This window comes from Pseudomonas brenneri, from assembly GCF_007858285.1.
GTDB classification, from domain to species: domain Bacteria; phylum Pseudomonadota; class Gammaproteobacteria; order Pseudomonadales; family Pseudomonadaceae; genus Aquipseudomonas; species Aquipseudomonas brenneri.
On record NZ_VFIL01000008.1, the window covers coordinates 1 to 56,868 of the forward strand.

Genomic DNA, 56,868 nt, shown 5'->3' on the forward strand with positions numbered 1-56,868 from the left:
AGTACATCCACTACTACAACCATGACCGCATCAAGCTAAAGCTCAATGGCATGAGCCCTGTGAAATACAGGACTCATGCTGCTGAGGCTGCTAGCTGAAACTGTCCAACTTTTCGGGGGCAGTCCACAAGCCTCCCACATTGGGATTGCATCGATATACTAGGCCTCGGTTTGCTTAGGGATCTCGACCATGCAATGGATGTTCATGCTGATTGGCCTGGTGCTTGGCTGGGCACTGGATGAATCGTTCAGTGACGCAGGCTTCGGTGCGCTACTGGGTTTGGGGATTGGCCAAGCCATTCGTCTGTCGAACCTGGGCAGCGCCTTGAAGGCTCTGGAGCAACGCCTCGCGGTGCTGGAAAAGCCGCCTCAAGTCGAACCGCCCATTGCTGAACCCGTGGCTGCGCCCGAGCTGGTCTGGGAACTGCCCGCCGAACTGCAACCGACCTATCCCCCCGAACCCAGTCAGCCACTACCGGACGACCTGTGGAAACCTGCCGCTGCTGCGCGCGTCGCTGAACCCGAAATTCCCCGCGGCCCCAACCTGATCGAACGTGCCATTTTGGGGGCGCGCAACTGGCTGCTGGGCGGCAATACCGTGCTGCGCGTGGGCGTGGTGCTGCTGTTTCTTGGCCTGGCCTTTTTGCTGCGTTATGCCACTGAAGGCGTCGATGTGCCCATCGAACTGCGTTACGCCGGGGTTGCTGCCTGCGCCCTGGGCTTGCTGGGCCTGGGCTGGTGGCTGCGCCTGCGCAACGGCAATTACGCGCTGACCCTGCAAGGCACCGGCATCGCCGTGTTGTACCTGACGGTATTCGCCGCCATGCGTCTGCACCCTTTGCTCGACCCCGGCGCGGCACTCGGCCTGCTGGTGGCGGTGACGCTGTTTTCGGCGATCCTCGCGATTACCCAGGACGCCATCGGCCTGGCCTGCGCCGCCGCCCTGGGCGGTTTCGCCGCGCCGATCCTGGCGTCCACCGGCGAGGGCAGCCATGTGGCGCTGTTCAGTTACTTCACTTTGCTCAACGTTGGCATCCTCGCCATTGCCTGGTTCAAGGCCTGGCGCTTGCTCAATGTGATTGGCTTTGCCGGCACCTTCGGCATTGGCTTTGCCTGGGGGATTCGCTCCTACACGCCGGAGTTGCTATGGAGTACCGAGCCGTTCCTGATTGTGTTTTTCCTGATGTACCTGGCCATCGGCCTGCTGTTTGCGCGGCGCAAACTCCTGGAAATGAGCGATGCCCCGGCCGATGACAGCCGTGGCGCACTGCTGCGCTGGTCGGCGGCCAAGGGCGATTATGTCGATGGTGGCCTGTTGTTCGGCCCGCCGATTGTGGCGTTCGGCTTGCAGTTCACCCTGGTGCAACACCTGGCGTTCGCGCCGGCATTCAGCGCGTTGGCGTTGGGCATCATCTATATGCTCCTGGCGCGTGTGCTCAGTGGCGGGCGTACGGTGTTGCTCGCAGAAACCTGCCTGGCCCTGGGCGTGATCTTTGCCAGCCTGGCGATCCCGCTGGGCCTGGATGCGCGCTGGACGGCTGCGGCCTGGGCGGTGGAAGGCGCTGGGATCTTCTGGCTGGGCCTGCGCCAGCAGCGCTTGCTGGCGCGCGGGTTTGGCCTGTTGCTGCAACTGGGGTCGGCACTGGCGTTTCTCAGTGAGTTGGAGGCGGGCGAACACACACTGCTTGAGGGGGCACCGTTGGGCGCGTTGCTGCTTGGCGTGGCATTGCTGTTCAGCTTCTGGCAACTGCGCAAGGCGGGCGATGGGCAGGTGTCTGGCTGGGAGCGCTACGGCTTGCCGGTGTTGGCCGGCTTGGGGCTGGGCGGCTTGTACTTGCTGGCGCCGTTGCTGTTGTCGATTAACGGTACGGCAATCAGTTGGGCGCTGGCGGGCGCGGTGACGCTGTTTGTCGGCCTGCACATCGCTTCGCGCACCTTCCTGTTCGCGGGGCTTGCTGTGCAAGTGCTGGGCGGCGCATTGCTGTTGTGGTGGGCGCCATGGATCGATGAAGAGTGGCCGGCGTTCCGGCACCTCGCATTCTGGGCGCCGATGCTCGTGGGCCTGGCGGCATTTGTGGGCGCCTGGCGTTTGCAGGGTACGGGTCAATCGTCGGTGTTTGACGGGCTCAAGTTGCCGCGCATCTCGGACGGGCTGCTGGCCTGGGGCGTGATCTGGTGGGCGTCGGCGTTGAGCAACGAAGTGCTGCGCTTCACGCCACCGGAGCTGCAAGCCACGTTCCTGTTGGCGGCCGCGGCGGCCAGTGTGGCGCTCTGGACCCTGTTGGCCGTGCGCCTGCGCTGGGCATCGCTGGGCGCCCTGAGCCTGTTGCTGATGCCGGCGGCGGCGATGGTGCTGCTGGTCTCGGCGCATCGTTATTATCACCCGGCGGCCGAATTTGGCTGGCTGGCCTGGATCAGCGTGTTCGCCGTGCATTTCATCGCGCTGCGCCGGTTGAGCAACGTGGCGCCGGTCAAAGCCCTGAGCATCGCCCATGTGCTGGGCTGCTGGATGCTGATCGGCATGCTCGCCCTGGAGTTGCGCTATGGCTTGCTGGTGCTGTCGGTGCAATACAACGCCTGGCGTTGGCTGGGCTGGGCGATTTTCCCAAGCCTGTACCTGATCGCCATCGCTGCGCCGCGTCAGTGGCCGTGGCCGATATCTGCCTATTCGCGTGAATACCGCCTGCTGGCGGCGCTGCCGTTGGCCGCGCTGATGCTGGTGTGGTTCTGGTTGGCCAATATCTTCAGCGACGGTACCGCCAAGCCGTTGCCCTATGTGCCGTTGCTCAACCCCTTGGACCTTGGCCTGCTGTTCGCGCTGTTGGGCGTGTACTTGTGGGCGCGCAGCGCGGCGCCGCAACTGGGCGGGCGCACCCCATGGATTGCGCAGGGCGTGGCCGGGGTTTCGCTGTTTGCCTTCTTCACCGCGTTGGTGATGCGTGCGGCGCACCATTGGGGTGGCGTGCCGTTTCATCTGGATGCGTTGCTGGAGTCAATGCTGGTCCAGGCCGGTCTGTCGATTGTCTGGACCCTGATTGCCCTGGGCCTGATGATCGGCGGTCACCTGCGCAATCGTCGGGAGGTGTGGCTGATTGGCGCGGCGCTGATTGGCGTGGTGGTCGCCAAGCTGTTCCTCGTCGAGCTGAGCAACCGTGGCGGCCTGGAGCGGATCGTGTCGTTTATCGGCGTGGGCGGACTGTTGCTGGTGGTGGGGTATTTCGCCCCGCTGCCGCCCAAGCGTGAACCCCAAGGAGCAACCTCTTGATCGGCAAACTGAGCATCACACTGCTGGGCCTGTGTACCGCGTTCACGGCAGGTGCCCGGGAAGCCCCCGCTGATTTCAGCAGCCAGGCACCACTGGCGATCAGCGGCGAAGGCCCCTGGTACACACTGGAGCTGCCGTTGGCGGTGCAATTGAGCGCCCGCCAGGCCGATCACAGTGATGTGCGGGTGTTCAACGCGGCCGGTGAACCCCAGGCGTATGCGTTGGTGCGCCAGTCGGCTGAAAACGCAGACAGCCTGGCCCGCCTGAAGGGGTTCCCGTTGTACGCCGTCGACAACACTGGCGAGACCGTACCGGGCGTGCGCGTGCAGTCCAGCGCCACCGGAACCTTGGTCCAGGTGCAACCGATGGGTGAGTTGCCGACCAGCGTGCAGGTGCGTCGTGGTTGGTTGCTGGATGCCAGTGCAATCAAGGCGCCGCTGCAAAAGCTGATCCTCGACTGGAGCAGTGAGCATGACGGTTTCCAGCGTTTCAGCATCGAAGCCAGCGACGATTTGCAGCACTGGCGATCCTGGGGCGAAGGGCAGGTGGCGCGCCTGGCATTTGCCGACGAACGGGTTGAGCAGCGTGAAGTGGTTTTACCCGGACAGTCCACCCGCTACTTGCGGTTGTTATGGAAAGGCCAGGCCGCGCCGGAGCTGACGTCGATCCAGGTGCAGAGCACTCACAGCCAGCCATTGCCGCTGGTGTGGTCGCAGCCACTGGCCGGTAGCGTCATCCAGCCTGGGCAATACAGCTGGCAGTTGCCCACCGCGCTGAACATCGAGCGGGTCCGCATCGAGTTGCGCCAACCCAACAGCCTGGCTCCAGTTGGCCTGCTGGGGCGCCAGGACAGCCAGCAGGTGTGGCAACCGTTGAGTCGTGGCTTGCTCTACCGCTTGACGCAGGGCGGGCAAGAAGTCACCCAGGATCAATTGCAGTTGCCCGGTTACCCGGTCCAGCAACTCAAGCTGGATGTCGATGAGCGCGGCGGTGGCTTGGGGGCCCAGGCACCGGCGTTGAGCTTTGCCGTGCGGGCCACGCAATTGGTGTTTCTGGCACGGGGCGAACCGCCGTTTACCCTGGCGGTGGGCAATCCGTCGGCCAAGGCGGCGAACCTGTCGTTGACGACGCTGATTCCTGACTACAGCCCCCAGCGTCTGGCTGGTTTGGGCCAGGCCAGGCTCGATGGCGAGTGGCGGCTCAATCCACCTGTCGCACCCAAGGCCGCAGGCATCAACTGGCAGGCAGTCGGCCTGTGGGCCGTGCTGTTGCTGGGCGTGGCGGCACTCGGGGCGATGGCCTACAGTCTGTTGCGCAAGCCTGTGCCCAAGCCCTGAGCCGGGGGTTGCATGAACTCTGTCAGGGTTATCTCGTCTGATAGGAGGAAATGCGCCCCGACTCGCGCTAAACTGCGCGGGTTTTTAGCCCCCCATTCTCCGGAGCCGTCCATGTCCCGCGTTACCCTGAGTCGCTATTTGATTGAGCAGACCCGCAGCAACAACACCCCTGCCGATCTGCGCTTTTTGATCGAAGTGGTGGCGCGTGCTTGCAAGGAAATCAGCCACGCCGTGTCCAAGGGCGCGCTGGGCGGCGTCCTGGGCAGCATGGGCACTGAAAACGTGCAAGGCGAAGTGCAGAAGAAACTCGACGTGATTTCCAACGAAATCCTGCTCGAAGCCAACGAATGGGGCGGTCACCTGGCCGGCATGGCGTCCGAAGAAATGGACAATGCCTACCAGATCCCGGGCAAATACCCCAAGGGTGCCTACCTGCTGGTATTCGACCCGCTGGACGGTTCGTCGAACATCGACATCAACGCGCCAGTCGGCACCATCTTCTCGGTACTGCGTTGCCCGAACGAATACCTGAGCCAGAACGAAGCCCTGAACGAAAAGGCCTTCCTGCAGCCAGGCACCGAGCAGGTTGCTGCCGGTTATGCGATCTACGGCCCACAGACCATGCTGGTGCTGACCCTGGGTGATGGCGTCAAGGGCTTCACCCTGGACCGTGAAATGGGCAGCTTCGTGCTGACCCACGAAGACATCTCGATTCCTGCCTCTACCCAGGAATTCGCGATCAACATGTCCAACCAGCGCCACTGGGAAGAGCCGGTCAAGCGCTACGTCAACGAGTTGATGGAAGGCGAAGAAGGCCCGTTGAAGAAGAACTTCAACATGCGCTGGGTGGCCGCGATGGTCGCTGACGTACACCGCATCCTGACCCGTGGTGGCTTGTTCATGTACCCACGCGACAGCCGCGAGCCGTCCAAGCCGGGCAAACTGCGCTTGATGTACGAAGCCAACCCGATGTCGTTCCTGGTCGAACAAGCCGGCGGTGCTTCCACCGACGGCCACCAGCGCATCCTCGACATCCAGCCTGAAGGCCTGCACCAGCGTGTAGCGGTGTTCCTGGGCTCCAAGGAAGAAGTGGCGCGTGTGACCGGTTACCACAAGAAGGCGTAACGCCTTCTGTAGGAGCGAGCTTGCTCGCGAAAGTATTCCAGGCAGCATTGCTGCCTTGGCTGTACTTTTTTCGCGAGCAAGCTCGCTCCTACAGTGAACCTTGCGCGTCAGATCAAGCCCCGAAACGTTTCAGCGTTGCGGGGCTTTTTATTGGATAAGGTTTTTGAGTAGCAGTGCCTGCAGGTTTCTACGTGTGTCGGCAATGATGTGGATGTAGAGGGTCTTGTCTCGGACTTCGTAGATGATCCGGTTCATTGCGCAGATAACTTGTCGGTACTGGGTCAGGTTCAGCTTTTCGATTTCTTCCGGCATCGAGCCTGCATACGGTTGGGTTTCCAGGCGGCGTAAAGCCTGTTTGAGCAACTCGTAAGTCTGTTGCCAGGTTGATGTAGAGAACTGTCGCGTGAGGTAGGACTTGAGTTCTTTCAGATCGTTTTTTGCAGATTGAAGAATAACAACTCGATAAGTCATTGAGCTTCGTCCTGATCCAGTTCAGCGAACACGTCCTCCATATCCTGAAACTGGCCCAGCTCAATTTGTCGGTTGCCTAGTGCCAAAAGCTTCAACAGCGCCATCGTTTCCGCTTGCTCTTCAAAGCTCTTCACATCCATTACGACTAATTTTGCCTCACCATTTTGGGTGATGACCAGCGGTTCGCGGCTTTCTGTGAGGTTCTTGACGATCTCTGCGGTATGGCTTTTCAGGTAACTGATCGGTTTTATCTGGGATGAGAATTTCATTACAAGACCCCTACTTGAAATTAGGACTGATTTTAGTCTTAATTTAGTTGTTTCTGGTCTGTTCAATCAGTCTGATCGACGAAAGGCGGCGATCTACTCGTTTAAAAATTTTCGAAAAAGGCCATTTTGTAGAAAAAAGAAATACCACCCCCTTCCGGGAACCAGACCCCCCTTTTCCCTTCTAAGCTTCTGGCAGATCCCCACTGCTGTGTGTCCCTCCAGGAGCTCTACCATGTCGTTACGCCGTATCGCCCTCTTGTGTTTTTGCGTCCTGCTGGCCGCTTGCAGCAAGGTCACCCAGGAAAACTACCAGAAGCTTTCGGCTGGCATGGCCAAGGCCGAGGTGGAGTCATTGCTGGGCAAGCCCACTGATTGTTCCGGCGCGCTGGGCATGTCCAGCTGCACCTGGGGCGACAAAACCAGCTTTATCAGCGTGCAGTACGCCGGTGACAAAGTTCTGATGTTTTCCGGGCAAGGCCTGAAGTAAACCGGGGCGAAAGCCTGCGGGAGAAGAAGAATGATGCGTTTTGTTTTGTACCTTTGCGCCAGCCTGTTTTTGGCAGGCTGCGCCAGCCATTCTGGCGATGATCTGCAACCCAAGACAGTCGGCAGTGTCAACCTCAAGCGTTACCAGGGCACCTGGTACGAGTTGGCCCGCCTGCCCATGTACTTCCAGCGTAACTGCGCGCAGTCCGAGGCGCGTTACTCCCTGCTGCCCGATGGCGACATGTCAGTGTTCAACCGCTGCCTGACCACCGAGTGGAAGTGGGAAGAAGCCAAGGGCACGGCCACACCGCAAGTACCGGGCAAGACTGACAAGCTGTGGGTCGAATTCAACAACTGGTTCACCGCATTGCTGCCGGGTGTGGCCAAGGGTGATTACTGGGTGTTGTACGTCAGCGATGACTACAAGACTGCCATCGTCGGCAGCCCGAGCCGACGCTACATGTGGCTGCTGTCGCGAACGCCGACTGTCAGCGCCGACACCCGCGAAGACCTGCTGAGCAGGGCACGCCAGCAGGGCTACGACACCACGCGTTTGATCTGGCGTACGTCGGATAAGCAGATGGCGAAGACCTCGCAGTAACCTGGCCACGGGTCGATTAAAAAAGGCGGGCTTGCCATACAAGCCCGCCTTTTTTTGCACTCAGGTTTTTGCCCTGGCAGGGTGCAGGCACTCAATCGATTGATCGACGGTGGTCTTGGCCATTTCCAGTAGATGCCACACCGCCAACACCTTCGCCCGCTCGGGGCTCTCCAGCGACTCTGTGCAATCGAGTGCCGTCGCGCAGGCACTGTCCAGCAGGCTGGCGGTATAGAGCAACGCATCTTCGAAGCTCAAGTCTGCGTGGGTGCTGTGAACTTCCCGGGTCGGCAGGTAATGGTCGATGGCGCGGTTGAACGCGGCGCGGTCTTTGGCGGGATCACGAGGTGGGTCGGGGACAAGTTTATGCATGGCGAAGCTCCTTGTGAGAATCGGAGCCGGTCCGTCGCGACTAAACGAAGGGTGGCGGCTGTACGCAGGTTAGTCGACCGGCCACAAGGAAATCCGGCGCACCCGAGGGTGCCCTGCGCACAGCCACCATAAAACTTCATGGGACCATGCACCTTGTGATGTACCGGGCGACTAAACCCGATCACTGATGAGCAGTGACGGAGCGCAGGCTAGCCATCGATTCCAACAGACACAAGGCGGCAGGGATTGTCTCGGAAACGTCCTGCAATTTAAAGGGACACGCCTTGCTGGCCCTTTACAAACCATGACCAAATTGTAGGAGCGAGCTTGTCTCCGGGCGGCGTTCCGACGAAAAACTTACAGGCGCCGCATTCATTCAGTAAGCACGCGTTATCGTTGACGTTTTTCGCGAGCAAGCTCGCTCCTACAGAGGGCTCCGGCGTCGATGATGGATTTTGATGGCTGTGCTGATGAGGATTCGCTTCTGGCCAGCGCGCGAGGCTGAGTTAAATACCCGCCTTTTCCTCTGAACGGCCCCACCCCATGGACAACTCCGATATTGCGATCACCCTGGTCCTGATCTCCGCCTTTATGCACGCCACCTGGAATGCGGTGGTTCGGGCCGGTAGCAGCCGTTTCATGACCCTGGCCCTGGTCGATGGCACCGCATTGCTGATCTGCCTCGCGGCGCTGCCGCTGGTCGATGTGCCGAGCCTGCAGGTCTGGGGTTATGTCCTGCTTTCGGTGGTGCTCAATACGGTCTATCGACTGTTTCTGATCAAGGCCTATGAAACGGGCGACTTCGGCCAGGTCTACCCGGTGATGCGCGGCGTGCCGCCGGTATTGGTCGCGCTGTTTTCCTACTTTCTGCTGCACGAACACCTGTCGTTCCAGGCGATGGCGGGGGTGCTGTTGATCTGCCTGGGGATTATCAGCCTGACGTTTGTGCGCAGGATGACGGCGCACAGGCTCAGGCCGATCCTGATGGCGGTGGGCGCGGGGGTGTTTATTGCGTCCTACACAGTAGTGGATGCCAAGGGTGTAAGGGCCAGTCAGACGGTACTGCAATACATCATCTACCTGACGGTGTTCCAGAGCATTCCGATTCCGCTGCTGGCGTTTTTGAAAGCGCGTACGAGTTTCGTCCAGGCAATTCGCAGCCATTGGCGGGTAGGCATGCTGGGCGGTATTTTTTACCTCGCGTCCTACGGCCTGGTGTTGTTCGCGCTGTCGCTGGATGCGGTCGCCAAGGTGTCAGCGCTGCGGGAAACCAGTGTTATTATCGGCGCCATTATTGCCGCGCTGTTCTTCCATGAACGGTTCGGCTGGCGGCGGATGCTTTCGGCGCTTGTCATTGTTTGCGGGATCATCCTGATCAAAGTGAGCACCTGATGGCCCAGCGCCCACCCCCGACACCCATGCTTCAAGCGTTTGTCAGTGCCGCACAGACCGGCAGTTTCGCTCGTGCAGCTGCTGGCCTTAACCTCACCGCCAGCGCCATCAGTCACCAAATTTCCGGACTGGAGGAGTGGTGGGGCGTGCAGTTGTTTGAGCGCCACTCGCGGGGCGTCAAGCTGACCGACGCCGGGCAGGCCTTGTTGCCGGTGACGGCTGGTTTTTTCAACGAGTTGGATGCCGTGCTGCATTCGCTCAACCTGAGCACACCCCAGCCGCTCTATTTTTCGTGCACCTCGTCCCTCTGTTCGACATGGTTGACTCCCAGGCTGCATGGCTCTCATGCAGAGGCTTCGTTCAATCTGGATCTGGTGTTGACCAGTACCGATAACCTGGGTGCCCATCAATACGACGTCGCGGTGGTGATGGGGTACGGCGACTATCCGGAGCATCATGTCGAACTGCTGATGCGTGATGGCGTGTTCCCGGTCTGCTCGCCGGAGTTTGTGCGGGCCAATGGCGATATTGCGCTGGAGGATATCGCGCGGCACTCGTTGATTCATCGGGTCGACGATCAAGTGTGTCCAGGCTGGGACGGCTGGTTTGCATTCCAGGGGATGGCGCCTGTGCCGTCTCACCATGGCCCGCGGTTTGCGGATTCCAGTCAGGCCATCAGTCTGGCGGTCAAAGGCGGCGGGATTGCTCTGGGCAGGACGGCGCTGGTGTATGACGCGCTGAAAGAGGGGAGCCTGCTGGCTTTGAACTGTCCGGTGATGATGTCACCGGCGGCGTACTACATCATTTGTCGAAACGGGCGACAGTCTGAGCCGGATATCGCCCGGCTATTTGCTTGGCTCAAGGCGACTGCCGATGAGTTTGTGGGAGAAGTCCGCGAGCAGTGTCCGCAAATCTGTAGCTGAAGAGGTCCATGTAGGAGCTGGCTTGCCAGCGATAGCGGTGGGTCAGCCAATGAATTTATTGACTGGCAATCCGTCATCGCTGGCAAGCCAGCTCCTACAGTGGGATGTACTGTTAGGACAGTAGGTCTCTAAGAACCTGCGTGAAGGCCCGGCTGCTCTCTTCCTCGCCAGCATGCCGCCCATCGCGCACCACCCACTGGCCATTGACCAGCACATCACGCACTTGGCGATCACCCCCGGCGAACAGCCAGCGGTTGAGAATCCCGTCTTCACTGGCCGTCGCCAGGTACGGATCATTGCCGTCCAGCACCAGCCAGTCCGCACGCTTGCCCACTTCCAGTCGGCCAATCGGCTGGCCCAAGGCCTGGGCGCCACCGTCCAGAGCTGCGTCGAACAACGTACGCCCGACCATCGGTTGATCGCTGCGATACAGCCGGTTACGCCGCTGGTCGCGCAGGCGCTGGCCGTATTCCAGCCAGCGCAGTTCTTCGACCACGCTCAACGACACATGGCTGTCAGAGCCAATCCCCATGCGCCCACCCTGGGCCAGGAAGTCCACCGCCGGGAAAATCCCGTCGCCCAGGTTGGCTTCAGTGGTCAGGCACAGCCCGGCAATCGCTCGGCTCTGGGCCATCAGCGTCACTTCTTCGGGGTTGGCGTGGGTGGCGTGCACCAGGCACCAACGCTGGTCGACGTCGACATTGTCATACAGCCATTGCAGCGGGCGCTTGCCGCTCCAGGCCAGGCAGTCGTCGACTTCCTTTTGCTGTTCGGCGATGTGGATATGTACCGGGCAGGCCTTGTCGCTGGCGGCCAGAACTGCGCTGATCTGTTGCGGCGTTACCGCGCGCAATGAGTGGAAACACAGGCCCAGTTGCTGCGCCGGTTGTGCGGCCACTATCGGTTGCAAACGCGCTTGCAGGTCCAGGTAGTTTTCGGTGCTGTTGATAAACCGGCGCTGGCCGTCGTTCGGTGCCTGGCCGCCAAAGCCTGCGTGGCTGTACAGCACCGGCAACAACGTCAGGCCGATGCCGCTGCTGGCTGCCGCCAGGCTGATCTGGCGTGACAGTTCGGTGGGGTCGGCGTACGGCTGGCCGCTGACATCGTGGTGCACATAGTGGAACTCGGCGACTGAGGTGTAGCCGGCCTTGAGCATCTCGATATACAGCTGGCGGGCGATGACCTGCAATTGCTCGGGGCTGATCTGGCCGACCATGCGGTACATCAGGTCGCGCCAGGTCCAGAAGCTGTCATTGGGGTTGCCGGCGACTTCCGCCAGCCCCGCCATGGCCCGCTGGAATGCGTGAGAGTGCAGGTTCGGCATGCCCGGCAGCAACGGGCCCCTGAGCCGCTCGGCACCGTCTGCGCTGGCATTGGCCGTCACGTTGGTCAGCAGGCCATCGGCACTGACTTCAAGACGTACATCGTTGGCCCATCCATTAGGCAGCAGCGCGCGTTCGGCAAAGAAAGCGGACATGATCAAGGCACCCCGGTCGTGTGTTTATTTGTATATACATATACAGACGTTTGCCTGCTCGGTAAACTCCGGCAATCTATGCATCTTTTCCCCCTGCAAGGATTCCCCGTGCCGACTCCGCCCGCCAAGTCTCCACTGGCTGCCCACATGGACGAAAGTCCGGCGCCCTTGTATGCCCGCGTCAAACAGATGATCAGCCAGCAGATTCTCAACGGCAACTGGCCGCCGCACTATCGCGTGCCGTCGGAAAGCGAACTGGTCAGCCAGTTGGGCTTCAGCCGCATGACCATCAACCGCGCCCTGCGGGAGCTGACCGCCGAAGGCCTGCTGGTGCGCATGCAGGGCGTCGGCACCTTCGTCGCCGAGCCCAAGAGTCAGTCGGCGCTGTTCGAGGTGCATAACATCGCGGACGAGATTGCCTCCCGTGGCCATCGTCACACCTGCAAGGTGATCACCCTGGGCGAAGAAGCCGCCGGGTCCGAGCGGGCCGTGGCCCTGGAAATGCGCGAAGGCGGGCGGGTGTTCCACTCGCTGATCGTGCACTACGAAAATGATATCCCAGTGCAAATCGAAGACCGCTTCGTCAACGCCCTGGTCGCACCGCAGTACCTGCAACAGGATTTCACCCAGCAAACCCCTTACGCCTATCTCAACCAAGTGGCGCCATTGACCGAGGGCGAGCATGTGGTGGAAGCCATCCTGGCTGACCCGCAGGAGTGCCAGCTGTTGCAGATCGAGGCCGGCGAGCCGTGCCTGCTGATTCGCAGGCGCACCTGGTCCGGTCGCCAGCCGGTGACGGCGGCGCGGTTGATCCACCCTGGCTCGCGTCATAGCCTCGAAGGGCGTTTCAGCAAATGACTACGGTAAAGGTCTGGCGCGCCGCTGATTACGTGCGCATGCCGTGGAAAAACGGCGGCGGCAGTACCGAAGAAATCACCCGGGACGCAGGCCACGGCCTGGACGGTTTTGGTTGGCGCCTGTCGATTGCCGATATCGCCGAGTCGGGTGGTTTTTCCACGTTTGCCGGCTATCAGCGGGTGATCACTGTGATCCAGGGCGCCGGTATGGTGTTGACCGTGGATGGCGAGGAGCAGCGTGGGTTGTTACCGCTGCAGCCCTTTGCCTTCAGTGGCGAAAGCCAGGTCGCGTGCCGCTTGATCACCGGGCCGATCCGCGACTTCAACCTGATCTATGCGCCCCAGCGTTACCACGCACGTTTGCAGTGGGTGGATGGGGTGCAGCAGTTTTTCAGTACTGCGCACACCGTGCTGGTGTTCAGCGTTGCTGATGAGGTGAAGGCGCTTGGCGAAGTGCTGGGCCATCATGATTGCTTGCAGGTGGACGGTAACACCGGCCTGTTGGACATTGCGGTAACTGGCCGCTGCTGCCTGATCGAACTGACCGCACACGATTAAAAATGTGGGAGCGAGCAAGCCCGCTCCCACATTTGGATCTTCATAGGCTACAAAATCTGTTTCCAGTCCCGCACCAAGTTGTTACCGAATGCCCCAGCATGGCGCAATGCCCTGCTTCAGTAGCAATCCTGCGGCACTTCAAAACCCCTTTGTAAGAAATTTTATCAAGCCGAAAAGCCTTGTTTTCCGGGGCTTTCACTCATCTCCAGAAAAATCTCCACCTCGTCCAATCCAAGTTGGCCGCTTGATTGCATATGCTTGTATGTACAAGTAAATATGTGTGCGTAAGAGTCACAGGCAATCCTCTTCGCACCCATCATGTTCGCGCATTGATCGCAGAGGAATTTTTCGTGAGTAAGCCCACCAAGTACCGTGACGTCGAAATCCGCGCTGCCCGCGGTAACAAGCTCACTGCCAAAAGCTGGCTGACTGAAGCGCCGCTGCGCATGCTGATGAACAACCTCGACCCACAAGTGGCCGAAAACCCCAAGGAGCTGGTGGTGTATGGCGGTATCGGGCGTGCGGCGCGTAACTGGGAGTGCTACGACCAGATCGTCGAAAGCCTGACCCACCTCAATGACGACGAAACCCTGTTGGTGCAATCGGGCAAGCCGGTCGGCGTGTTCAAGACCCACAGCAATGCCCCGCGTGTGCTGATCGCCAACTCCAACCTGGTACCGCACTGGGCCAGTTGGGAACATTTCAACGAGCTGGATGCCAAGGGCCTGGCCATGTACGGCCAGATGACCGCCGGCAGTTGGATCTACATCGGCAGCCAGGGCATCGTCCAGGGCACTTACGAGACCTTCGTCGAAGCCGGTCGCCAGCATTACAACAGCGACCTGACTGGCCGTTGGGTCCTCACCGCCGGCCTGGGCGGCATGGGTGGCGCACAACCGTTGGCCGCGACCCTGGCCGGTGCCTGCTCGCTGAACATTGAATGCCAGCAGGTCAGTATCGATTTTCGCTTGAGCAGCCGCTATGTCGACGAACAAGCCAGCGACCTCGACGACGCCCTGGCGCGCATCGCCAAGTACACCAAGGAAGGCAAGGCCATCTCCATTGCCCTGCTTGGCAACGCTGCTGAAATCCTGCCTGAACTGGTCAAGCGCGGCGTACGCCCGGACATGGTCACCGACCAGACTAGCGCCCACGACCCGCTCAACGGTTACCTGCCGGCTGGCTGGACCTGGGACCAATACCGCGCGCGCGCCAAGACCGAACCGGCGGCGGTGATCAAGGCGGCCAAGCAGTCGATGGCCGTACACGTCCAGGCCATGCTGGACTTCCAGAAAATGGGGGTTCCGACCTTCGACTACGGCAACAACATCCGTCAGATGGCGCAAGAAGAAGGTGTAGAAAATGCCTTCGACTTCCCGGGTTTTGTACCGGCCTACATCCGCCCGCTGTTCTGCCGTGGCATCGGCCCGTTCCGTTGGGCGGCACTGTCGGGCGACCCGCAGGACATCTACAAGACCGACGCCAAGGTCAAGGAACTGATCCCCGACGACGCCCACCTGCACAACTGGCTGGACATGGCCCGCGAACGCATCAGCTTCCAGGGCCTGCCGGCGCGTATCTGCTGGGTTGGCCTGGGCCAGCGCGCCAAGCTGGGTTTGGCATTCAACGAGATGGTGCGCAGCGGTGAGTTGTCGGCACCGGTGGTGATCGGTCGTGACCATCTGGACTCCGGCTCGGTTTCCAGCCCGAACCGCGAAACCGAATCCATGCAGGACGGTTCCGACGCCGTGTCTGACTGGCCGTTGCTCAATGCCTTGCTCAACACCGCCAGCGGCGCGACCTGGGTCTCGCTGCACCACGGTGGCGGCGTAGGCATGGGCTTCTCCCAGCATTCGGGGATGGTGATTGTCTGCGACGGTACCGATGAAGCCGCCGAGCGGATTGCGCGGGTGCTGCATAACGACCCGGCTACCGGGGTGATGCGTCATGCAGACGCCGGCTACCAGATCGCCATCGACTGCGCCAAGGAGCAGGGCCTGAACCTGCCGATGATCAAATAACGGCTGGCTCGGCTCCTGTGGGAGCCGGGCTTGCCCGCGATGGCATCACTGCGGTCTGCCTGACAGACCGCGTCGCGCGTATCGCAGGCAAGCCAGCTCCCACATTTGACCTGCTGTGTACACAAGACCTGCTTCATCCGCACCACCGAAAAACAATCCATCAGAGGTTGAACACCTATGGCTGCAAACGACGCGCGTGCAAGCTCCACCCCGTTGATCGAAAGGCGTTCGATCGACTACATCCCGGAAGCGGAAAGACACGGTCGTCTATTGAGCCAGTTCACCCTGTGGATGGGCGCCAACCTGCAAATCACCGCGATTGTCACCGGGGCCCTGGCCGTGGTGTTGGGCGGTGATGTGTTTTGGTCGTTGATCGGTCTGTTGATCGGTCAACTGCTGGGCGGCGGCGTGATGGCGTTGCATGCGGCGCAAGGGCCAAGGCTCGGCCTGCCACAGATGATCTCCAGCCGGGTGCAGTTCGGTGTGTATGGCGCGGCCATTCCGATTGTGCTGGTGTGCTTGATGTACCTCGGTTTCACCGCAACCGGGACGGTGCTTTCCGGCCAGGCGCTGGGCCAGTTGTTTGGGGTCAGCGACAGTGTCGGCATCCTTATCTTCGCCAGTGTCATTGTGCTGGTCACGGTGCTCGGTTACCGGGTGATCCATTTCATCGGGCGTGTTGCCAGCGTCATTGGCGTGATTGCCTTTGTCTACCTGTTCAGCCGCCTGATGAGCCAGACCGACATTGGCGCACTCCTGCAAATCCGTCACTTCAGTTGGAGCAGTTTTTTGCTCGCAGTGTCGCTCGCGGCCTCCTGGCAAATCGCCTTCGGCCCCTACGTGGCTGACTATTCGCGCTACCTGCCGAGCAATACGTCCTCGGTGAAAACCTTTCTGGCCGCAGGCGCAGGTTCGGTCATTGGCGCACAGGTGGCGATGATCCTTGGGGTGTTCGCCGCCGCCATGTCCAACGGGCAATTTGCCGGTAACGAAGTGGCCTACATCGTGGGGCTGGGTGGCACGGGGGCCACGGCGGCGCTGCTGTACTTCAGCATCGCGTTCGGCAAGGTCACCATCTCCACGCTCAATTCCTACGGCAGCTTCATGTGCATTGCGACCATTGTCAGCGGCTTTCGGGGGCGCATGGAGGTGACGCGCTTGCAGCGCCTGGCTTTCGTGCTGCTCATCGTCGGTGCTGCGACCCTGATCGCGTTGCTCGGCCAGCACTCGTTCCTCAGTGCGTTCAAGTCCTTCATCTTGTTCTTGCTGGCGTTCTTTACGCCCTGGAGCGCGATCAACCTGGTGGACTACTACTGCATCACCCGCGATCGCTATGACGTGCCGGCATTGGCCGACCCGAACGGTCGCTACGGCCGGTGGAACCTGCTCGGTATCAGCGTCTATGTGTTCGGCGTGCTGGTGCAATTGCCGTTCATCGCCACCAAGTTCTACACCGGCCCCCTGGTGGCCGCCCTGGGAGGTGTGGATATTTCCTGGATCATCGGCCTGGTACTGCCAGCAGCCCTGTATTACGTATGTGCAAAAAAATGGCACGGCGCAATCCCTGAACGACTGATCCTGCCGGTAGAGCAGGGCGCTGCATCAACAACAACCGGGCAGCTTGCACAAGCCTGATGGGACGTGGACGAGGCAGGATGCCTTTTGACTGCCGTAATCCATTTCATGATTGGGAGCGTCACACAATGAAAATGCATAAGACCTTGCTGACCCCATTGCTCGCCGCAGGCTTGCTCACCGCTGCTGGCGCCTCTCAGGCAGCCGGTTGGTGCGAGTCGGGCAAACCGGTGAAATTCGCCGGCCTGAATTGGGAAAGCGGCATGTTGCTGACCGATGTCCTGCAAGTGGTCCTGGAAAAAGGCTACGACTGCAAAACCGATAGCCTGCCGGGCAACTCCATCACCATGGAAAACGCCCTGGGCAGCAACGATATTCAGATCTTCGCCGAGGAGTGGGTTGGCCGCAGCGAAGTGTGGAAGAAGGCCGAGAAGGCCGGCAAAGTCGTGGGTGTCGGCGCGCCCGTGGTCGGTGCTGTTGAAGGCTGGTACGTGCCACGCTACGTGATCGAAGGCGACGCCAAGCGCAAGCTCGAAGCCAAGGCACCGGACCTGAAAAACATTGCCGACCTGGCCAAGTACTCTGCGGTATTCAAGGATCAGGAAGAGCCGTCCAAGGGCCGCTTCTACAACTGCCCGGCCGGCTGGACTTGTGAGCTGGACAACAGCGAAATGCTCAAGAGCTATGGCCTGGAAAGTTCCTATACCAACTTCCGCCCAGGCACCGGCCCGGCACTGGATGCGGCGGTGCTGTCGAGCTACAAACGTGGCGAGCCGATCCTGTTTTACTACTGGACGCCAACGCCGCTGATGGGCCAGGTGGACCTGGTCAAACTCGACGAAAAACCTGGCGTGGATAAAAGCGTGACCATCAAGGTCGGCCTGTCCAAGACCTTCCACGAGCAAGCCCCGGAACTGGTGGCGGTGCTGGAAAAGGTCAACCTGCCGATCGACCTGCTCAACCAGAACCTGGCGCGCATGAGCAAAGAGCGCATTGATTCGTCGAAGCTGGCGAAGATTTTCCTCAAGGAACACCCGGAAGTCTGGCACGCCTGGGTCAGTGAAGACGCAGCCAAGAAAATCGACGCGGCCTTGTAGGCACAGTGCTCCCGGCTACCCTGAAAAGGCAGCCGGGCACCCGGCCACACTCCATAGGATCGAGAGCACGTTATGTTTCCTGAGAGTTTTACGTTTTCCATCGCCGACTGGGTCAACGGTTGGGTCGATGCATTAGTGACCAATTACGGCGATGTGTTCCGGCAAATTTCCGACACCTTGCTGTGGGCCATCGTCAACCTGGAAGGCCTGCTGCGCATGGCGCCCTGGTGGCTGATGCTGGCGATTGTCGGCGGCGTTGCCTGGCACGCCACCCGCAAGGTAGTGACCACGGCGGTAATCGTCGGCCTGCTGTTCCTGGTCGGCGCGGTCGGCCTGTGGGACAAACTGATGCAGACCCTGGCGCTGATGCTGGTCGCGACCGTGATCTCGGTATTGATCGGCATCCCGCTGGGCATCCTTTCGGCACGCAGCAATCGCCTGCGCGCGGTGCTGATGCCGTTGCTGGACATCATGCAAACCATGCCCAGCTTCGTGTACCTGATCCCGGTACTGATGCTGTTTGGCCTGGGCAAAGTGCCAGCGATTTTCGCCACGGTGATCTACGCCGCACCGCCGCTGATTCGCCTGACCGACCTGGGCATTCGCCAGGTGGACCGTGAAGTGATGGAAGCCATCAATGCCTTCGGTGCCAACCGCTGGCAGCAACTGTTTGGTGTGCAACTGCCGCTGGCCCTGCCGAGCATCATGGCCGGGATCAACCAGACCACCATGATGGCCCTGTCGATGGTGGTGATCGCCTCGATGATCGGCGCCCGTGGCCTGGGCGAAGACGTACTGGTCGGTATCCAGACCCTTAACGTTGGGCGCGGCCTTGAAGCCGGCCTGGCGATTGTGATTCTCGCTGTGGTCATCGACCGCATTACCCAGGCCTATGGCCGTCCACGGCATGAGGCGAGCAAATGACCACTGTCAGCAAGATCGAAGTGAAAAACGTATTCAAGATTTTCGGTGCGCGGGACAAAGAGGCGCTGGCGCTGATTGGCCAGGGCAAGACCAAGGACCAGGTGCTGGCCCAGACCGGTTGCGTGGTGGGCGTCAATGACTTGTCCCTGAGCATCGGTACCGGCGAGATTTTTGTGATCATGGGCCTGTCGGGCTCCGGCAAGTCCACGCTGGTGCGCCACTTCAACCGCCTGATCGACCCCACCAGCGGCGCGATCCTGGTAGACGGCGAAGACATCTTGCAACTGGACATGGACGCCTTGCGCCAGTTCCGCCGGCACAAGATCAGCATGGTGTTCCAGAGCTTCGGCCTGCTGCCGCACAAGAGTGTGCTGGACAACGTGGCCTATGGCCTGAAAGTGCGTGGCGAAACCAAGCAGGTGTGCACCGAGCGCGCGTTGCACTGGATCGAAACCGTGGGCCTGAAGGGCTACGAAAACAAATACCCGCACCAGCTGTCGGGCGGCATGCGCCAGCGCGTGGGGCTGGCCCGGGCCCTGGCGGCCGACACGGACATCATCCTGATGGACGAGGCGTTCAGCGCCCTCGACCCATTGATCCGCGCCGAGATGCAGGACCAGTTGCTGGAACTGCAAAAGACCCTGCACAAGACCATCGTGTTTATCACCCACGATCTGGACGAGGCTGTGCGCATCGGCAACCGCATTGCGATCCTCAAGGACGGCAAGCTGATCCAGGTCGGCACGCCGCGGGAGATCCTGCATTCGCCGGCGGACGAGTATGTGGACCGCTTTGTTCAGCGGCGGGCGGCGGTGGTCTGAGCCGGGTTTTGTGGTGAGTTGGCTGGCCTCTTCGCGAGCAAGCCCGCTCCCACATTTGGAATGCGTTTCCCCTGTGGGAGCGGGCTTGCTCGCGAAGAGGCGGCAAGGCTGAAAAGAATTGAAGAAGGTATGAAGATGTCCCAGGCTAAAAAAATCATCATCGCCGACACCCCGCTGCACTGGCAGGACGTGGTCGCCGTCGCTCGTTTTGGCGCCGAACTGGGGCTGTCGGGCCAGGCCTGGGCGCGCATCGACAACGCCCAGGCCATCGTGCAGCGCATCGTCGCCAGCGGCGAGCGCGCCTATGGCGTCAACACCGGCCTGGGCGCCTTGTGCAACGTGTCGCTCGAGGGCGAGCAACTGAGCCAGTTGTCGCGTAACACCTTACTCAGCCACGCCTGTGGTGTCGGCGCGCCGCTGAGTAATGAGCAGACCCGCGCAATCATCTGTGCGGCGATCATCAACTACAGCCAGGGCAAGTCCGGCCTGCATCCGCAGGTGGTGCATTCGCTGCTGGCGCTGCTCAACCACGGCATCACCCCGCAGGTGCCGTCCCAAGGGTCGGTGGGCTACCTGACCCATATGGCGCATATCGGCATTGCCTTGCTGGGCGTGGGCAATGTCAGCTATCGGGGTCAGATCGTTACGGCCCAGGCGGCGTTGGCCGCCGAAGGCCTACAGCCAGTTGTACTCGGCGCCAAGGACGGCCTGTGCCTGGTCAATGGCACGCCGTGCATGAGCGGCCTGAGCTGCCTGGCCCTGGCCGATGCCCACCATTTGCTGCAATGGGCCGATGTGATCGGGGCCATGAGCTTTGAAGCACAGCGCGGGCAGATCGACGCATTCGACGAGCAAATCATTGCCCTCAAGCCGCACCCCGGTATGCAGCAAGTGGGGATCAATTTGCGCGCGCTGCTCGACGGCAGTGAAGTGATCGCCGCGAGCAAGGGCATTCGCACCCAGGACGCGTTGAGCATCCGCTCGATCCCTCAAGTCCACGGTGCTGCCCGCGATCAACTGGAGCACGCCACCCGGCAGATCGAGACCGAGCTCAACGGTGCCACCGACAACCCTTTGCTGCTGGGCACGCCGGACAGCTACCGCGTGGTCTCCCAGGCCAACCCGCATGGCCAGTCCGTGGCGCTGGCGGCGGACATGCTGGCCATCGCCATGGCCGAAATCGGTTCCATCGCCGAGCGCCGCCTGGATCGCCTGATCAACCCCCATGTCAGCGGCCTGCCGGCCTTCCTGGTGAGCAACCCTGGCGTCAACTCGGGGATGATGATCGTGCAGTACGTTGCCGCTTCCCTGTGTGGGCAAAATCGCCAACTGGCGCAGCCGGCGGTGCTCGATAACTTCGTCACCTCGGGCCTGCAGGAAGACCACCTGAGCATGGGCACCAATGCCGCGCTCAAGCTGCATGCGGTGCTGGACAACGTCACCCAGATCCTCGCCATCGAATACCTGCTGGCGGCCCAGGCCTTTGAGTTTCTCAAGGAACAAGGCTTCGGCGCCGGCACCCACACCGCCTGGCGCCTGCTGCGCGAGCAGGTCCCGGCCTATGAGCAAGACCGCTGGCTGGCGCCGGATATCGCGACCACCGCCAAGCTGCTCAAGAACACGGATTTGCTGAACCACGCTTTACCGAGTGTGCACTGAACCCTATTTCAAAAAGGAGCATGAATGTGACTGCGCTAAATCTGATTCCAGGCCAACTGAGCCTTGCCCACCTGCGAGCCATCTACCAGCAGCCGGTGACCCTCAGCCTGGATGACAGCGCCACGGCGCAGATCGAAGCCAGTGTGGCCTGTGTGGAGCAGATTCTCGCCGAGAACCGCACCGCCTACGGCATCAACACCGGTTTTGGCCTGCTGGCCTCGACCCGTATCGCCAGTGAAGACCTGGAAAACCTCCAGCGTTCGCTGGTGCTGTCCCACGCCGCCGGTGTAGGCGAGCCGATCAGCGACGCGCTGGTGCGTCTGGTGATGGTGCTCAAGGTCAACAGCCTGAGCCGTGGTTTTTCCGGGATTCGCCGTCAGGTGATCGATGCGCTGATCGCGCTGATCAACGCCGAGGTCTACCCACATATCCCGCTCAAGGGTTCGGTGGGTGCTTCCGGTGACCTGGCGCCTCTGGCCCATATGTCCCTGGTGCTGCTGGGCGAAGGCAAGGCCCGCTACAAGGGTCAATGGCTGGAGGCGACCGAGGCGCTGAAAATTGCCGGCCTGACGCCACTGACCCTGGCCGCCAAGGAAGGTCTGGCGCTGCTCAACGGCACCCAGGTGTCCACTGCCTATGCCCTGCGCGGTTTGTTTGAAGGCGAAGACCTGTTCGCCGCAGCCATCGCTTGTGGCGGCCTGACCGTGGAAGCGGTGCTGGGCTCGCGCTCGCCGTTTGATGCACGTATTCACGCGGCCCGTGGCCAGCGTGGGCAGATCGACTCCGCCGCCGCTTATCGCGACCTGTTGGGTGACAGCAGCCAGGTGTCCCAGTCCCACCAGAACTGCGACAAGGTGCAAGACCCGTACTCCCTGCGCTGCCAGCCACAAGTCATGGGCGCCTGCCTGACCCAGTTCCGCCAGGCGGCCGAAGTGCTGGTGGTCGAAGCCAATGCGGTCTCGGATAACCCGCTGGTGTTTGCGACCGAAGGTGATGTGATTTCCGGCGGTAACTTCCACGCCGAACCGGTGGCGATGGCCGCTGACAACATGGCCCTGGCCATTGCCGAGATCGGTTCCCTGAGCGAGCGCCGCATCTCGTTGATGATGGACAAGCACATGTCGCAACTGCCGCCATTCTTGGTGGGCAATGGCGGGGTGAACTCTGGCTTTATGATCGCCCAGGTGACGGCTGCGGCCCTGGCCAGCGAGAACAAGGCGTTGTCCCATCCCCATAGCGTCGACAGCCTGCCCACTTCGGCGAACCAGGAAGATCACGTGTCCATGGCTCCGGCTGCTGGCAAGCGTTTGTGGGAAATGGCCGAGAACACCCGTGGCATCCTCGCCGTGGAATGGCTGGCCGCGTGCCAGGGCCTGGATTTGCGCGATGGCTTGAAAACCTCGCCGAAGCTGGAAAAAGCCCGCGGCATCCTGCGCGCCAAAGTCGGGTTCTATGACAAGGACCGCTTCTTCGCCCCGGATATCAATGCCGCCAGTGAACTGCTGGCCAGCCGCTGCCTCAACGAGCTGGTACCCGCCAAGCTGCTGCCAAGTTTCTAACCACAAGGCCCCCTGTAGGCGCGAGCTTGCTCGCGAAAATCGTTAACGACGACACGGGAAACCTGACACCCCGTGGCGTTCTCAGGTTTTTCGCGAGCAAGCTCGCTCCTACAAAGGGGAGCGTTTTTCCCTGCATAACAATAATTAGGGACGAGCAATGCACCAGCAAGCACAAGGTCTAAAACGCGGACTGACCGCCCGCCATATTCGCTTCATGGCACTGGGGTCGGCGATCGGCACCGGGTTGTTCTACGGTTCTGCCTCGGCCATCCAGATGGCTGGCCCGGCGGTGCTGCTGGCCTACCTGATCGGTGGCGCCGCAGTGTTCATGGTGATGCGCGCCCTTGGCGAGATGGCCGTGCACAATCCGGTCTCCGGCTCGTTCGGTCAGTACGCCAGCACCTACCTGGGCCCGATGGCCGGTTTCATCCTCGGCTGGACCTACGCCTTTGAAATGATCATCGTCTGCCTGGCGGACGTCACGGCCTTCGGCATCTACATGGGCTTCTGGTTTCCCGAAGTCGCGCGCTGGGTCTGGGTACTCGGGATTGTCCTGCTGATTGGCGGGCTGAACCTGTGCAACGTCAAAGTGTTTGGCGAAATGGAGTTCTGGCTGTCACTGCTCAAGGTCGCGGCGATTGTCGCGATGATCCTCGGCGGCTTCGGCATCATGCTGTTTGGCGTGCATTCGGCCGGTGATGCGCCAGCCAGCGGGTTGAGCAACCTGTGGGCCCATGGTGGCTTCATGCCCAATGGCGTGGGCGGCCTGATCGCGTCCTTTGCCGTGGTGATGTTTGCTTTTGGCGGCATCGAGATCATCGGCATTACCGCCGGTGAAGCCAAGGACCCGCAACGGGTTATCCCCAAGGCCATCAATGCGGTGCCGCTGCGCATCCTGCTGTTCTACGTGCTGACCCTGTTTGTGCTGATGGCCATCTACCCATGGCCGCAGATCGGCAGCCAGGGCAGCCCGTTTGTGCAGATCTTCAGCAACTTGGGGATTGGCTCGGCGGCGACCATCCTTAATATCGTGGTGATCTCGGCGGCAGTCTCGGCCATCAACAGTGACATCTTCGGCGCAGGCCGCATGATGTACGGCCTGGCCCAGCAAGGGCAGGCGCCCAAGGGCTTTGCGCAACTGTCGCGCCACGGCGTGCCATGGATGACCGTAGTGGTAATGGGCGCGGCGTTGCTCGGCGGGGTGGTGTTGAACTACCTGATCCCGGAAAACGTGTTCCTGGTGATTGCCTCGATTGCCACCTTCGCCACGGTGTGGGTGTGGTTGATGATCCTGGTCACCCAGGTGGCGATGCGCCGCTCGATGACCAAGGAGCAGGTCGCCGAACTGAAATTCCCGGTACCGTTCTGGCCTTACGCGCCGGCGGCGGCCATTGTGTTCATGCTGTTTATTTTTGGCGTACTCGGCTACTTCCCGGACACCCAGGCCGCGTTGCTGGTTGGCGCCGCGTGGATTGTGCTGCTGGTCGTCGCCTATCTGCTGTGGGTCAAGCCCGCAGCCGGGCAAGCTGCCAAGGTTCATTACGACCCGGCTTTGTCTCACCGATAACTTAAAGGGAGGCGTTGATGAAAACGCTTTGGCACCACTGCCACATCGCAACCATGGCCCAGGGCACGTACTCGATCATCGAGGATGGCGCCATGGTCACGGCTGGCACGTTGATCGAATGGATCGGCCCTCGGGCCGAGCTGCCGAGCGGCAACTATGGGCAGATTCATGACCTGCAGGGGGCGTGGGTCACGCCGGGGCTGATCGATTGCCACACCCATACGGTGTTCGGCGGCAATCGCAGTGGCGAGTTCGAACAACGGCTGCAAGGCGTGAGCTACGCCGAGATCGCTGCGGCCGGTGGTGGCATTGCCAGCACTGTGCGCGCCACTCGCGCAGCCACCGAGGACGAGTTGTTCGACAGCGCCCGCCAGCGCCTGCGCAGTCTGCTGCGTGACGGTGTGACCACGGTGGAGATCAAGTCCGGCTACGGCCTGGACCTGGCCAACGAACGCAAGATGTTGCGCGTGGCCCGGCGCCTGGGCGAGGAGCTGCCGGTCAGCGTGCGCGCCACCTGCCTGGCAGCCCATGCGTTACCGCCGGAGTACAAGGATCGCGCCGACGACTACATCGAGCATATCTGCAACGAGATGCTGCCAGCCCTGGCCGCTGAAGGGCTGGTGGATGCCGTGGATGCATTCTGCGAATACCTGGCGTTTTCCACCGAGCAGGTCGAGCGTGTGTTCAAGGTCGCCCAGCGTTTGGGCTTGCCAGTGAAATTGCACGCCGAGCAATTGTCGTCCCTGCACGGCTCCAGCCTGGCTGCGCGGTATCACGCATTGTCGGCGGATCACCTGGAATTCATGACCGAGGAAGACGCCATCGCCATGGCTGCTGCCGGTACCGTCGCGGTCTTGCTGCCGGGAGCGTTCTACTTCCTGCGCGAAACCCAATTGCCGCCGATGGACGCCTTGCGCAAGCACGGGGTGAAGATCGCCATCGCCAGCGACCTCAACCCCGGCACCTCGCCGGCGTTGTCGGTAAGGCTGATGCTGAATATGGCCTGCACCTTGTTCCGCATGACTCCGGAAGAAGCCCTGGCCGGTGCCACCCGACATGCGGCGACCGCCTTGGGCATGGGCGACACCCATGGCTCACTGGAAGTGGGCAAGGTCGCGGATTTTGTCGCCTGGCAGATCGATCGTCCTGCCGACCTGGCCTACTGGTTGGGCGGCGAGCTGGGTAAACGCGTCGTGCGCCATGGCGTCGACGTCACTGTGTAAAAGGAGTACCGCTGTGGATAAGGTTCTGAACTTCAAACAAGGTCGTGTGCCACTGCTGATCAGCATGCCCCACGCGGGCCTGCGCCTGACGCCTGCGGTCGAGGCCGGCTTGATCCCCGAGGCACAAAGCCTGCCCGATACCGACTGGCATATCCCCACGTTGTATGACTTTGCCCAAGAATTGGGCGCCAGCACCCTGGCGGCCGAGTATTCGCGGTTTGTGATCGACCTGAACCGGCCATCTGACGACAAGCCGCTGTATGTCGGCGCGACCACCGGCCTGTTTCCAGCGACGCTGTTTGAGGGTGTGCCGTTGTTCAGCGAAGGCAAGGAGCCGTCGAAAGAGGAACGGGCGACCTACCTGGAGCAGATCTGGACGCCCTATCACCAGACCCTGCAACACGAACTGGCACGGCTCAAGGCTGAGTTTGGCTACGCGTTGCTGTTCGACGCGCATTCTATCCGCTCAGTCATCCCGCACCTGTTCGACGGCAAGCTGCCGGACTTCAACCTCGGCACGTTCAACGGCGCCGCCTGCGACCCTGGGTTGGCCAGCCAGTTGGAAGCGATCTGCGCGACTCATCCGCAATACAGCCATGTGCTGAACGGGCGTTTCAAGGGCGGGCATATCACCCGGCACTACGGCAACCCGGCGCAGGATATCCATGCGGTGCAACTGGAGCTGGGGCAGTGCACATATATGGAAGAGTTCGAGCCGTTCCGTTATCGGGCAGATCTGGCCGAGCCGACGCGGGTGGTGTTGAAGCAGTTGCTGCAAGGATTCCTGGCCTGGGGCCAGAAGCACTACACCTGAGCCAATGAAGATCAAAATGTGTGCGGGTTTGCTCGCGATAGAGTTGGGTCAGCCAGATAGAGTTTGACTGGCCCACTTCGGCTACTTTTTCAAAGATATTGAAAGGGCTGGCCTCTTAAGATAGTTCCGGTATTCGAGTAGGTCATTTCCCTAATGCTCTTTCCGCCATAGATGACGCCACGGTGCTTGCTAGTCTGCGCGCCCTAATGATCAGAGAAGGATGTTCTGTGGTGTCTCAGGATGTATGTGTTGACTGCCTTTGTGATTATCTGAGGCGGTTATGGCTTACGAACGTTTAACGAGTTTCATGTATAGCGAAGTGGGCGAGAGGGTCGGTGCGTGGCGCAGGGAAGGTGAAGCTGCAATTGTGCCCTTTTCCTTGCAGGACATTGTGCAAGGCTATGTTGACGCTCACTCCCGCCTCAGCGTCTGGCTACTCAAGCGGGAAATACACCGCTACCTGCGTAAGAACCTGGCATCTGGCCGCTTACGCAATGCCGCCCCGTTTGATTATGAACTGTGCTTTTCAGAGCATTACTTCGGTTGTAACAACCACCAGTTCTTGCTGTGGGTCTGTCGGCTTCTGGATGAAAACCTCAAACGGACCCAGTGGCGAGGCATAAAGCGGCTGTTCAATAAGCGCTGATAACACGACGCAAAGGATCTACAGCTGCCCAGGCCTCAAACCCTGCTTCGTACGCGTCAGATCAAACAATGGAGAACAAATGTGGGAGCGGGCTTGCCCGCGATAGCGGTCTGTCAGTTCAAAAAATATGTCGACTGATACGCCGCTATCGCGAGCAAGCCCGCTCCCACACGTGGTTCAGTGAGTCTTCCTGGCGAATCGCTGACGTAGATCCAAGCCCTCAAGGACATGCTCATTGCACAATTCGGGTTTATGATGCCAGACGGCAAAATAATAGACGTCCCCCCAGGGATGGAACCGACCCCTTACGGAGCGCGCAATGCAGACTTTGTACCCGCAGATCAAACCCTACGCCCGGCACGATCTGGCCGTCGACCAAACCCACACGCTGTATGTCGACGAAAGCGGTTCCCCGCAAGGTTTGCCCGTTGTCTTCATCCATGGCGGCCCGGGTGCCGGGTGCGATGCCAATAGCCGCTGCTATTTCGATCCCAACCTGTACCGCATTGTCACCTTTGATCAGCGCGGTTGCGGGCGTTCCACGCCGCGGGCCAACCTGGAAAACAACACCACCTGGGACCTGGTGGCCGACCTTGAGCGCATTCGCGAGCACCTGGGCATAGAAAAATGGGTGCTGTTCGGCGGTTCATGGGGTTCGACCCTGGCCCTGGCCTACGCGCAAACCCACCCCGACCGCGTGCATGGACTGATCGTACGCGGCATCTTCCTGGCCCGTCCCCAGGACATTCAATGGTTCTACCAGGCCGGCGCGAGCCGTTTGTTCCCGGACTACTGGCAGGATTACATCGCGCCAATCCCCGTGGAAGAACGCCACGACATGATCAGCGCCTACCACAAGCGCCTGACCGGCAACGACCAGATCGCCCAGATGCATGCCGCCAAGGCCTGGTCCACCTGGGAAGGCCGCATGCTCGGCCTGTGCCCCAACCCGCAACTGATCGAGCGCTTTTCAGAACCCCAGCGTGCCCTGTCGATTGCCCGCATCGAGTGCCACTACTTCACCAATAATTCATTCCTTGAGCCCAACCAACTGATTCGCGACATGCACAAGATCGCCCATCTGCCTGGCATCATCGTGCATGGCCGCTACGATATGATCTGCCCGCTGGACAATGCCTGGGAACTGCATCAAGCCTGGCCGAACAGCGAACTGCAGGTGATCCGCGAGGCGGGGCACGCGGCTTCCGAGCCCGGAATCACTGATGCATTGGTGCGTGCGGCGAGCCAGATGGCACGGCGCCTGCTTGATTTGCCACCCGAAGAAGCATGAAAGGCCTTTTGCAGCGGGTACGCGGTGCCCGGGTCGAGGTGGCGGGGGAAGTGGTCGGTGCGATAGACCAGGGTTTGCTGGTGCTGGTAGCTGTCGAGCCTTCAGATACAGTGGCCAGTGCCGACAAGCTGTTGCATAAGCTGCTTAACTATCGGGTGTTCAGTGACGACGAGGGCAAGATGAACCTGTCGTTGAAGGACATTGGCGGCGGTTTGCTGCTGGTGTCTCAGTTCACCCTGGCAGCCGATACCAAGAGCGGCTTGCGTCCCAGCTTCTCCACGGCGGCTCCTCCGGCGCTGGGCGAGGCGCTTTTCGAGCACTTGTTGCTACAAGCGCAACAATTGCATGGCACTGTGGCGTCGGGGCGTTTTGGCGCGGATATGCAGGTGCATTTGGTCAATGACGGGCCGGTCACCTTCCTTTTGCAGACCTGATTGTATGAAAAACGACTTTTAATGCGCAAAAACGCAAGTTTTCGCTACAAATACTTCGCTGCCCCTGCTGCGTTATCTCACCGGCTACTAGATAATCGCGCGCTACGGGGATCAGCGTAAATTGGTCCATTTTTGACTTAGGTAGAGACTTGTCCGAGTGCCGTTGGGGAATCATTTAGCCCCTTCGGAGTCGGAACAATGCTCGCCAACCTGGCATATAGATAGCTGGCCGTTGGTTTTTTGATCTGTTTTCGGCGAGGGTTGCTCGTGATTGTTAGTCCCTGTAATGCACCAAAATTGTCTGCCAAACGGTTGCGAAACGCACTGGTAACGGGCTCTGCCCTGTTTTGCCTGTTCGGCGCGGGTCAACTGTGGGCATTCAGTCTGGACGATGTGTCGGCCAAGGCAAAAGAGCTGGCCGGGCAGAAATACGAAGCCCCGCGCAGCAATCTGCCGAACGAATTCCGCGAAATGAAGTTCGCTGACTACCAGAAAATTCGTTTCCGCAATGAAAAGGCCGAGTGGGCCGATCAGAAAACCCCGTTCAAGCTGTCCTTCTATCACCAGGGCATGCACTTCGATACGCCGGTGAAGATCAACGAAGTCACCGCGACCGACGTCAAGGAAATCAAGTACGACCCGACGCGTTTCGACTTCGGTGACGTCAAGTTCGATCCCAAAGCCACCGAACAGCTGGGTTATGCCGGTTTCCGTGTGCTGTACCCGATCAACAAGGACGACAAGCAAGACGAAATCATGACCATGCTCGGCGCCAGCTATTTCCGCGTTGTGGGCAAGGACCAGGTCTACGGCCTGTCCGCCCGTGGCATGGCGATCGACACCGCGCTGCCGTCCGGCGAAGAGTTCCCGCGTTTCACCGAGTTCTGGATCGAGCGTCCAAAGCCGGGTGACAAGCACCTGGTGATCTTTGCCCTGCTGGACTCGCCACGGGCCACCGGTGCTTATCGCCTGATCCTGCGCCCGGGCACCGACACCATTGTCGACGTCAAGTCGCAGATGTTCCTGCGCGACAAGGTCAGCAAGCTGGGCGTTGCCCCGCTGACCAGCATGTTCCTGTTCGGCGCCAACCAGCCGTCCAAGGTCCTCAACTACCGTCGCGAACTGCACGATTCCAGCGGCCTGTCGATCCATGCCGGTAACGGCGAGTGGATCTGGCGCCCGCTGAACAACCCTAAACACCTGTCGGTCAGCAACTTCTCGGTGGAAAACCCGCGTGGTTTCGGCCTGTTGCAGCGTGGTCGCAACTTCAGCCAGTACGAAGACCTCGACGACAACTACGACAAGCGCCCAAGCGCCTGGATTGAGCCTGAAGGCGATTGGGGCAAGGGTTCGGTCGATCTGGTAGAGATTCCGACCGCCGATGAAACCAACGACAACATCGTTGCGTTCTGGAGCCCGGCCGAACTGCCTAAGCCAGGTGAGCCGCTGGATGTCGCCTACCGCCTGCACTGGACCCTGGACGATGCACCGTTCCACTCGCCAGACAGCGCCTGGGTCAAGCAGACCCTGCGTTCGACCGGTGACGTGAAACAATCGAACCTGATCCGCCAGCCAGATGGCAGCGTGGCCTATCTGGTGGACTTCGAGGGCCCGTCCCTCAAGGCCTTGAAGCCAGATGCAGCAGTGCGCGGCCAGGTCAGCGTCGGTGAAAACGGCGAAGTCGTGGAAAACAGCGTGCGCTACAACCCGCACACCAAGGGCTGGCGCCTGACCCTGCGCTTGAAGATCAAGGATGCGGGCAAACCGACCGAAATGCGTGCGGCCCTGGTCCAGGATATCGTCAAGAGCGAGCCAGAGCAGGTTTCCACCCAAGTCCTGAAGGCTGACAAAGTCTTGGCCAAGCAACACGAGAAGCACGCCAAGAAAGACGCCAAGGACAAGCAAGACAAGCAGCCAGAAGCTGCCCCAGCCACCCCGGAACCGGTCAAGACAGAACAAGTCCTGACTGAAACCTGGAGCAATCAGTTGCCTGCCGATGAGTAACTCTCAAGCCCAGCCAGAGACTCTTGCCGAGTACCTGGCGCATCTTCCGATGACCGACGAGCAGCGCGCCGAACTGGCGGGCTGCAAGTCCTTCTCCGAGCTGCACGAGCGCCTGTCGTCCTCGACTTTTGATGCGCCTGTGGATGCTGCACAGGCGTCGGTTGGCCGTCGGTTGACCCTGAGCACTGCCGAAGAACTGGCAGACGCCGAAATGCTGGTGCTCGATGCCAGCGGTCGGGTTTGCCTGAAGGCCACGCCGCCGATTCGTCGCACCAAAGTGGTGCCAGAGCCTTGGCGCACCAATATCCTGGTACGCGGCTGGCGCCGGCTGACGGGTCGCACCAACCCGCCGGAACCGAAAAAAGACGAGCGCGTGCTGCCCGCTGCCCGCTGGCGCACCGTCGGTTCGATCCGCCGCTATATCCTGCTGGTGCTGATGCTCGGCCAGACGATTGTGGCGGGCTGGTACATGAAAGGCATCATGCCTTACCAGGGTTGGTCCTTCGTCGACTTTGACGAGATCCGCAACCAGACCCTGCTGCAAACCGCCACCCAGGTGCTGCCGTACGCCCTGCAAACCAGCATTCTGATCATGTTCGGGATTCTGTTCTGCTGGGTTTCGGCGGGTTTCTGGACGGCGCTGATGGGCTTCCTTGAGTTGCTCACCGGCCATGACAAATACCGTATTTCCGGGAAAAGCGCCGGCGACGAACCTATCCCCAAGGATGCCCGTACCGCGTTGGTGATGCCGATCTGCAACGAAGACGTGCCGCGGGTGTTTGCCGGCCTGCGCGCGACCTTCGAATCGGTGGCCGCCACTGGCGACCTGGACCGTTTCGATTTCTTCGTGCTCAGCGACAGTAACGACGCCGATATCTGCATCGCCGAACAGCAAGCCTGGCTTGATGTCTGCCGCGAGGCCGGTGGCTTTGGCAAGATCTTCTATCGTCGCCGTCGCCGTCGCGTCAAACGCAAGAGCGGCAACCTCGACGACTTCTGCCGTCGCTGGGGCGGCGACTACAAGTACATGGTGGTCCTCGACGCCGACAGCGTGATGAGCGGCGAATGCCTGACCAGCCTGGTGCGCCTGATGGAAGCCACGCCGGACGCGGGGATCATCCAGACCGCGCCACGGGCTTCGGGCATGGACACCCTGTATGCACGCATGCAGCAGTTCGCTACCCGCGTCTACGGCCCGCTGTTCACCGCTGGCCTGCACTTCTGGCAGTTGGGCGAGTCCCACTACTGGGGCCACAACGCGATCATCCGCATGAAGCCGTTTATCGAGCACTGCGCCCTGGCGCCATTGCCGGGTAAAGGCGCGTTTGCCGGTTCCATCCTGTCCCACGACTTTGTTGAAGCTGCGCTGATGCGCCGTGCCGGCTGGGGTGTGTGGATTGCCTACGACTTGCCCGGCAGCTACGAAGAATTGCCGCCCAACCTGCTGGACGAACTCAAGCGAGACCGTCGCTGGTGCCACGGCAACCTGATGAACTTCCGCCTGTTCCTGGTCAAGGGCATGCACCCGGTACACCGTGCGGTGTTCCTCACTGGCGTGATGTCGTACCTGTCGGCGCCGTTGTGGTTCCTGTTCCTGGTGCTGTCCACGGCCTTGCTGGCGGTCAATACCCTGATGGAGCCGCAGTACTTCATGGCGCCCCGCCAGTTGTACCCGCTGTGGCCACAATGGCATCCGGACAAGGCGGTGGCGCTGTTCTCCACCACCATCGTGCTGCTGTTCCTGCCCAAGTTGCTGAGCATCATCCTGATCTGGGCCAAGGGTGCGAAAGAGTTCGGTGGCAAGTTCAAGGTGACCTTGTCGATGCTGTTGGAGATGCTGTTCTCCATGCTGCTGGCGCCGGTGCGGATGATTTTCCACACCCGTTTTGTACTGGCCGCGTTCCTTGGCTGGGCCGCGACCTGGAACTCGCCGCAACGTGACGACGACTCCACGCCATGGAGCGAGGCGGTCAAGCGCCACGGCCCGCAGACCTTGCTGGGCTTCTTTTGGGCACTGCTGGTGGTGTGGTTGAACCCCAGCTTCCTGTGGTGGCTGGTGCCGATTGTCGGTTCGCTGATGCTGTCGATCCCGGTCTCGGTGATCTCCAGCCGGGTCAAGCTGGGCCTCAAGTCTCGCGACGAAAGCCTGTTCCTGATTCCTGAGGAATACAACCCGCCGCAAGCGTTGCTGTCGACCGACCGCTACACCCATGAAAACCGTTGGCATGCACTCAATGACGGTTTTGTGCGGGCGGTGGTTGATCCGCAGCAGAACGCCCTGGCCTGCGCCCTGGCGACTTCCCGGCATGGCCAGGCGGAGCCGATCGAGTGGCTGCGTACCGAGCGTGTGCGGCATGCGTTGAAGGTTGGCCCTGCCGGCCTCAACAACAATGAGCGTGTGGCCTTGCTCAGCGACCCGGTGGCCCTGGCGCGCTTGCATGAGCAAGTCTGGGGCGAAGGGCATGCCGAGTGGCTTGGCGCCTGGCGTGAGTCGGTCAAGTCCGACCCGCATGCGCCGTTGCTGCCGTTGCAACCGCTGTCATCCCAGGCGCAACCTGCCTGATTCAGACGCCCCCGAGAGCTGTCTCGGGGGCGCTTGAAACGCCCTTCCTACAGCGCCAGTCGCTTGCGCTTTACCCCTCTAACTTCGATACAAAAGACCCTGGCTCAAGGCGTATTGCCGTGCCTGTCAGTGGGTTAGGATCGCCCCCCAAATCTGAATCGACCGCCTCTGGTGTGCGCTGGCCGCGCAACGCCTGGTGCGCGGCTGCTTAACGAAAAAGGGGCTTTTCATGATCAAAGGTTACTGGTCGATGCTGTTGCTGGGCATTGTCGCGTTGGTACAGGTGCAGATGGCACAGGCAGGCGCCGTTGACGAGGCGGTGCGGCGTGGCGTGCTGAAAGTGGGGACCGATCCCAACTACGTGCCCTTTGAAATGACTGACAGGCAGGGGCGTGTCATCGGCTTTGAAGCTGATCTGCTCGAAGCCATGAGCGATGCCCTGGGGGTGACGCTGGAATGGGTGCCAGTGGCGTATACCGAACTGATCCCGGGCCTGCTGGCCGACCGGTTCGACATGATCGGTAGCGGCATGACCGTGACCCAGGAGCGCAACCTCAAGCTCAATTTCAGTGATTCATTCATCATCGTCGGCCAGACCGTTCTGCTCCACCCGCGCCTGGCCGGGAAAGTCAGCAGCATTGAGGATTTGAACGAGGCCGGCTATCGGATTGCCTCAACCGACGGCACGACGGGCGAGGCGGCGGCACGACGCTTTGTGGGCGCTGCGCAACTGCGCAGCTTTGCCACGGCGGAGGAGGGCATACGCCAGGTGGTCAGCGGCAGGATGGATGCCTTTATCCACGATGCGCCCTATAACCTGATTGCCCTGGCCAAGCCGCAAAACCACGCGCTGCTGGCCCTGGAGCAGCCCTTCACCTATGAACCCCTGGCGTTTGGCCTGAAGAAGGGCGATTACGACAGCCTGAACTGGATCAATCACTTCCTCAACCAAATTGCCCAGGATGGCACCTACGATCGGTTGCATGACAAGTGGTTCAGGGACACGGACTGGCTGTCGGAGATCGAATGATGGTCACAACTGCTTACATAACTCCAAGGTAAGCAGCCACCATGGCAAACCGTCTAATAGCGCTTTTCCCTGGATTTATGTGGGGTTTTTCTGTCATATCCGCCAACAAATCCTGGCTAGACCTTTGTGCCGATGGGCGAGTGGGTTAGCATCGCTCCCCGAAGAAATAGTGCGGCCATGCGAAGGCCTGCATCAAAATAAAATGAGTCAGGGGACTTGGTGATGAAAAAGTATCTTTCGATGCTGATGCTCGGCGTGACGGCCCTGCTGGCAGTCAATACGGCCCAGGCGGGTGCGATTGACGAAGCGGTCAAGCGCGGTACCTTGAAAGTCGGGATGGATCCGACCTACATGCCGTTCGAGATGACCAACAAACGCGGCGAAATCATTGGTTTCGAAGTCGACCTGCTCAAGGCGATGGCCAAGTCCATGGGCGTCAAGCTGGAGCTGGTCTCCACCGGTTACGACGGCATTATCCCGGCCTTCCTCACCGGCAAGTTCGACATGATCGGCAGCGGCATGACCCTGACCCAGGAACGCAACCTGCGCCTGAACTTCAGCGAACCCTTCATCGTGGTTGGCCAGACCCTGCTGATTCGCAAGGAACTGGAAGGCACCATCAAGTCCTATAAAGACCTGAATGACGAGAAGTACCGCCTGACCTCCAAACTCGGCACCACCGGCGAGATGGTGGCCAAGAAGCTGATCTCCAAGGCCAAGTACCACGGCTACGACAACGAACAGGAAGGCGTGCTTGACGTGGTCAACGGCAAGGCCGACGCCTTTGTCTACGACGCGCCGTACAACGTGGTTGCCGAGAAAAAAGTCGGCAATGGCAAGCTGGTGTACCTCGAAGAACCCTTCACCTACGAGCCTCTGGCATTCGGTCTGAAGAAGGGTGACTACGACAGCATCAACTTCATCAACAACTTCCTGCACCAGATCCGCAACGACGGCACCTACGATCGCATCCATGACAAGTGGTTCAAGAGCTCCGAGTGGCTCAAGGACATGGAATAAGGCTGTCTGAATACCGAGTCGCGCCTATCGCGAGCAAGCCCGCTCCCACATTTGGAATGTATTCCAAGGTGGGAGCGGGCTTGCTCGCGATGGCGGCCTGACAGGCGATATCAATCCCGGAACCTGCAATGAAACAGAAAAAAGCCCAATGGCCCTGGCACCTGCTGACCGTGCTGGTGCTGGTCGGCCTGGCCGGCGCGTTGTACTACGCCACCTCGCTGATGTCCTACGAATGGCGCTGGAACCGCGTGCCGCAATACTTTGCCTATCAGGCTGAAGAATCCAAGCGGGCGGCGGATATTTCCACCGTGGTCGAGTTGGTGCGCAAAGGCGACGTTGCTGAAGTTACCTTGCGCAACGACGCTGGCGCCGAGCAGCACCTGACGGTGGCCGAAAACAGCCTGCAAGTGGCCCGTGGCGACGATGTGGCCGAAGGCGATGTGATCGGCGTGACTCGACATTGGGCGCTGGGCCCGTTGATGTGGGGCTTGTGGACCACCCTGTGGCTGTCGCTGGTCTCGGGGGTATTGGGCTTGTTCATCGGCCTGGCAACCGGCCTGTGTCGTTTGTCGAATAACCCGACCTTGCGCGATCTGTCGACGATCTACGTCGAACTGGTACGCGGCACGCCGCTATTGGTGCAGATCTTCATCTTCTATTTCTTTATCGGCACGGTGCTGAACCTGTCCCGTGAGTTTGCCGGCATCGCCGCGCTGTCGCTGTTTACCGGCGCCTATGTGGCAGAAATCGTGCGTGCCGGTGTGCAGTCGATTGCCCGTGGCCAAGGCGAAGCTGCCCGGTCCCTGGGCTTGAGCGCCAGCCAGTCGATGCGTCATGTGGTGCTGCCGCAGGCCTTCAAACGCGTGCTGCCGCCGTTGGCCGGGCAATTTATCAGCCTGGTCAAGGACACTTCGCTGGTGTCGGTGATCGCCATTACCGAGCTGCTCAAGAGCGGTCGCGAGGTCATCACCACCTCGTTCTCGCCGTTTGAAATCCTGTTCTGTGTCGCAGGCCTGTACCTGCTGATCAACCTGCCGCTGTCGAAAATGGCCAGCCGGCTTGAGCGGAGGCTCGCGCAAAGTGATTGAAGTCCGCGATCTGGTAAAAGTCTTCGATACTCGTGGGCATGTGGTCCGCGCGGTGGATCACGTCACCACCCAGGTGGCCAAGGGCGAAGTGCTGGTAGTGATCGGCCCGTCCGGTTCTGGAAAATCGACCTTCCTGCGCTGCCTCAACGGCCTGGAGGAGTTCGACTCCGGTTCGGTGAGCATCGACGGCCTGCAACTGGCCGACCCCAAGACCGATGTGAACGCCTATCGCCGGGAAGTCGGCATGGTGTTCCAGCACTTCAACCTGTTCCCCCACATGACCGTGCTGGAAAACCTGTGCCTGGCGCAGAAAGTGGTGCGCAAGCGTGGCAAGAAGGAGCGCGAGGCCAAGGCCCTGGCGTTGCTGGAGAAGGTCGGCATTGCGCAGAAAGCCAACGAGTTTCCGTCCAGGCTTTCCGGTGGCCAGCAACAGCGCGTGGCGATTGCCCGGGCGTTGGCGATGGAACCCAAGGTCATGCTGTTTGACGAGCCCACCTCGGCGCTGGACCCGGAAATGGTCGGCGAAGTGCTCGACGTCATGAAAACCCTGGCCCTGGAAGGCATGACCATGGTCTGCGTGACCCATGAAATGGGCTTTGCCCGGGAAGTGGCGGATCGGGTGCTGTTTTTCGATCACGGCAAACTGTTGGAAGATGCTGCGCCCGCGCAGTTCTTCGACTCGCCGAAGGACCCACGGGCACAGGCGTTTTTGCGCCAGGTTCTGTAAGGCACCTGGGCAGGTTCATACCTTGAACTTGCCCACGTACCGCTGAAGATCCGCTCCCAAGCGTGCCAATTCAATGCTCGCCGCCGCCGTCTGTTCACTGGCAGCGGCGGTTTGCTCCGACACGTCCCTGACTTTCAACACGCTGCGATTGATCTCCTCGGCCACCGCACTTTGCTCCTCTGCGGCGGCGGCGATCTGTGGATTCATTTCCTGGATGACCAGCACGGTACGTGCGATTTCTGTCAGGGCGTCCCCAGCGTTGCGCGTCAGGCCGACGCTGCGATCGGTCAAGGTGCGGCTGTTGTCCATGATATCCGCGACTTGTTGCGTGCCGCTGTGCAGCCCGCCAATCAGTTCTTCGATTTCCTCGGCGGACTGTTGGGTGCGCTGGGCAAGGCTGCGTACTTCGTCAGCAACCACTGCGAACCCTCGACCAGCTTCACCTGCACGTGCCGCCTCGATCGCCGCATTGAGGGCCAGCAGGTTGGTTTGCTGGGACACCGACTTGATCACCTCCAGCACACTGCCGATTTTCTGGCTTTCCCGTTGCAGGCCTAGCATTGCCTGGCTTGAGCGCGCCATTTCGTGGGCCAGATGTTCAATGTGCGCCACCGCATCCGTCACCACCTGGTCGCCCAGTTCGGTCTGCTGATTGGCCTGGTTGGCGGCAATCGAGGCCTGTTCGGCATGCCGGGCGACTTCCTGGGCGGTGGCGAGCATCTGGTTCATTGCGGTCGCCACCTGCTCGGTTTCGTCGCGCTGATTGCTGACGCCCGCCCGGGTTTGCTCGGTGACGGAGGAGAGCTCCTCGGCGGCGCTGGCGATTTGCCGGGCATTGTCACTGATGCTGCCAATCAGCCCCCGCAGGTTCAGGGTCATTTGCGCCATGCTGCATTGCAACTGGCCCAGCTCATCCCGGCGCGGGGTCTGCACGTCGTGGCTCAGGTCGCCATCGGCAATGCGATTGGCCACTGCCAGTGCCCGGCGCAGTGGCTTGACGATCTGCCCGGCGATTACCCAGGCGGCCAGGGCGCCGAAGAGCAAGGCTGCACCGGTAATGGCGAGGGTCTGGGTATGGGCTTGCTCGGCCTCCCGGTCGCGGCGCTGGGTCTGGTCCTGGCTGAGCAGGTCACTTTGAGCCAGCAGTTGGTCCAACTGCTGCTCCAGCTGGTTTTGCGCGCCCTCGGTCGTAAGCTGGGTGTCCCGCAGGCGTGTCAGGTGTGTCCGGATGCTGAGTACGGCATTTCTCAATGCGCTGCTGTCCACGGGCAGCTTCTCCACGGTCGCCTGGGCAAGTTCAAGGCTGCGCTCCGCGTCGCTGACGGCCTGGGCATAGGCATCCAGGCTGCTGGCGGCCCAGGCCGGGCTCAGGGCACGGTCTTCGGCCTGTTCGATAGCCAGGCGCAGGTTTTCGACGGCATCGAGGGCTTTTTCGTCCTCCTGATCTGGCAGGTCGCTGGCCAATTGCGCCAGGACGTCACTGGTGCGCACAGAGCTTTGTTTGAGTTGCTCGCGGGCAGTTTCCCGTTGTTTGACCAGCGATGGCACATCCTTGAGTGTGGTTTTGAACTGGCCGGAAAAGCTGGCCATGCTTTGCAAGTACTGCAGAGGTTTCGCCACTTTGAGGCGGTTCGAAAGCTCGGCCAGATACCCGTCGATCTTCCCCATGGACAGGCTCAGTTTGTTGAGGCTGACCTCATCGTCAAGGGTGCGATAAACGATTCGGTCGGCCCGTAGTTCTTCGCCGGTGACCGCTAGTTGTGCGAGAACGGTCAAGGTCTGTGAACGATAGAGCGAGGCGGCGAGGGCCTGCCAACCGGTCAGGGCAATCACAAGGCTCAGGGCCAGCACCAAGGCAAAACCCAGGACCAGTTTGAGGGTGACACTGGCGTTACCCAGCAGTTGAGTCATTCGACGAAGCATGGCCAACCTCCGGCAAGTGCGCAAAGGAGTTCAACGTGCCGGGGCGCCGACGGGCGTGGACACATTAAATCCATTTGAACGCTAGTTCCCTTGGGCGCCAGGCGTACTGATCAAGGACTGAAAAACATGTAGGAAATTTCACAAGCTGCAAGCGGCGACCCGGACGGATCGCCGCGAAGGGCAGGCCTCAGACCCGGAAGCGGCCAACCAGCGTCTGCAGATGGGTACCCAGGCGTGCCAGTTCGGTACTGGAGGCGGCGGTCTCTTCACTGGCCGCAGCGGTCTGCTCGGACACATCACGTACGTTCAACACACTGCGGTTGATCTCCTCGGCCACGGCGCTCTGCTGCTCGGCGGCGGTCGCGATCTGCTGGTTCATCGCCTGGATCGCCGAGACCGTGCGAGTGATGTTTTCCAGGGCATGGCCAGCACGGCGGGTCAGTTCGACACTGCTGTCGGTAAGGTCCCGGCTGTTGTCCATGATGGTAGCGACCTGCTGGGTCCCGCTTTGCAGGCCGACGATCAACTCTTCGATTTCCTCGGTGGACTTCTGCGTGCGTTGCGCCAAGCTGCGTACTTCATCGGCCACCACCGCGAACCCACGTCCGGCCTCCCCGGCACGCGCCGCTTCAATGGCGGCGTTGAGGGCCAGCAGGTTGGTTTGCTGGGCCACGGACTTGATCACGTCCAGCACACTGCCGATCTTGTCGCTTTCGCGCTTGAGATGGCCCATGGCCTCGGTGGAGTTGCCGACTTCACCGGCCAGGCGTTCGATCTGGGCGATGGCTTCGCCGACCACCCTGTCACCTTCGCGGGCCTGTTGGTCGGCGGCGACGGCAGCCTCGGAGGCTTCCTCGGCATTGCGCGCCACTTCCTGCACGGTGGCGGCCATTTCGTTCATTGCGGTGGCCACCTGGTCGGTCTCGACCTTCTGGCTGTTGACCCCGGCGCTGGTCTGTTCGGTCACCGCCGACAACTCTTCGGCGGCGCTGGCGATTTGGGTCACACCGTCGCTGATCCCGCCGATTAGGTCGCGCAGGCCCATGGTCATGCTTTGCATGGCGCGCTGCAGTTGGCCCAGTTCGTCCTGGCGTTGCGACACCAGGTCGTGGGTCAGATCACCAGCGGCGACGCGCTCGGCGACCTTGAGGGTCTGGCTCAATGGGATCACGATCTGCCGGGTAATCGCCCAGGCGGCGAACAAGCCGAAAGCCAGGGCCAGGGCGGTCGCCAGGATCAGCAGTTGCTTGGCTTGTGCGGCATCGTTGTCACGGACCACGGTTTGCGAAACAGTGAGTTTCTTGCTGTGATCGAACAGCAGGTCGCCTTGTTCGGCCATGGCCTTGAGGGCCGCAGCGCTGGCCACCTGGGAGTCGCGGAACTGGCTGACAGCGGCAAGGTAGGCCTTGAGGGAGTCGCTGGCCTCTTGCAGGTTGGCGCTGTATTGCTCCGGCAGTTGACTGCGCAGGCTGTCGGCGTTCTTCAGGGCATTGGCGATGGCGTCCAGGGCCGGCTGTTCGGCTTCGGCCTTGGCGCTGTAGGTGTAGCCGCGCACCTGGAAGCGTGCCTGTTGGATCAACTTGCTCAAGTCGATCACGCTGTTGAATTGGCTGACGCTGTCACCTTGCAGCAGGTTTTTTTCGATTTCAGAGACCCGTGCAACGGCGTTGTCAGCTGTGGCGCCGAGTTTGCTGCGGGCATCTTCGCGGTGGGCGCCGGCCTGGACCATGGCGCTGAAGGACTGTTTGTACTTGGCGACGGCGGCCAGTTGCTCGTCGATCATGGCGACATCGGCCGGCTGCTCGATCTGGCTGCGTGCGGTTTTCAGGCCGCTGTCGAGCTTGTCCATTAGCTCGTTGACCAGTCCCGGGCCTTGTTCGCCACGACGCATTTCATAGTCCAGGCGGGCCTGGCGCAGGTCTTTGGTCAGTTCATTTAGGCTGGAAATAAAGCCCAGTTTGTCGCCACGGCTGATCACGCCGCTCAGGCCCGTCCAGCCGGTGAACGTGATCAGGAGCGTGAGGACCAATACCAGGCCAAAGCCCATGCTCAGCTTGCGATTGACGCTTACATTTCCCAGTTTTTCAGCTAGCCAACGGTACATGCGGTGAACTCCCCTGAACAAGGCTTGGACTTATTCAAAGGCTATCGGCACGTCAACGCGATTCTGTAGGAGCGAGCGTGCTCGCGAAAATCTTCAACGATAACGGGTGCGTGCTAAATGAACGCGTCGCTCTCAAGTTTTTCGCGAGCAAGCTCGCTCCTACAGGAGATCTCAGTTTGGTCAGAAGAGGCGGGCCAGCAGGGCGGTGACGGCGGTTTCTACTCGCAGGATCCGCGCGCCCAGTTGCACCGGCTGCAAGCCGGCCTTGGCCAGCAAGTCCACTTCGTAGGGAATCCAGCCACCCTCGGGGCCGATGGCCAGGGTCACCGGTTCATCGAGGCCGCGTGGGCAGGGCGGGTAATCGCCGGGATGCCCAACCAGGCCAAGGGTGCCCTGGGCCAGGGCGGGCAGGCGGTCTTCGACGAAGGGTTTGAAGCGCTTTTCGATGATGATTTCGGGCAGCACGGTATCGCGCGCCTGTTCCAGGCCGAGGATCAGTTGTTCGCGAACCGCTTCAGGCTCCAGGAACGGGGTCTGCCAGAAGCTTTTTTCAACCCTGTAGCTGTTGACCAGCACTACCCGCGGTACGCCCATGGAGGCTACGGTCTGCAATACCCGGCGCAGCATTTTCGGGCGCGGTAGGGCCAGCAGCAGGGTCAGCGGCAGTTTTACCGGTGGCGGCTGGTCGAGGCTGATTTGCAACTCGGCTTCGCCGGCGTCCAGGCGTAGCAACTGGGCATTGCCCATCAGCCCGCCAATGCGCCCGACACGCAGGCTGTCGCCGACCACCGCGCGATGGACTTCCTGCATGTGCACCAGGCGCCGGTCACGCAGGATCACCCGGTCGGCCGCGATAAAGTCGGCCTCCTCCAGTAGCAGCAGGTTCACGGTTGCGTCGCTGGTGGCTGATCGTCGTCGGCGGGTTGATCATCCGGGTGCTCGCCACGCTTGCTCACCAGGCTGCCAAACAGGATGCCCACTTCAAACAGCATCCACATCGGCACGGCCAGCAGGGTTTGCGAGAAGATATCCGGCGGAGTCAGGATCATGCCGACCACAAAGCAGCCGATGATCACGTACGGGCGGATCTTGCGCAGGTATTTGACGTCGACCACGCCGATCCATACCAGCAGCACCACCGCCACCGGAATTTCGAAGGCCACGCCAAAGGCGAAGAACAGCGTCATCACGAAGTCGAGGTAGCTGGTGATGTCGGTCATCATCTCCACACCGGCCGGGGTGGCGGCGGCGAAGAATTTGAAGATCAGTGGGAATACCAGGAAGTAGGCGAACGCCATGCCGGTGTAGAACAGCATGATGCTCGACACCAGCAGCGGCACGGCGATGCGTTTTTCATGCTTGTACAGGCCAGGCGCGATAAAGCCCCAGATCTGGTGCAGGATCACCGGGATCGCCAAAAACAGCGAAACCATCATCGTCAGCTTGAGCGGCGTGAGGAACGGCGAGGACACGTCGGTGGCGATCATCGTCGCGCCTACCGGCAGGTACTCGCGCAGCGGCGTGGAGACGAAGGTGTAGATCTGCTGGGTGAAGGCAAACAACCCGGCGAAGATGACGAAGATCGCCGCGACACACCGCAGCAGGCGGGTGCGCAACTCGGTGAGGTGCGAGACCAGCGGCATATGCTGGTCGTTTTCCGGTTTATCAGCGCTCATGGGGCTCGCGGCGGCAATGTAGGATCGTGGGGCGCGGGCGACGCGGTGGGCGCCGGTGCCGGTTCTGTCGAGGGTGCGGCGGGCGCTGCGGGGTCAACCACTGGCGCAATGCTCTGTTCGGCCACCGGCTCAACGGGTCTCGGTGCCTGTTGCTGGGGCGAGAGGATTTTTCGCGCTTCCTGCTCCAGGGACAGAATGTGTTCGTTGTGCAACTGCCGGCGGATTTCGTCGGCGCCGATTTCCCGTTCAACTTCCTGCTTGATGGCGTTGAAACTGCGTTTCAGGCGCCCGACCCACAGGCCGGCCGTGCGTGCCGCGCCAGGCAGGCGTTCGGGGCCCAGCACCAGCAAGGCGACGAGGCCGACGAGCAGCAGTTCAGAGAAGCTGATACCAAACATTAGTCAGTGCTCACGAGTCTTTGCGGGACGGCTCTTCGACTTTCTCGGCCTGCACGTCGAAGGTGCGACGTTCAGTGATCGGCTGTGCGGCCTGCGGGTGTACAGGCTGCGCCGGTGGCACCGGGTTGGCGGTGTCGGCCGGTTTTTCGTCGTCGTTCATGGCCTTGCGAAAGCCCTTGATGGATTCGCCGACGTCAGTGCCCAGGTTTTTCAGTTTCTTGGTGCCGAACACCAGTACGACCACGACGAGAATAACAACCCAGTGTTTCCAGTCAAAAATGCCCATGCTGCACTTCCTCAAGTCAAAAAGTTATTCAGGCGGACGGGCGCGAGGCCTTTTCGGCGTGCCCGGACAAGCCGAAGCGACGGTCCAGTTCATCCAGTACGGCCTGTGGGTGCTGCCCCAGTTGGGCGAGCATGACCAGGCTATGGAACCACAAGTCGGCGGTCTCATAGATTACATCGCTGTAATCGCCGCTGATTTGCGCATCCTTGGCGGCGATGATGGTCTCGACGGATTCTTCGCCGAGTTTTTCCAGAATCTTGTTCAGGCCCTTGTGGTACAGGCTGGCGACATAAGAGCTGTCGGCGTCCGCACCTTTGCGGTCCTCCAGCACCTGGGCCACACGGTTCAGGGTATCGCTCATGTTCAATGTCCTGCCGAGTAAATAGCGTGCGGGTCTTTGAGCACCGGCTCGACGGTTTTCCATGCGCCGTTCTCGAACACGCGGTAGAAGCAGCTGTGACGGCCGGTATGGCAGGCGATGTCGCCGATCTGCTCGACCATCAGCACGATCACATCAGCGTCGCAGTCCAGGCGCATTTCGTGCAGTTTTTGCACATGCCCGGACTCTTCGCCCTTGCGCCACAGTTTGCCACGGGAACGTGACCAGTAGATGGCACGCTGCTCAGCGGCAGTCAGGCTCAAGGCCTCGCGGTTCATCCAGGCCATCATCAGGATGCGCCCGGTCTTGTGGTCCTGGGCAATGGCCGGCACCAGGCCGTCGCTGTCCCATTTGATCTCGTCCAGCCAGTCTTTCATCTTCGACTCCGACAACCGTGCGCTAGCCGCTCCGGCGATGTGCAACAGTGTATAGCCGCGCGGGCTATCGACGCACGACCAGATAAAGGCCTACGGCGACCATGATGCCCGCTGGCCAGTAACTCAGGTCGGTCAATGGCCCACCGGCCGCGAGTACCGCGCCACCGCCCAGGTGCGCCGCGCCGAGCAGGCGCAGGAACCAGTCGTCCTTGCGCCGGTGCCACGGCGGCGCCGGGTCCTTGGCGTGGGGCTGGGACATGCGCTCCAGCAGATCGCGGGTCATGTTGGCCAGGTGCGGCAGTTGCTCGACCTGGCTTTGCAGGTTACCCAGCAGGGTTTTCGGGCTGACGCGTTCGCGCATCCAGCGTTCGAGGAACGGCTGCGCGGTGTTCCACAGGTCCAGGTCCGGGTACAGCTGGCGGCCCAGGCCTTCGATATTGAGCAGGGTCTTCTGCAATAGCACCAACTGCGGCTGCACTTCCATATTGAAGCGTCGCGCAGTCTGGAACAGGCGCATCAGTACCTGGCCGAAGGAAATATCTTTTAACGGTTTTTCGAAAATCGGCTCGCACACGGTGCGGATCGCCGCCTCGAATTCGTTGAGTTTGGTTTCGGCCGGCACCCAGCCCGAATCGATGTGCAACTGCGCCACGCGGCGGTAATCACGCTTGAAAAAGGCAAACAGGTTGCGCGCCAGGTAGTCCTGGTCCTCGGGCGTGAGGCTGCCGACGATGCCGCAGTCGATCGCGATGTATTGCGGGCTCCATGGGTTCACCGTGCTGACGAAGATGTTGCCGGGGTGCATGTCGGCATGGAAGAAGCTGTCGCGAAACACCTGGGTGAAGAAAATCTCCACACCGCGCTCGGCCAGCATCTTCATGTCGGTGCGCTGGTCGGCCAGGGTTGCCAGGTCCGTGACCTGCACCCCGTAGATACGCTCCATCACCAGCACTTTGGGCCGGCACCAGTCCCAATAGACCTGCGGCACGTACAGCAGCGGCGAACCCTCGAAGTTGCGCTTGAGCTGGCTGGCGTTGGCCGCCTCGCGCAACAGGTCGAGTTCGTCGTAGATGGTTTTTTCGTAGTCGGCGACCACATCCACCGGGTGCAGCAGGCGCGCATCGGCAGAGAAGCGCTCGGCGGCACGGGCGAGGATGAACAGCCACGCGAGGTCCTGGCCGATGATCGGCTTGAGGCCGGGGCGGATCACCTTCACCACTACTTCTTCGCCGGTTTTCAGTTGGGCGGCGTGTACCTGGGCGACCGAGGCCGAGGCCAGGGGTTCGACATCGAAACGGCTGAACACGTCGCTGATTTTCTTGCCCAACTGCTCTTCGATCAGCCTCATCGACTGCTGGGAGTCGAACGGCGGCACGCGGTCCTGCAGCAGCATCAGTTCGTCGGCGATGTCTTCGGGCAGCAAATCGCGGCGAGTGGACAGGATCTGCCCGAACTTGATGAAGATCGGCCCCAGGTCCTGCAAGGCCAGGCGCAGGCGCGCGCCACGGCTCAGGTCCAGGGTCTTGCGCGGGAACCAGCGCCACGGCAGCACATAGCGCACAGCCAGCAGAAACCACGGCAGCGGCAGGGCGAACAGCAGGTCATCGAGGCGGTAGCGGATGACGACGCGTTGGATACGAAACAGACGGCGGACGGCGAGCAGCTTCATGCGTTATCGCTTGGATCAAGGGAGCGGCTCAGACGCTCGAAGCGCGCCTCAAGCCGTTCCAGGTCAAGTTTGGCCTGGTCGAGTTCACGAAAGCGCGCTTCGGCTTCCCGTTGTCCGACAAGGGTGCGCGATTCTTCGCTCAGGTATTCGGCGAGGTTCTGGTTGAGGCTGGCGAAACCCTGCTGGTACCAGCGCGAGCGGCTGCGCAGGTGGCCGCTGATCAACTGGGTGGCCACCGGGCCGAGCCAGCGGGATAGCTCGTATTCCCAGTCCAGCTCCAGGTCTTGCAGCACGGCGGCCAGGTCCATCAGCACCGCGCTGTCGCCTTCAAGGGTCACGTCCGGACCGTGCAGGATCGCGGTCTTGTCCCGGCTCAAGGCCAGGCGCAGCAGGCTGGCCGCCGGCGCGCGCAGGGTACAGTCGGCCTCGGCGGCCCAGTGCGCTGCCAGCATAAGGCCTTCATCGCTGGGCAGGATAAACAGCTGCAAGGCCGGGCTGGTGCAATCGACGGCAATGATCTTGCCGTTCAGGTGCGCCAGCCGCGCCAGGGCGGTGCTGTCCAGGCGCAGGACACGATTGAGGCCGTGTTCGACGCTGGCGAGAAGGCCCGAGAGCAACATCAGGGCTTGATGCCGCGGTGCAGGGCAACGATGCCGGAGGTCATGTTGTGGTAGGTCACGCGGTCGAAACCGGCCTCTACCATCATCGACTTCAGGGTTTCCTGGTTGGGGTGCATGCGGATCGATTCGGCCAGGTAGCGATAGCTCTCGGCATCATTGGTGATCAGCTTGCCCATCAACGGCATGAAGGCGAACGAGTAAGTGTCGTAGACCTTGGACATCAGCGCGTTGGTCGGTTTGGAGAACTCCAGCACCAGCAGGCGACCGCCCGGCTTGAGCACGCGCAGCATCGAACGCAGCGCATCTTCCTTGTGAGTCACGTTGCGCAGGCCAAAGGCAATGGTCACGCAGTCGAAATGGTTGTCCGGGAACGGCAGCTTTTCAGCGTCGGCCTGGACGAACTCGATATTGCCCGCCACGCCCTTGTCCAGCAGGCGGTCGCGACCGACCTTGAGCATCGAGCCGTTGATGTCGGCCAATACCACCTGGCCGGTGGGGCCAACCAGCTTGGAGAACTTGGCCGCCAGGTCGCCCGTGCCACCGGCGATATCCAGCACGCGGTTGCCGGTGCGTACGCCGGACAATTCGATGGTGAAACGCTTCCACAGGCGGTGCATGCCGCCCGACAGCACGTCGTTCATCAAGTCGTACTTGGCGGCCACGGAGTGGAACACCTCAGCGACTTTTTCCGCTTTCTGGCTTTCCGGGACGTTCTTGAAGCCGAAGTGAGTGGTGGGTTCGGCATCGCTGCCTTTGCGCTGATCAGTCATATCGCTGTCACCAAAAGAGAATGCGGGACATTCTAATCCCCAAGGCATGCTTTGTCTTGGCAAGGCTGAAGGTAAGATAGGTGGCCGCCGAGACCTTTTGCCGCATGGCGGGTGAGCAGGGTGCTCAATACGTCTCTATAACGAGGAGTCATTCAAATGGCCCGCATACAGATTGAACGTGCCCACGCACTGGGTAAGGAAGCTGCCAGGGCGAAAGCCGAGAAGTTGGCACATAAACTCAAGGAACAATATGGCCTGGAACCGTCGTGGTCCGGCGATACGCTGAACCTCAAGCGCTCCGGCGTCAAAGGCACATTGAAAGTGGCCGAGGACTCTTTAAGGATCGAGGTGGAACTGGGCCTGTTGATGTCCGCCATGAGTGGCACCATCAAGTCCGAAATCGAGAAGGCCCTGGATAAGGCGCTGGCCTGATCTGCGACCGCGCGCCGCATCGAGTGCAGGTCGATTGCGCAGTTCTTAGGGTGCCGATTCTAATTTTTCTCCCTACTTTGTACTCAGCCCTCAACTCCTGTGGGCAGTTCCTCCACCCTTTTATGCGTGAGGTGCACCATGGCCAAAGTTATTTTGAAGAAAAAAATCGACACCCAAATCAGCGCCCTGAGCGACGTTAAAACCTATGCTCGCAAGATCTGGTTGGCGGGTTTGGGGGCTTACGCGAAGGTCGGCAGTGAAGGCAGCGAGTACTTCAAGGATCTTGTGAAGACTGGTCAACATGTTGAAAGTAAAGGTAAAAAAGTTGTGAATGAACAACTTGATGCTGCCAACAGTCAGATTGATTACGTTAAGAGCAATGTCTCCAGCGTCAAGGGTCGCGTCGAAGTTCAACTGGATAAAGTCGAGAAGGCTTTTGACGCGCGTGTTGCAAGTGCCTTGAATCGAATCGGCATTGCGTCTAAACATGACGTGGAGACACTCTCTGCTAAGCTCGATGAGCTAACGGCATTGCTCGAACGTGTCGCGCGTAAACACTAAGGAGACATCGGATGGCTGTTAAAAAGACTACTCAGAAAGAAGGCAGCTCTTGGGTCGGGAAAGTTGAAGAATACTCCCGCAAGATCTGGCTGGCTGGTTTAGGCGTGTACTCGAAGATCGACAGTGACGGCAGCAAACTCTTCGAGACTTTGGTTAAAGACGGCGAGAAGGCCGAGAAGTTGACCAAGAGCACAGTGGGTAAACAAGTTACTGCGGCCAAGGCAACTGCCGGTTCGCGCATCAGTGATGCGAAGAAGCAGGTGTTGGGAACTTGGGGTGAGCTTGAAGGCGCACTCGACAAGCGCCTCAACAGTGCCATTTCGCGACTGGGCGTGCCTAGCCGTACTGAAGTGAAGGCACTGCACAGCAAGGTCGATACCCTGACCAAGCAAATCGAAAAACTGACCGGCGCTAAAGTTGCCCCAGTGAAAGCAGCTGCAAAACCGGCTGCCAAGCCGGCGGCGAAGACGGCTGCTGCCAAACCTGCGGCGAAAACCGTGGCCAAGCCTCTGGTCAAGGCCGCTGCCAAACCTGCCGCTAAACCTGCGGCCAAGGCAGTTGCCAAGCCAGCGGCGAAAACCGCAGCAGCCAAACCAGCAGCCAAGAAGCCTGTAGCGGCCAAAGCGGTAGCCAAACCTGCGGCCAAGCCAGCAGCGAAACCTGCCGCCAAGCCAGCGGCCAAAACGGCTGCCGCCAAACCGGCTGCCAAGCCAGTTGCAGCCAAACCAGCTGCCAAACCGGCCGCCGCAAAGCCAGCAGCCAAACCTGCGGCAGCCAAGCCGGCTGCAAAGCCAGCGGCGAAGAAACCCGCCGTAGCCAAGAAGCCAGCAGCGCCGAAGCCAGCGGTAGCGGCCAAGCCTGCAACCCCTATAGCCGCGACCAACTCGGCCACCGCGCCGACGTCCGCCGCAGCAACCTCGACTGTAACGCCGGCAACCCCGACGCCATCCAGTCAGTCCTGATCTGTTCGGGACACAAAAATGCCCGGCCTTCAACGGTCGGGCATTTTATTGGGGCTTGAGAACAGCCCGTTCCCACATTTTTACTCTGTGTCGTCCAGGTAGCGCAGAGCAAAACGCTCGGTCGCCAACCGCGCCGGCATCAGCAAGTGCGGCGCCACCAGCATCATCACTTGATACACCGCCACCCGCACCTCAGCCTCGCGATCAAGAATCCGCTGGTAATCCAGGGAGAACAGCAGGGTCATGGTGATCTGCTCCACCAATTGCCCTAGCGCCTGGGTATCGCTGACCAACTGCCCCTCGGCCTTGAGCCTGGCCAACAGCGAAGCCAGTGTGCGCTTGAGCGCAGTCAGCAGGTGACGAATCCCCTTGGCCAGCTTGGGCAGGCGTCCGGCCAGGTTCGACAGGTCCTGGAACAGGAACCGATAGTGCGCCATGCGCTCGACGATCAGGTGCAGGAACAGCCAGTAATCCTCCGGCGCCAACTGCACATTTGCCGGTGGGTCGAGCAGCGGTGCCAGCTCCCCCTGGAAACGCTCGAACAGCCCCAGCACCAGCGGCTCCTTGCCGTGGAAGTGGTAATAGAGGTTGCCGGGGCTGATCCCCATTTCATTGGCCACCTCCATGGTTGAAACATTCGGCTCGCCCTTGTGGTTGAACAACTGCAGGGCACATTCAAGGATACGGTCGCGGGTTTTCATCCAGTCTTCTTAGTGGTCAATGGGCCAGGGTGTCAGCGAACCCGCACATAGGTGCCGGGCGCCGCCTCCATCGGTGGGTAGTTCTGGTTGCCCAGGGCTGTCAGGGTCTCGCGCTGCACCCCGGAGCGTTGCTGGATCCACGCCAGCCATTGCGGCCACCAACTGCCCTCGACGTGGCTGGCGTCGTAGTACCAGGCGCGGGGGTCGCTGCTCAGCTTGAGGTTTTCGACAAAATTGGCCTTGGGGTTGCCCGGCGGGTTGAGGATGCTCTGGATATGCCCGCTGTTGGACAGTACGAAGCGTTTGTCGCCGCCCAGCAGCAAGGTCGAGCGGTAGACCGCGTCCCACGGCGTGATGTGATCGTTGATCCCGGCCACGCTGAAACTGTCGACCGTGACTTTCTGCAGGTCGATGGGGGTGCCGCACACCTCCAGGCCGCCGGGATGGCTCAGGGGGTTGTGCTTGAAGAAGTCCAGCAGATCGCCGTGCAAGGCCGCCGGCAAACGGGTGTTGTCATTGTTCCAGTACAGGATGTCGAACGCTGGCGGCTCCTTGCCCAGCAGGTAGTTGTTGATCCAGTAGTTCCAGATCAGGTCATTGGGGCGCATCCAGGCGAAGACCTTGGCCATGTCCCGGCCATCCAGCACCCCTTGTTGGTAGGAGCGGCGCTTGGCTGCCTCCAGGGTCTGTTCGTCGGCAAACAGCATGGCGGGGCTGTCGATCTGGCTGTCCAGCAGGCTCACCAGATAAGTGGCACTGGCCACGCGGCGTTGCTGGCGCTTGGCTTGCAGATGGCCTTGCAGGGCGGCGATGGTCAGGCCACCAGCGCAGGCGCCCATCAGGTTCACTTCGCGGGCGCCGGTAATCGCCCGGCAGATATTCAGCGCTTCTTCCAGCGCCGCCACATAGGTGGACAGGCCCCACTCGCGATGACGCACGTCCGGGTTGCGCCAACTGACCATAAACACTTGCAGGCCGTTCTTCAGGGCGTACTGCACGAAGCTATTGGTCGGGCTCAAATCGAAAATGTAGTACTTGTTGATTTGCGGCGGCACCACCAGCAGCGGCTTGGCGTACTGTTTTTCGCTCATGGGCTTGTACTGGATCAGCTCCAGCAGTTCATTGCGAAACACCACCGAACCGGGCGTGGTGGCGACGGTCTTGCCGACTTCGAAGGCTTGCTTGGTGACCTGGCGCGGCAGGCCATTGTTGTGCAGCAGGTCGTCGAACAGGTTGCTCACACCGCGCACCACGCTGTTGCCGCCGGAATTGAGCAACTCCTTGATCGCCAGCGGGTTGAGCAGGGTATTGGACGGTGACACCGCATCGTTGAGCAACGAGAAGGCAAAGTGCGCACGGGCGCGGTCGTCGTCGCTCAGGTTGCTGTCGTCAATCCAGTGCTTGGTCTGTTTCTGCCAGCTCAAATAGGCTTGCAGGCTGCGTCGGTACAGCGGGTTGAGTTTCCAGGTGGGGTCGGCGAAGCGGCTGTCGTGGGGGTTGGGTTCATGCACGGTCTCACCCAGCAGCACCCGCCCCAGTTGCCCGCCCAGCGCCAGGGCATGGCGGGCGCTGTGCAGCGGGTTGCGCAGCCCATGGGCGGCGACGCTGCGCAGGGTCGACAGCAGGTCCCGGCCGCGCAGGCCGGTGATTGCACTTTGTGCATTGATGAACGCGGCGGGGGTCGGTGCCGGGATCTTCACGGGTCTGTCACGCATGAGCCAACACTCCTTCGTCAATTCACAAGCAAGCACACAAGTTCAGAACCATAGTCGGTTCTGGCCAAGTTGCGCGTAGGGGCCGTCCTGGCCCGGTACTGCTCAGGTGTTGCTATAGGGGGCCGGCTGCGGATGGATCACCGCGCGCAAGCGTTCTTCCTGGAGAAACTTCATGATGATCGGCGCGACTGCTTCGGCCCGGGTGATCAGGAACAGGTGGCCATCGTCGATGATGTGCAACTGTGCGTTGGGAATACGCCAGGCCAGCATGCGCATGTTGACCAGCGGGATCAGCGGGTCGTCGTCGCCGGCCAGCACCAGGGTCGGCTGCTTGATCTTGTGCAGCCAATGAATGCTGGTCCAGCCAAGCCCGGCGAACAGTTGCCAGTAGTAACCCAGCTTGCCCGCCGAGCGCACTTTGCTCGCGTGTTCGGCGGCCAGCTTCGAATCCCGGCGGAACGAGCCGCCATAAATCATTGGCGCGATGCGCACCACGTGGGACGGTTGGATGTAGCGCCGGGGGCTGGCCATAAGCCACAACACTTTTGGCTTGCCCGGCACCATGAAGGCACCGGCAGCGGTGGCGGCCAGGATCAACTTCTTGCAGCGCTCCGGGTAGTCGTAGGCAAACTGCTGCGCCAGGGCGCCGCCCCAGGAAACTCCCACGGCATTGACCTGGCCATAGTCCAGGTAATCGAGCATGCGCGCGGTGAGTTTGGCCAGGCCGGGAAAACGATAGGGCCGGCTGGGCGTCGAGGAACCACCGACACCCGGCACGTCAAAGGCAATCACTTCCAGGTCTGGGTCCAGGGCCTGGACGAACGGAAACACCAGCTCAAGGTTGGCGCCAATGCCGTTGAAAATCAGCAGCGGCGTCAAGTGAGACTTGCCCGGTCGTACCGCCGTGCGGATGGTCTGGCCATCCAGGTCGATGGTTCGGAAGATGAACGGTTGCGGCATGCTCTAGCCCTGTGAAGTGTTACAGCTGGAATGCGGTCAATGTAGGAGCTGGCTTGCCTGCGATAGCGGTGGGTCAGTCAGTACATGTGTTGGCTGACCCACCGCTATCGCAGGCAAGCCAGCTCCCACATTTGATTCCATTTCAATCACAAAAAAGTGTGTGCGTTATCTTTCGTGAACGTATGTACCCGGTGCAGCCTCTGCGGATGCGTAAGTCTTGTTACCCAAGCTCGTAGGCGCTTTCTTCAGCTTGCCCGAGCGCTCCCCCATCCAGCCCTGCCAGTGCAGCCACCATGAGTCGGTATGCTTGGTGGCATTTTCCTGCCAGTCCAAGGCCTTCTCGCCCATGCTCTCGCTGGTCTGGTAGCGCGCCTTTGGGTTGCCGGGCGGGTTGAGGATGCTCTGGATATGCCCGCTGCTGGACAGCACGAACTCGACCTTGCCGCCAAACAGTTGTGCCGACTTGTAACAGGACTGCCACGGTGTGATGTGGTCGTTGGTGCCTGCCAGGGAGTAGATATCTGCCGTCACCTGCTTGAGGTCGATCGGTGTGCCGCACACTTCCAGGGCGCCTGCGCGCACCAGCGGGTTGTTCTTGAACAGCTCGATCAGGTCGCCGTGGAATGCCGCCGGCAAGCGCGTGGTGTCGTTGTTCCAGAACAGGATGTCGAACACCGGCGGTTCGTTGCCCAGCAGGTAGTTGTTGACCCAGTAGTTCCAGATCAGGTCATTGGGGCGCATCCAGGCGAAGACCTTGGCCATGTCCCGGCCTTCCAGTACGCCGGCCTGATAGGAGTGGCGCTTGGCCGCTTCCAGGGTCTGCTCGTCGACGAACAGTGCCACCTGGGTGTCGAGGGTGGTGTCCAGCACGCTCACCAGCAAGGTCAGGGCGTTGACCTTCTTCTCGCCCAGCGCCGCATAGTGGCCCAGCAGCGCAGTGCAGGTGATGCCGCCCGAGCAGGCGCCGAGCATGTTGATGTCCTTGCTGCCGGTAATCGCGGTCACCACATCGACCGCCTCTTTCAGCGCCTCGATATAGGTCGACAGGCCCCATTCGCGCTGGGCCTTGGTGGGGTTGCGCCAACTGACAATAAAGGTCTGCTGGTTGTTGCGCAGGCAGAAACGCGCCAGGCTTTTCTCCGGGCTCAGGTCGAATACATAAAACTTGTTGATCTGCGGGGGGACCACCAGCAGCGGGCGTTCGTGGACCTGTTCGGTGATCGGCTTGTACTGGATCAGTTCCAGCACGTCGTTGCGAAACACCACCGCACCCTCGCTGGTGCCCAGGCTCTTGCCCACTTCAAAGGCACCCATATTGACCTGGCTCGGCATGCCGCCGTTGTGGACCAGGTCCTTGGCCAGGTGCGAGAGGCCATCGAGCAGGCTCTTGCCACCGGTTTCGAAGAAGCGTTTGACGGCGGCCGGGTTGGCGGCGCTGTTGGTCGGCGCCATGGCCTCGGTCATCAGGTTGATGACGAAGTGCCCGCGGCTGATGTCCTGTTCCGACAGGTTGCTGTCACCGATCCAGTCGTGCAGCTCCTTGCGCCAGGCCAGATAGGTTTGCAGGTAGCGTTTGTAAAGCGGGTTCTGGCTCCAGGCCGGGTCGTTGAAGCGACGGTCATCGCTTTCAGGGGCAAGCTCGGATTTGCCGAATACCACATTCTTCAATTCGACGCCAAAGTGGGCGACGTGCTTGACGCTGTGCAGTGGTTGCTTGATGGCCTGGGTCAGCACCATCCGCGCAGAAGCCAATAAATCCTTTTTGCGTAACGCGATGATCGGGTTCAGCCCCAGGGTGTTTTCCGAGGCCTGGCGTTTCAAGTCATCGTTATTCTTGTTACTCATCTACGACGCTCCATTGTCCGAAAGACGAGTACCGGGTACCGCCGTGCACCCACTTATTCGATGCACAACTCAAGCCTGGTACTGCTGCTCGGGTGACCGTTGATACCGCATCGTCAAATGCAGGGAACTTGCCAATCTCATTGGTTACCCGAGTTTAATTTTTTTCGCAAGCGGACCAATCGTTGGTCACACGACAGAGCATTCAAGCAGAGGAAATTAGAAAATGCTTACTAATGAGCAGGAAGCCTGAGCTAGAGCATCAGCTTGACAATCGACTGACTCGGATCGCGGGTTTTTCCGGCGGCCTTGAGCTCGGCAAGATAATCGGCCCACAGCGCGTCCTGACGTACGGCGAGTTGGTAGAGGTAGTCCCAGGTGAACAGTCCGCTGTCATGACCGTCGTCGAAGGTCAATTTCAGTGCATATTGCCCGGCGGGTTCGATCTTGATCAGGCCAACATTGAGCTTGCCGTATTGCAGGATCGGATTGCCGTGGCCCTGGACCTCGGCGGAGGGAGAGTGCACCCGTAGCAGTTCAGCGCTCAGGTGATAGACCTCGTCCGGCCCGTAGGTCAGCGAGAGGGTCTTGGAGGCTTTGTGCAGGTTGATGGCGGTGGGCATTTTAGACATTGGGGGAACCGCTCATGGATGATCCTGAAGGAACCGGCTTTAAAATGTGGGAGCGGGCTTGCTCGCGAATGCGGTGGGTCAGTCACAGTTGCATAAACTGACCCACCGCATTCGCGAGCAAGCCCGCTCCCACATTAAAGCAGAACGGTTCCTGTGTGAGGCTTACAGGATATAACGAGACAAGTCTTCGTTCTGCGCCAATTCGCCCAGGTGGCTGTTGACGTAGTCGGCGTCGATCTTGATCGCCACGCCGTTCTGCGCGCCCGCCATGTCGCCGGCGCTGAAGGACACTTCCTCCAGCAGGCGCTCAAGCAAGGTATGCAGGCGACGGGCACCGATGTTCTCGGTCTTTTCGTTGACCTGCCAGGCAATCTCCGCCAGGCGCTTGATACCGTCCGGCAGGAACTCGATGCCCAGGCCTTCGGTTTTCAGCAGCTCGCGGTATTGCTCGGTCAGCGAAGCGTGCGGTTCGCTGAGGATGCGTTCGAAGTCGCCCGGGGTCAGCGCCTTGAGCTCCACGCGAATCGGCAGGCGGCCTTGCAGCTCCGGTACCAGGTCGCTTGGCTTGCTCAGGTGGAACGCACCGGAGGCAATGAACAGAATGTGGTCGGTCTTGACCATGCCCAGCTTGGTGTTCACCGTGCAGCCTTCGATCAGCGGCAGCAGGTCGCGCTGTACGCCTTCGCGGGACACATCGACGCCGCCGGAGTTGCCGCGCTTGGCCACCTTGTCGATCTCGTCGATAAACACGATGCCGTGCTGTTCGACTGCTTCCAGGGCCTTGGCCTTGAGCTCCTCCTCGTTGACCAGGCGCCCGGCTTCTTCGTCACGCACCAGCTTGAGCGCGTCCTTGACCTTGAGCTTGCGGCTTTTCTTCTTGCCCTTGCCCATGTTGGCAAACAGGTTCTGCAACTGGCTGGTCATTTCTTCCATGCCAGGCGGAGCGGAGATGTCGACGCCAGCGTGTTCGGCGACTTCGATCTCGATCTCCTTGTCGTCCAACTGGCCTTCACGCAGGCGCTTGCGGAACAGCTGGCGCGTGTTGGAGTCCTGGGCCGGTGCTGCGTCTTCATTGAAGCCCGCGCGTGCCGGTGGCAGCAGGGCGTCGAGGATGCGCTCTTCGGCAGCGTCTTCGGCGCGATGGCTGACTTTGGTCATTTCCTGTTCGCGCAGCAGCTTCAGGGCGGCGTCGGCCAGGTCACGAATGATCGACTCGACGTCACGGCCTACATAGCCGACTTCGGTGAACTTGGTCGCTTCGACCTTGATGAACGGTGCGTTGGCCAGCTTGGCCAGACGCCGGGCGATTTCGGTCTTGCCGACACCGGTCGGGCCGATCATCAGGATGTTCTTGGGGGTTACTTCAACGCGCAATTCTTCGGGCAGTTGCATCCGGCGCCAGCGGTTACGCAGGGCGATGGCAACGGCGCGCTTGGCATCGTCCTGGCCGATGATATGGCGATTGAGTTCATGGACGATTTCGCGGGGAGTCATGGACATAGTGGTGTGTGGTCCTCAAGCAGGAAAAAGCCGACGGCTTATTCCGCGAGGTCCTGCTCCTCAATGGTCAGGTTGTGGTTGGTGAACACGCAGATATCGCCGGCGATACCCAGGGCGGTCTCGACGATTTCCCGGGCCGACAGGTCGGTTTTCTTCAACAGTGCGCTGG

Annotated in this window: 54 protein-coding genes and 2 pseudogenes (1 of these 56 only partly in view); 33 read left to right on the top strand and 23 right to left on the bottom strand. The window is 60.7% G+C overall.

From position 1 onward, the window contains the following. The 4 genes from FJD34_RS18040 to FJD34_RS18055 all read left to right on the top strand — a co-directional run. Positions 1-98: IS3 family transposase (locus tag FJD34_RS18040; RefSeq protein ID WP_146552245.1), on the top strand; the 98-nt coding region annotated here is incomplete at its 5' end. A gap of 91 nt (positions 99-189) precedes the next feature. Further along, on the top strand, positions 190-3,264 hold the full coding sequence (locus FJD34_RS18045; RefSeq protein WP_090292774.1) for a DUF2339 domain-containing protein: 3,075 nt from the start codon (positions 190-192) through the stop codon (positions 3,262-3,264). Then, entirely contained in the window at positions 3,264-4,601 is a 1,338-nt protein-coding gene (locus tag FJD34_RS18050; protein WP_090293251.1) for a DUF3999 domain-containing protein, read from the top strand. Before FJD34_RS18045 ends, FJD34_RS18050 begins: the two co-directional genes overlap by 1 nt. Before the next feature lie 111 nt (positions 4,602-4,712). After that, positions 4,713-5,726, top strand: coding sequence for a class 1 fructose-bisphosphatase (locus tag FJD34_RS18055; protein ID WP_032862268.1), 1,014 nt, complete (start codon positions 4,713-4,715; stop codon positions 5,724-5,726). Positions 5,727-5,873: 147 nt separating this feature from the next. Here FJD34_RS18055 and FJD34_RS18060 read toward each other — a convergent pair whose 3' ends face one another. Both FJD34_RS18060 and FJD34_RS18065 read right to left on the bottom strand, forming a co-directional pair. Next, positions 5,874-6,197 (bottom strand): type II toxin-antitoxin system RelE/ParE family toxin, encoded by a 324-nt coding sequence (locus FJD34_RS18060; RefSeq protein WP_032862267.1) that lies wholly within the window; start codon positions 6,195-6,197, stop codon positions 5,874-5,876. Then, the gene (locus FJD34_RS18065; protein ID WP_032862266.1) at positions 6,194-6,466 is read right to left on the bottom strand and encodes a type II toxin-antitoxin system Phd/YefM family antitoxin; all 273 of its coding nucleotides are present in this window, start codon (positions 6,464-6,466) and stop codon (positions 6,194-6,196) included. The genes FJD34_RS18060 and FJD34_RS18065 overlap by 4 nt, the downstream gene beginning before the upstream one ends. A gap of 232 nt (positions 6,467-6,698) precedes the next feature. On the opposite strand from FJD34_RS18065, the gene FJD34_RS18070 reads away from it, so the two are divergent. Together FJD34_RS18070 and FJD34_RS18075 are read left to right on the top strand one after the other, a co-directional pair. Next, positions 6,699-6,953, top strand: a complete 255-nt coding sequence (locus FJD34_RS18070; protein WP_032862265.1) for a lipoprotein — start codon at positions 6,699-6,701, stop codon at positions 6,951-6,953. A 30-nt stretch (positions 6,954-6,983) separates the two neighbouring features. Beyond that, the gene (locus tag FJD34_RS18075) at positions 6,984-7,553 is read left to right on the top strand and encodes a lipocalin family protein (RefSeq protein ID WP_032862264.1); all 570 of its coding nucleotides are present in this window, start codon (positions 6,984-6,986) and stop codon (positions 7,551-7,553) included. Positions 7,554-7,613: 60 nt separating this feature from the next. On the opposite strand, the gene FJD34_RS18080 is transcribed toward FJD34_RS18075, so the two are convergent. Next, entirely contained in the window at positions 7,614-7,922 is a 309-nt protein-coding gene (locus FJD34_RS18080; RefSeq protein ID WP_065944522.1) for a DUF6124 family protein, read from the bottom strand. Positions 7,923-8,465: 543 nt separating this feature from the next. On the opposite strand from FJD34_RS18080, the gene FJD34_RS18085 reads away from it, so the two are divergent. Both FJD34_RS18085 and FJD34_RS18090 read left to right on the top strand, forming a co-directional pair. Next, the gene (locus tag FJD34_RS18085) at positions 8,466-9,314 is read left to right on the top strand and encodes an EamA family transporter (RefSeq protein ID WP_032862262.1); all 849 of its coding nucleotides are present in this window, start codon (positions 8,466-8,468) and stop codon (positions 9,312-9,314) included. Further along, on the top strand, positions 9,314-10,237 hold the full coding sequence (locus tag FJD34_RS18090) for a LysR substrate-binding domain-containing protein (protein WP_032862261.1): 924 nt from the start codon (positions 9,314-9,316) through the stop codon (positions 10,235-10,237). Before FJD34_RS18085 ends, FJD34_RS18090 begins: the two co-directional genes overlap by 1 nt. Before the next feature lie 112 nt (positions 10,238-10,349). On the opposite strand, the gene FJD34_RS18095 is transcribed toward FJD34_RS18090, so the two are convergent. After that, complete coding sequence (locus FJD34_RS18095; protein WP_032862260.1) at positions 10,350-11,714, bottom strand: formimidoylglutamate deiminase; 1,365 nt, start codon at positions 11,712-11,714, stop codon at positions 10,350-10,352. A gap of 78 nt (positions 11,715-11,792) precedes the next feature. Here FJD34_RS18095 and hutC point away from each other — a divergent pair, with 78 nt between their 5' ends. From hutC to FJD34_RS18200, 22 genes and pseudogenes are all read left to right on the top strand, one after another. Next, positions 11,793-12,572 carry a histidine utilization repressor gene (hutC, locus tag FJD34_RS18100; RefSeq protein WP_174553297.1) on the top strand — a complete coding sequence of 260 codons (780 nt, stop codon included), beginning with the start codon at positions 11,793-11,795 and terminating at the stop codon, positions 12,570-12,572. Beyond that, positions 12,569-13,129 (top strand): HutD/Ves family protein, encoded by a 561-nt coding sequence (locus tag FJD34_RS18105; RefSeq protein ID WP_065944523.1) that lies wholly within the window; start codon positions 12,569-12,571, stop codon positions 13,127-13,129. The genes hutC and FJD34_RS18105 overlap by 4 nt, the downstream gene beginning before the upstream one ends. Positions 13,130-13,479: 350 nt before the next feature. Then, positions 13,480-15,150 (top strand): urocanate hydratase, encoded by a 1,671-nt coding sequence (hutU, locus tag FJD34_RS18110; RefSeq protein ID WP_032862257.1) that lies wholly within the window; start codon positions 13,480-13,482, stop codon positions 15,148-15,150. 177 nt (positions 15,151-15,327) lie between these two features. Continuing rightward, the gene (locus tag FJD34_RS18115) at positions 15,328-16,785 is read left to right on the top strand and encodes a purine-cytosine permease family protein (RefSeq protein ID WP_065944524.1); all 1,458 of its coding nucleotides are present in this window, start codon (positions 15,328-15,330) and stop codon (positions 16,783-16,785) included. A gap of 68 nt (positions 16,786-16,853) precedes the next feature. Further along, complete coding sequence (locus tag FJD34_RS18120; protein WP_032862255.1) at positions 16,854-17,822, top strand: ABC transporter substrate-binding protein; 969 nt, start codon at positions 16,854-16,856, stop codon at positions 17,820-17,822. A 72-nt stretch (positions 17,823-17,894) separates the two neighbouring features. After that, the gene (locus FJD34_RS18125) at positions 17,895-18,746 is read left to right on the top strand and encodes an ABC transporter permease (RefSeq protein WP_032862254.1); all 852 of its coding nucleotides are present in this window, start codon (positions 17,895-17,897) and stop codon (positions 18,744-18,746) included. Beyond that, on the top strand, positions 18,743-19,567 hold the full coding sequence (locus FJD34_RS18130) for a quaternary amine ABC transporter ATP-binding protein (protein WP_050593423.1): 825 nt from the start codon (positions 18,743-18,745) through the stop codon (positions 19,565-19,567). The genes FJD34_RS18125 and FJD34_RS18130 overlap by 4 nt, the downstream gene beginning before the upstream one ends. Before the next feature lie 135 nt (positions 19,568-19,702). After that, positions 19,703-21,226 carry an HAL/PAL/TAL family ammonia-lyase gene (locus FJD34_RS18135; RefSeq protein WP_090293252.1) on the top strand — a complete coding sequence of 508 codons (1,524 nt, stop codon included), beginning with the start codon at positions 19,703-19,705 and terminating at the stop codon, positions 21,224-21,226. Between the two features lie 20 nt (positions 21,227-21,246). Beyond that, the gene (gene hutH, locus FJD34_RS18140) at positions 21,247-22,785 is read left to right on the top strand and encodes a histidine ammonia-lyase (RefSeq protein ID WP_090292776.1); all 1,539 of its coding nucleotides are present in this window, start codon (positions 21,247-21,249) and stop codon (positions 22,783-22,785) included. A gap of 26 nt (positions 22,786-22,811) precedes the next feature. After that, positions 22,812-22,898 (top strand): annotated as a pseudogene (locus FJD34_RS28420) (outer membrane lipoprotein carrier protein LolA); the annotation flags it as partial. Positions 22,899-22,942: 44 nt separating this feature from the next. Further along, entirely contained in the window at positions 22,943-24,352 is a 1,410-nt protein-coding gene (locus FJD34_RS18145) for an amino acid permease (RefSeq protein WP_032862253.1), read from the top strand. A 17-nt stretch (positions 24,353-24,369) separates the two neighbouring features. Then, positions 24,370-25,575 (top strand): imidazolonepropionase, encoded by a 1,206-nt coding sequence (gene hutI / locus FJD34_RS18150; RefSeq protein WP_090292779.1) that lies wholly within the window; start codon positions 24,370-24,372, stop codon positions 25,573-25,575. A 13-nt stretch (positions 25,576-25,588) separates the two neighbouring features. Beyond that, the gene (gene hutG / locus FJD34_RS18155; RefSeq protein WP_090292781.1) at positions 25,589-26,389 is read left to right on the top strand and encodes an N-formylglutamate deformylase; all 801 of its coding nucleotides are present in this window, start codon (positions 25,589-25,591) and stop codon (positions 26,387-26,389) included. 280 nt (positions 26,390-26,669) lie between these two features. After that, complete coding sequence (locus FJD34_RS18160) at positions 26,670-27,035, top strand: hypothetical protein (protein ID WP_090292783.1); 366 nt, start codon at positions 26,670-26,672, stop codon at positions 27,033-27,035. A 319-nt stretch (positions 27,036-27,354) separates the two neighbouring features. After that, positions 27,355-28,326, top strand: coding sequence for a prolyl aminopeptidase (gene pip / locus FJD34_RS18165; RefSeq protein WP_032862250.1), 972 nt, complete (start codon positions 27,355-27,357; stop codon positions 28,324-28,326). After that, entirely contained in the window at positions 28,323-28,760 is a 438-nt protein-coding gene (dtd, locus tag FJD34_RS18170; protein ID WP_032862249.1) for a D-aminoacyl-tRNA deacylase, read from the top strand. The genes pip and dtd overlap by 4 nt, the downstream gene beginning before the upstream one ends. 312 nt (positions 28,761-29,072) lie before the next feature. Beyond that, complete coding sequence (locus FJD34_RS18175) at positions 29,073-30,764, top strand: glucan biosynthesis protein G (protein WP_167360840.1); 1,692 nt, start codon at positions 29,073-29,075, stop codon at positions 30,762-30,764. Then, complete coding sequence (gene mdoH, locus FJD34_RS18180; RefSeq protein WP_032862248.1) at positions 30,757-33,327, top strand: glucans biosynthesis glucosyltransferase MdoH; 2,571 nt, start codon at positions 30,757-30,759, stop codon at positions 33,325-33,327. Before FJD34_RS18175 ends, mdoH begins: the two co-directional genes overlap by 8 nt. Before the next feature lie 229 nt (positions 33,328-33,556). After that, positions 33,557-34,357 (top strand): transporter substrate-binding domain-containing protein, encoded by an 801-nt coding sequence (locus FJD34_RS18185; protein WP_032862247.1) that lies wholly within the window; start codon positions 33,557-33,559, stop codon positions 34,355-34,357. A 222-nt stretch (positions 34,358-34,579) separates the two neighbouring features. Beyond that, complete coding sequence (locus FJD34_RS18190; protein ID WP_032862246.1) at positions 34,580-35,377, top strand: transporter substrate-binding domain-containing protein; 798 nt, start codon at positions 34,580-34,582, stop codon at positions 35,375-35,377. A 128-nt stretch (positions 35,378-35,505) separates the two neighbouring features. Further along, a complete protein-coding gene (locus FJD34_RS18195) occupies positions 35,506-36,465 on the top strand; it encodes an amino acid ABC transporter permease (protein WP_032862245.1) in 960 nt (319 codons plus the stop codon). Beyond that, complete coding sequence (locus FJD34_RS18200) at positions 36,458-37,192, top strand: amino acid ABC transporter ATP-binding protein (protein ID WP_029295984.1); 735 nt, start codon at positions 36,458-36,460, stop codon at positions 37,190-37,192. The genes FJD34_RS18195 and FJD34_RS18200 overlap by 8 nt, the downstream gene beginning before the upstream one ends. Positions 37,193-37,207: 15 nt before the next feature. On the opposite strand, the gene FJD34_RS18205 is transcribed toward FJD34_RS18200, so the two are convergent. The 12 genes and pseudogenes from FJD34_RS18205 to ubiE all read right to left on the bottom strand — a co-directional run bounded on the left by FJD34_RS18205 (position 37,208) and on the right by ubiE (position 47,394). Continuing rightward, a complete protein-coding gene (locus FJD34_RS18205; RefSeq protein ID WP_090292785.1) occupies positions 37,208-39,115 on the bottom strand; it encodes a methyl-accepting chemotaxis protein in 1,908 nt (635 codons plus the stop codon). Positions 39,116-39,302: 187 nt separating this feature from the next. Next, positions 39,303-40,175: a methyl-accepting chemotaxis protein gene (locus FJD34_RS28870; RefSeq protein WP_373290111.1), complete on the bottom strand. Its 873-nt coding sequence runs from the start codon at positions 40,173-40,175 to the stop codon at positions 39,303-39,305. After that, positions 40,158-41,219: pseudogene (locus tag FJD34_RS28875) on the bottom strand (methyl-accepting chemotaxis protein); the annotation flags it as partial. The pseudogene FJD34_RS28875 and the gene FJD34_RS28870, both read right to left, overlap by 18 nt. Before the next feature lie 180 nt (positions 41,220-41,399). Then, on the bottom strand, positions 41,400-42,107 hold the full coding sequence (locus FJD34_RS18215) for a 16S rRNA (uracil(1498)-N(3))-methyltransferase (RefSeq protein WP_065944530.1): 708 nt from the start codon (positions 42,105-42,107) through the stop codon (positions 41,400-41,402). Then, a complete protein-coding gene (gene tatC / locus FJD34_RS18220) occupies positions 42,104-42,895 on the bottom strand; it encodes a twin-arginine translocase subunit TatC (protein ID WP_032862241.1) in 792 nt (263 codons plus the stop codon). Before tatC ends, FJD34_RS18215 begins: the two co-directional genes overlap by 4 nt. Beyond that, the gene (gene tatB, locus FJD34_RS18225; protein WP_065944531.1) at positions 42,892-43,293 is read right to left on the bottom strand and encodes a Sec-independent protein translocase protein TatB; all 402 of its coding nucleotides are present in this window, start codon (positions 43,291-43,293) and stop codon (positions 42,892-42,894) included. The genes tatC and tatB overlap by 4 nt, the downstream gene beginning before the upstream one ends. 10 nt (positions 43,294-43,303) lie before the next feature. Continuing rightward, positions 43,304-43,579: a twin-arginine translocase TatA/TatE family subunit gene (locus FJD34_RS18230; protein ID WP_032862239.1), complete on the bottom strand. Its 276-nt coding sequence runs from the start codon at positions 43,577-43,579 to the stop codon at positions 43,304-43,306. A 28-nt stretch (positions 43,580-43,607) separates the two neighbouring features. Further along, positions 43,608-43,940, bottom strand: a complete 333-nt coding sequence (locus FJD34_RS18235) for a phosphoribosyl-ATP diphosphatase (RefSeq protein ID WP_003187881.1) — start codon at positions 43,938-43,940, stop codon at positions 43,608-43,610. A gap of 2 nt (positions 43,941-43,942) precedes the next feature. Then, on the bottom strand, positions 43,943-44,335 hold the full coding sequence (gene hisI, locus FJD34_RS18240) for a phosphoribosyl-AMP cyclohydrolase (protein ID WP_029296001.1): 393 nt from the start codon (positions 44,333-44,335) through the stop codon (positions 43,943-43,945). Positions 44,336-44,399: 64 nt separating this feature from the next. Beyond that, positions 44,400-46,004, bottom strand: a complete 1,605-nt coding sequence (gene ubiB, locus FJD34_RS18245; RefSeq protein WP_032862238.1) for a ubiquinone biosynthesis regulatory protein kinase UbiB — start codon at positions 46,002-46,004, stop codon at positions 44,400-44,402. Continuing rightward, entirely contained in the window at positions 46,001-46,624 is a 624-nt protein-coding gene (locus FJD34_RS18250) for a ubiquinone biosynthesis accessory factor UbiJ (protein WP_090292786.1), read from the bottom strand. Before FJD34_RS18250 ends, ubiB begins: the two co-directional genes overlap by 4 nt. Further along, on the bottom strand, positions 46,624-47,394 hold the full coding sequence (gene ubiE, locus FJD34_RS18255; protein ID WP_003209306.1) for a bifunctional demethylmenaquinone methyltransferase/2-methoxy-6-polyprenyl-1,4-benzoquinol methylase UbiE: 771 nt from the start codon (positions 47,392-47,394) through the stop codon (positions 46,624-46,626). Before ubiE ends, FJD34_RS18250 begins: the two co-directional genes overlap by 1 nt. A gap of 156 nt (positions 47,395-47,550) precedes the next feature. Between ubiE and FJD34_RS18260 the strand changes: the two genes are divergently transcribed. The 3 genes from FJD34_RS18260 to FJD34_RS18270 all read left to right on the top strand — a co-directional run bounded on the left by FJD34_RS18260 (position 47,551) and on the right by FJD34_RS18270 (position 49,349). Further along, on the top strand, positions 47,551-47,826 hold the full coding sequence (locus FJD34_RS18260; protein WP_032862236.1) for a polyhydroxyalkanoic acid system family protein: 276 nt from the start codon (positions 47,551-47,553) through the stop codon (positions 47,824-47,826). A gap of 138 nt (positions 47,827-47,964) precedes the next feature. Further along, positions 47,965-48,387, top strand: a complete 423-nt coding sequence (locus tag FJD34_RS18265) for a phasin family protein (protein ID WP_032862235.1) — start codon at positions 47,965-47,967, stop codon at positions 48,385-48,387. Positions 48,388-48,398: 11 nt separating this feature from the next. Next, the gene (locus tag FJD34_RS18270) at positions 48,399-49,349 is read left to right on the top strand and encodes a phasin family protein (protein ID WP_032862234.1); all 951 of its coding nucleotides are present in this window, start codon (positions 48,399-48,401) and stop codon (positions 49,347-49,349) included. Positions 49,350-49,429: 80 nt separating this feature from the next. Here the strand turns inward: FJD34_RS18270 and FJD34_RS18275 are convergent, their stop codons facing one another. From FJD34_RS18275 to hslV, 7 genes are all read right to left on the bottom strand, one after another. Then, positions 49,430-50,050, bottom strand: coding sequence for a TetR/AcrR family transcriptional regulator (locus tag FJD34_RS18275; RefSeq protein WP_090292788.1), 621 nt, complete (start codon positions 50,048-50,050; stop codon positions 49,430-49,432). Between the two features lie 32 nt (positions 50,051-50,082). Beyond that, on the bottom strand, positions 50,083-51,765 hold the full coding sequence (phaC, locus tag FJD34_RS18280) for a class II poly(R)-hydroxyalkanoic acid synthase (protein ID WP_032862230.1): 1,683 nt from the start codon (positions 51,763-51,765) through the stop codon (positions 50,083-50,085). A gap of 102 nt (positions 51,766-51,867) precedes the next feature. Further along, on the bottom strand, positions 51,868-52,725 hold the full coding sequence (phaZ, locus tag FJD34_RS18285) for a poly(3-hydroxyalkanoate) depolymerase (protein WP_029296035.1): 858 nt from the start codon (positions 52,723-52,725) through the stop codon (positions 51,868-51,870). Positions 52,726-52,890: 165 nt separating this feature from the next. Then, a complete protein-coding gene (phaC, locus tag FJD34_RS18295; RefSeq protein ID WP_090292789.1) occupies positions 52,891-54,570 on the bottom strand; it encodes a class II poly(R)-hydroxyalkanoic acid synthase in 1,680 nt (559 codons plus the stop codon). Between the two features lie 251 nt (positions 54,571-54,821). Continuing rightward, positions 54,822-55,199 (bottom strand): gamma-butyrobetaine hydroxylase family protein, encoded by a 378-nt coding sequence (locus FJD34_RS18300; protein WP_032862225.1) that lies wholly within the window; start codon positions 55,197-55,199, stop codon positions 54,822-54,824. A gap of 162 nt (positions 55,200-55,361) precedes the next feature. Continuing rightward, positions 55,362-56,699, bottom strand: coding sequence for an ATP-dependent protease ATPase subunit HslU (gene hslU / locus FJD34_RS18305; RefSeq protein WP_032862223.1), 1,338 nt, complete (start codon positions 56,697-56,699; stop codon positions 55,362-55,364). Between the two features lie 38 nt (positions 56,700-56,737). Next, on the bottom strand, positions 56,738-56,868 hold the 3' end of the coding sequence (gene hslV, locus FJD34_RS18310) for an ATP-dependent protease subunit HslV (protein ID WP_017738857.1). It continues 400 nt past the right edge of the window; the window shows 131 of its 531 coding nt (coding positions 401-531); its start codon lies beyond the right edge, outside the window — the gene reads right to left on this strand; its stop codon occupies positions 56,738-56,740.

Coding starts and splice junctions, on each gene's coding strand:
- FJD34_RS18055 (WP_032862268.1), top strand. CDS start 4,713: ATGTCCCGCGTTACCCTGAGTCGCTATTTGATTGAGCAGACCCGCAGC.
- tatC (WP_032862241.1), bottom strand. CDS start 42,895: ATGAGCGCTGATAAACCGGAAAACGACCAGCATATGCCGCTGGTCTCG.
- FJD34_RS18045 (WP_090292774.1), top strand. CDS start 190: ATGCAATGGATGTTCATGCTGATTGGCCTGGTGCTTGGCTGGGCACTG.
- phaZ (WP_029296035.1), bottom strand. CDS start 52,725: ATGCCGCAACCGTTCATCTTCCGAACCATCGACCTGGATGGCCAGACC.
- FJD34_RS18205 (WP_090292785.1), bottom strand. CDS start 39,115: ATGCTTCGTCGAATGACTCAACTGCTGGGTAACGCCAGTGTCACCCTC.
- ubiB (WP_032862238.1), bottom strand. CDS start 46,004: ATGAAGCTGCTCGCCGTCCGCCGTCTGTTTCGTATCCAACGCGTCGTC.
- FJD34_RS18160 (WP_090292783.1), top strand. CDS start 26,670: ATGGCTTACGAACGTTTAACGAGTTTCATGTATAGCGAAGTGGGCGAG.
- FJD34_RS18060 (WP_032862267.1), bottom strand. CDS start 6,197: ATGACTTATCGAGTTGTTATTCTTCAATCTGCAAAAAACGATCTGAAA.
- ubiE (WP_003209306.1), bottom strand. CDS start 47,394: ATGACTGATCAGCGCAAAGGCAGCGATGCCGAACCCACCACTCACTTC.
- FJD34_RS18090 (WP_032862261.1), top strand. CDS start 9,314: ATGGCCCAGCGCCCACCCCCGACACCCATGCTTCAAGCGTTTGTCAGT.
- FJD34_RS18185 (WP_032862247.1), top strand. CDS start 33,557: ATGATCAAAGGTTACTGGTCGATGCTGTTGCTGGGCATTGTCGCGTTG.
- phaC (WP_090292789.1), bottom strand. CDS start 54,570: ATGAGTAACAAGAATAACGATGACTTGAAACGCCAGGCCTCGGAAAAC.
- tatB (WP_065944531.1), bottom strand. CDS start 43,293: ATGTTTGGTATCAGCTTCTCTGAACTGCTGCTCGTCGGCCTCGTCGCC.
- FJD34_RS18120 (WP_032862255.1), top strand. CDS start 16,854: ATGAAAATGCATAAGACCTTGCTGACCCCATTGCTCGCCGCAGGCTTG.
- dtd (WP_032862249.1), top strand. CDS start 28,323: ATGAAAGGCCTTTTGCAGCGGGTACGCGGTGCCCGGGTCGAGGTGGCG.
- FJD34_RS18250 (WP_090292786.1), bottom strand. CDS start 46,624: ATGTTGCTCTCGGGCCTTCTCGCCAGCGTCGAACACGGCCTCAATCGT.
- FJD34_RS18260 (WP_032862236.1), top strand. CDS start 47,551: ATGGCCCGCATACAGATTGAACGTGCCCACGCACTGGGTAAGGAAGCT.
- FJD34_RS18135 (WP_090293252.1), top strand. CDS start 19,703: ATGTCCCAGGCTAAAAAAATCATCATCGCCGACACCCCGCTGCACTGG.
- FJD34_RS18145 (WP_032862253.1), top strand. CDS start 22,943: ATGCACCAGCAAGCACAAGGTCTAAAACGCGGACTGACCGCCCGCCAT.
- FJD34_RS18230 (WP_032862239.1), bottom strand. CDS start 43,579: ATGGGCATTTTTGACTGGAAACACTGGGTTGTTATTCTCGTCGTGGTC.
- FJD34_RS18075 (WP_032862264.1), top strand. CDS start 6,984: ATGATGCGTTTTGTTTTGTACCTTTGCGCCAGCCTGTTTTTGGCAGGC.
- FJD34_RS18080 (WP_065944522.1), bottom strand. CDS start 7,922: ATGCATAAACTTGTCCCCGACCCACCTCGTGATCCCGCCAAAGACCGC.
- FJD34_RS18270 (WP_032862234.1), top strand. CDS start 48,399: ATGGCTGTTAAAAAGACTACTCAGAAAGAAGGCAGCTCTTGGGTCGGG.
- FJD34_RS18195 (WP_032862245.1), top strand. CDS start 35,506: ATGAAACAGAAAAAAGCCCAATGGCCCTGGCACCTGCTGACCGTGCTG.
- hutH (WP_090292776.1), top strand. CDS start 21,247: ATGAATGTGACTGCGCTAAATCTGATTCCAGGCCAACTGAGCCTTGCC.
- hisI (WP_029296001.1), bottom strand. CDS start 44,335: ATGAAAGACTGGCTGGACGAGATCAAATGGGACAGCGACGGCCTGGTG.
- FJD34_RS18115 (WP_065944524.1), top strand. CDS start 15,328: ATGGCTGCAAACGACGCGCGTGCAAGCTCCACCCCGTTGATCGAAAGG.
- FJD34_RS18065 (WP_032862266.1), bottom strand. CDS start 6,466: ATGAAATTCTCATCCCAGATAAAACCGATCAGTTACCTGAAAAGCCAT.
- FJD34_RS18265 (WP_032862235.1), top strand. CDS start 47,965: ATGGCCAAAGTTATTTTGAAGAAAAAAATCGACACCCAAATCAGCGCC.
- FJD34_RS28870 (WP_373290111.1), bottom strand. CDS start 40,175: ATGCAAAGCATGACCATGGGCCTGCGCGACCTAATCGGCGGGATCAGC.
- phaC (WP_032862230.1), bottom strand. CDS start 51,765: ATGCGTGACAGACCCGTGAAGATCCCGGCACCGACCCCCGCCGCGTTC.
- FJD34_RS18105 (WP_065944523.1), top strand. CDS start 12,569: ATGACTACGGTAAAGGTCTGGCGCGCCGCTGATTACGTGCGCATGCCG.
- FJD34_RS18275 (WP_090292788.1), bottom strand. CDS start 50,050: ATGAAAACCCGCGACCGTATCCTTGAATGTGCCCTGCAGTTGTTCAAC.
- FJD34_RS18070 (WP_032862265.1), top strand. CDS start 6,699: ATGTCGTTACGCCGTATCGCCCTCTTGTGTTTTTGCGTCCTGCTGGCC.
- FJD34_RS18130 (WP_050593423.1), top strand. CDS start 18,743: ATGACCACTGTCAGCAAGATCGAAGTGAAAAACGTATTCAAGATTTTC.
- hutC (WP_174553297.1), top strand. CDS start 11,793: ATGCATCTTTTCCCCCTGCAAGGATTCCCCGTGCCGACTCCGCCCGCC.
- FJD34_RS18125 (WP_032862254.1), top strand. CDS start 17,895: ATGTTTCCTGAGAGTTTTACGTTTTCCATCGCCGACTGGGTCAACGGT.
- hslU (WP_032862223.1), bottom strand. CDS start 56,699: ATGTCCATGACTCCCCGCGAAATCGTCCATGAACTCAATCGCCATATC.
- FJD34_RS18300 (WP_032862225.1), bottom strand. CDS start 55,199: ATGTCTAAAATGCCCACCGCCATCAACCTGCACAAAGCCTCCAAGACC.
- FJD34_RS18085 (WP_032862262.1), top strand. CDS start 8,466: ATGGACAACTCCGATATTGCGATCACCCTGGTCCTGATCTCCGCCTTT.
- hutI (WP_090292779.1), top strand. CDS start 24,370: ATGAAAACGCTTTGGCACCACTGCCACATCGCAACCATGGCCCAGGGC.
- pip (WP_032862250.1), top strand. CDS start 27,355: ATGCAGACTTTGTACCCGCAGATCAAACCCTACGCCCGGCACGATCTG.
- FJD34_RS18190 (WP_032862246.1), top strand. CDS start 34,580: ATGAAAAAGTATCTTTCGATGCTGATGCTCGGCGTGACGGCCCTGCTG.
- FJD34_RS18095 (WP_032862260.1), bottom strand. CDS start 11,714: ATGTCCGCTTTCTTTGCCGAACGCGCGCTGCTGCCTAATGGATGGGCC.
- mdoH (WP_032862248.1), top strand. CDS start 30,757: ATGAGTAACTCTCAAGCCCAGCCAGAGACTCTTGCCGAGTACCTGGCG.
- FJD34_RS18235 (WP_003187881.1), bottom strand. CDS start 43,940: ATGAGCGATACCCTGAACCGTGTGGCCCAGGTGCTGGAGGACCGCAAA.